48 protein-coding genes and 1 pseudogene are annotated in these 55,911 nt (G+C 70.0%); 27 read left to right on the forward strand and 22 right to left on the reverse strand.

What is annotated here, in order from left to right:
- Positions 1-112: 112 nt before the first annotated feature.
- The 4 genes from AC1DTW_RS23370 to AC1DTW_RS23385 form a co-directional block, all read right to left on the reverse strand.
- Positions 113-1,669 carry a polyamine aminopropyltransferase gene (locus AC1DTW_RS23370; protein ID WP_477983795.1) on the reverse strand — a complete coding sequence of 519 codons (1,557 nt, stop codon included), beginning with the start codon at positions 1,667-1,669 and terminating at the stop codon, positions 113-115.
- A gap of 11 nt (positions 1,670-1,680) precedes the next feature.
- A complete protein-coding gene (locus AC1DTW_RS23375) occupies positions 1,681-1,905 on the reverse strand; it encodes a DUF350 domain-containing protein (protein ID WP_477983796.1) in 225 nt (74 codons plus the stop codon).
- A 61-nt stretch (positions 1,906-1,966) separates the two neighbouring features.
- The gene (locus AC1DTW_RS23380; RefSeq protein WP_477983797.1) at positions 1,967-3,571 is read right to left on the reverse strand and encodes a DUF4178 domain-containing protein; all 1,605 of its coding nucleotides are present in this window, start codon (positions 3,569-3,571) and stop codon (positions 1,967-1,969) included.
- A gap of 12 nt (positions 3,572-3,583) precedes the next feature.
- Positions 3,584-4,621, reverse strand: coding sequence for an SPFH domain-containing protein (locus AC1DTW_RS23385; RefSeq protein ID WP_477983798.1), 1,038 nt, complete (start codon positions 4,619-4,621; stop codon positions 3,584-3,586).
- A gap of 96 nt (positions 4,622-4,717) precedes the next feature.
- On the opposite strand from AC1DTW_RS23385, the gene AC1DTW_RS23390 reads away from it, so the two are divergent.
- A complete protein-coding gene (locus AC1DTW_RS23390) occupies positions 4,718-5,965 on the forward strand; it encodes an FAD-dependent monooxygenase (RefSeq protein WP_477983799.1) in 1,248 nt (415 codons plus the stop codon).
- Positions 5,966-5,988: 23 nt separating this feature from the next.
- On the opposite strand, the gene AC1DTW_RS23395 is transcribed toward AC1DTW_RS23390, so the two are convergent.
- Entirely contained in the window at positions 5,989-6,300 is a 312-nt protein-coding gene (locus AC1DTW_RS23395; protein WP_477983800.1) for an acylphosphatase, read from the reverse strand.
- A gap of 91 nt (positions 6,301-6,391) precedes the next feature.
- Here AC1DTW_RS23395 and AC1DTW_RS23400 point away from each other — a divergent pair, with 91 nt between their 5' ends.
- From AC1DTW_RS23400 to AC1DTW_RS23410, 3 genes are all read left to right on the forward strand, one after another.
- Positions 6,392-7,225 (forward strand): M90 family metallopeptidase, encoded by an 834-nt coding sequence (locus AC1DTW_RS23400; RefSeq protein WP_477983801.1) that lies wholly within the window; start codon positions 6,392-6,394, stop codon positions 7,223-7,225.
- 156 nt (positions 7,226-7,381) lie between these two features.
- Complete coding sequence (locus tag AC1DTW_RS23405) at positions 7,382-7,558, forward strand: hypothetical protein (RefSeq protein ID WP_477983802.1); 177 nt, start codon at positions 7,382-7,384, stop codon at positions 7,556-7,558.
- 296 nt (positions 7,559-7,854) lie between these two features.
- A complete protein-coding gene (locus AC1DTW_RS23410; RefSeq protein WP_477983803.1) occupies positions 7,855-8,220 on the forward strand; it encodes a PspC domain-containing protein in 366 nt (121 codons plus the stop codon).
- A gap of 7 nt (positions 8,221-8,227) precedes the next feature.
- On the opposite strand, the gene AC1DTW_RS23415 is transcribed toward AC1DTW_RS23410, so the two are convergent.
- Positions 8,228-9,865, reverse strand: a complete 1,638-nt coding sequence (locus AC1DTW_RS23415; protein WP_477983804.1) for an alpha-D-glucose phosphate-specific phosphoglucomutase — start codon at positions 9,863-9,865, stop codon at positions 8,228-8,230.
- A gap of 223 nt (positions 9,866-10,088) precedes the next feature.
- Here AC1DTW_RS23415 and AC1DTW_RS23420 point away from each other — a divergent pair, with 223 nt between their 5' ends.
- On the forward strand, positions 10,089-11,378 hold the full coding sequence (locus AC1DTW_RS23420) for a glycosyltransferase (protein ID WP_477983805.1): 1,290 nt from the start codon (positions 10,089-10,091) through the stop codon (positions 11,376-11,378).
- Here the strand turns inward: AC1DTW_RS23420 and AC1DTW_RS23425 are convergent.
- The 5 genes from AC1DTW_RS23425 to AC1DTW_RS23445 are packed head-to-tail and all read right to left on the reverse strand — an operon-like array spanning position 11,336 to position 15,800.
- Entirely contained in the window at positions 11,336-13,261 is a 1,926-nt protein-coding gene (locus tag AC1DTW_RS23425; RefSeq protein WP_477983806.1) for an HAD-IIIC family phosphatase, read from the reverse strand. The genes AC1DTW_RS23420 and AC1DTW_RS23425 overlap by 43 nt on opposite strands.
- A 58-nt stretch (positions 13,262-13,319) precedes the next feature.
- Positions 13,320-14,012 carry an SDR family NAD(P)-dependent oxidoreductase gene (locus AC1DTW_RS23430; protein ID WP_477983807.1) on the reverse strand — a complete coding sequence of 231 codons (693 nt, stop codon included), beginning with the start codon at positions 14,010-14,012 and terminating at the stop codon, positions 13,320-13,322.
- Entirely contained in the window at positions 14,002-14,433 is a 432-nt protein-coding gene (locus tag AC1DTW_RS23435; protein WP_477983808.1) for a MaoC/PaaZ C-terminal domain-containing protein, read from the reverse strand. Before AC1DTW_RS23435 ends, AC1DTW_RS23430 begins: the two co-directional genes overlap by 11 nt.
- Positions 14,430-14,672: an acyl carrier protein gene (locus AC1DTW_RS23440; protein ID WP_477983809.1), complete on the reverse strand. Its 243-nt coding sequence runs from the start codon at positions 14,670-14,672 to the stop codon at positions 14,430-14,432. The genes AC1DTW_RS23435 and AC1DTW_RS23440 overlap by 4 nt, the downstream gene beginning before the upstream one ends.
- Positions 14,673-14,711: 39 nt before the next feature.
- Positions 14,712-15,800, reverse strand: a complete 1,089-nt coding sequence (locus AC1DTW_RS23445; RefSeq protein WP_477983810.1) for a hypothetical protein — start codon at positions 15,798-15,800, stop codon at positions 14,712-14,714.
- Positions 15,801-16,067: 267 nt separating this feature from the next.
- Here AC1DTW_RS23445 and AC1DTW_RS23450 point away from each other — a divergent pair.
- The 5 genes and pseudogenes from AC1DTW_RS23450 to AC1DTW_RS23470 all read left to right on the forward strand — a co-directional run.
- A pseudogene (locus AC1DTW_RS23450) lies at positions 16,068-16,511 on the forward strand (aldo/keto reductase); the annotation flags it as partial.
- An 85-nt stretch (positions 16,512-16,596) separates the two neighbouring features.
- Positions 16,597-18,372, forward strand: coding sequence for a glyoxylate carboligase (gene gcl, locus AC1DTW_RS23455; protein WP_477983811.1), 1,776 nt, complete (start codon positions 16,597-16,599; stop codon positions 18,370-18,372).
- Between the two features lie 39 nt (positions 18,373-18,411).
- Positions 18,412-19,200: a hydroxypyruvate isomerase gene (gene hyi, locus AC1DTW_RS23460; protein ID WP_477983812.1), complete on the forward strand. Its 789-nt coding sequence runs from the start codon at positions 18,412-18,414 to the stop codon at positions 19,198-19,200.
- Between the two features lie 33 nt (positions 19,201-19,233).
- The gene (glxR, locus tag AC1DTW_RS23465; RefSeq protein WP_477983813.1) at positions 19,234-20,142 is read left to right on the forward strand and encodes a 2-hydroxy-3-oxopropionate reductase; all 909 of its coding nucleotides are present in this window, start codon (positions 19,234-19,236) and stop codon (positions 20,140-20,142) included.
- Positions 20,143-20,175: 33 nt separating this feature from the next.
- Positions 20,176-21,477: a glycerate kinase type-2 family protein gene (locus tag AC1DTW_RS23470; protein WP_477983814.1), complete on the forward strand. Its 1,302-nt coding sequence runs from the start codon at positions 20,176-20,178 to the stop codon at positions 21,475-21,477.
- Between the two features lie 156 nt (positions 21,478-21,633).
- On the opposite strand, the gene AC1DTW_RS23475 is transcribed toward AC1DTW_RS23470, so the two are convergent.
- Both AC1DTW_RS23475 and AC1DTW_RS23480 read right to left on the reverse strand, forming a co-directional pair.
- A complete protein-coding gene (locus tag AC1DTW_RS23475) occupies positions 21,634-21,963 on the reverse strand; it encodes a DHCW motif cupin fold protein (protein ID WP_477983815.1) in 330 nt (109 codons plus the stop codon).
- A gap of 19 nt (positions 21,964-21,982) precedes the next feature.
- Positions 21,983-22,615 carry a LysE family translocator gene (locus tag AC1DTW_RS23480; RefSeq protein WP_477983816.1) on the reverse strand — a complete coding sequence of 211 codons (633 nt, stop codon included), beginning with the start codon at positions 22,613-22,615 and terminating at the stop codon, positions 21,983-21,985.
- Between the two features lie 193 nt (positions 22,616-22,808).
- On the opposite strand from AC1DTW_RS23480, the gene AC1DTW_RS23485 reads away from it, so the two are divergent.
- Positions 22,809-25,481 carry a DUF3857 domain-containing protein gene (locus AC1DTW_RS23485; RefSeq protein WP_477983817.1) on the forward strand — a complete coding sequence of 891 codons (2,673 nt, stop codon included), beginning with the start codon at positions 22,809-22,811 and terminating at the stop codon, positions 25,479-25,481.
- A gap of 26 nt (positions 25,482-25,507) precedes the next feature.
- Here AC1DTW_RS23485 and AC1DTW_RS23490 read toward each other — a convergent pair whose 3' ends face one another.
- The gene (locus AC1DTW_RS23490; RefSeq protein ID WP_477983818.1) at positions 25,508-26,170 is read right to left on the reverse strand and encodes a TetR/AcrR family transcriptional regulator; all 663 of its coding nucleotides are present in this window, start codon (positions 26,168-26,170) and stop codon (positions 25,508-25,510) included.
- Positions 26,171-26,332: 162 nt separating this feature from the next.
- On the opposite strand from AC1DTW_RS23490, the gene AC1DTW_RS23495 reads away from it, so the two are divergent.
- From AC1DTW_RS23495 to AC1DTW_RS23520, 6 genes are all read left to right on the forward strand, one after another.
- Positions 26,333-27,136: an SDR family NAD(P)-dependent oxidoreductase gene (locus AC1DTW_RS23495; protein WP_477983819.1), complete on the forward strand. Its 804-nt coding sequence runs from the start codon at positions 26,333-26,335 to the stop codon at positions 27,134-27,136.
- Positions 27,137-27,295: 159 nt separating this feature from the next.
- On the forward strand, positions 27,296-28,429 hold the full coding sequence (locus tag AC1DTW_RS23500) for a DUF5938 domain-containing protein (RefSeq protein WP_477983820.1): 1,134 nt from the start codon (positions 27,296-27,298) through the stop codon (positions 28,427-28,429).
- Positions 28,430-28,449: 20 nt separating this feature from the next.
- Positions 28,450-29,997 carry an AMP-binding protein gene (locus AC1DTW_RS23505; protein ID WP_477983821.1) on the forward strand — a complete coding sequence of 516 codons (1,548 nt, stop codon included), beginning with the start codon at positions 28,450-28,452 and terminating at the stop codon, positions 29,995-29,997.
- An 8-nt stretch (positions 29,998-30,005) separates the two neighbouring features.
- A complete protein-coding gene (locus AC1DTW_RS23510) occupies positions 30,006-31,193 on the forward strand; it encodes a lipid-transfer protein (RefSeq protein WP_477983822.1) in 1,188 nt (395 codons plus the stop codon).
- 256 nt (positions 31,194-31,449) lie between these two features.
- Positions 31,450-32,349: a LysR family transcriptional regulator gene (locus AC1DTW_RS23515; protein WP_477983841.1), complete on the forward strand. Its 900-nt coding sequence runs from the start codon at positions 31,450-31,452 to the stop codon at positions 32,347-32,349.
- 111 nt (positions 32,350-32,460) lie between these two features.
- Positions 32,461-34,050: a phospholipase D family protein gene (locus AC1DTW_RS23520; RefSeq protein ID WP_477983823.1), complete on the forward strand. Its 1,590-nt coding sequence runs from the start codon at positions 32,461-32,463 to the stop codon at positions 34,048-34,050.
- Here AC1DTW_RS23520 and xdhC read toward each other — a convergent pair.
- The 3 genes from xdhC to xdhA are packed head-to-tail and all read right to left on the reverse strand — an operon-like array spanning position 34,004 to position 38,866.
- On the reverse strand, positions 34,004-34,885 hold the full coding sequence (gene xdhC / locus AC1DTW_RS23525) for a xanthine dehydrogenase accessory protein XdhC (protein ID WP_477983824.1): 882 nt from the start codon (positions 34,883-34,885) through the stop codon (positions 34,004-34,006). The genes AC1DTW_RS23520 and xdhC overlap by 47 nt on opposite strands.
- Before the next feature lies 1 nt (position 34,886).
- On the reverse strand, positions 34,887-37,307 hold the full coding sequence (gene xdhB, locus AC1DTW_RS23530; protein ID WP_477983825.1) for a xanthine dehydrogenase molybdopterin binding subunit: 2,421 nt from the start codon (positions 37,305-37,307) through the stop codon (positions 34,887-34,889).
- Between the two features lie 11 nt (positions 37,308-37,318).
- A complete protein-coding gene (gene xdhA / locus AC1DTW_RS23535) occupies positions 37,319-38,866 on the reverse strand; it encodes a xanthine dehydrogenase small subunit (RefSeq protein WP_477983826.1) in 1,548 nt (515 codons plus the stop codon).
- A 93-nt stretch (positions 38,867-38,959) separates the two neighbouring features.
- Here xdhA and AC1DTW_RS23540 point away from each other — a divergent pair, with 93 nt between their 5' ends.
- The 7 genes from AC1DTW_RS23540 (at position 38,960) to AC1DTW_RS23570 (ending at position 47,349) form a co-directional block, all read left to right on the forward strand.
- Positions 38,960-39,976 carry a LysR family transcriptional regulator gene (locus AC1DTW_RS23540; RefSeq protein ID WP_477983827.1) on the forward strand — a complete coding sequence of 339 codons (1,017 nt, stop codon included), beginning with the start codon at positions 38,960-38,962 and terminating at the stop codon, positions 39,974-39,976.
- Positions 39,977-40,010: 34 nt separating this feature from the next.
- Positions 40,011-41,354, forward strand: coding sequence for a guanine deaminase (guaD, locus tag AC1DTW_RS23545; protein WP_477983828.1), 1,344 nt, complete (start codon positions 40,011-40,013; stop codon positions 41,352-41,354).
- Between the two features lie 61 nt (positions 41,355-41,415).
- On the forward strand, positions 41,416-42,960 hold the full coding sequence (locus tag AC1DTW_RS23550; RefSeq protein WP_477983829.1) for an ABC transporter ATP-binding protein: 1,545 nt from the start codon (positions 41,416-41,418) through the stop codon (positions 42,958-42,960).
- On the forward strand, positions 42,947-44,080 hold the full coding sequence (locus AC1DTW_RS23555) for an ABC transporter permease (protein WP_477983830.1): 1,134 nt from the start codon (positions 42,947-42,949) through the stop codon (positions 44,078-44,080). The genes AC1DTW_RS23550 and AC1DTW_RS23555 overlap by 14 nt, the downstream gene beginning before the upstream one ends.
- 1 nt (position 44,081) lies before the next feature.
- Positions 44,082-45,002, forward strand: a complete 921-nt coding sequence (locus AC1DTW_RS23560; protein ID WP_477983831.1) for an ABC transporter permease — start codon at positions 44,082-44,084, stop codon at positions 45,000-45,002.
- A 54-nt stretch (positions 45,003-45,056) separates the two neighbouring features.
- The gene (locus AC1DTW_RS23565; RefSeq protein ID WP_477983832.1) at positions 45,057-46,232 is read left to right on the forward strand and encodes a BMP family ABC transporter substrate-binding protein; all 1,176 of its coding nucleotides are present in this window, start codon (positions 45,057-45,059) and stop codon (positions 46,230-46,232) included.
- A 76-nt stretch (positions 46,233-46,308) separates the two neighbouring features.
- Positions 46,309-47,349 carry an adenosine deaminase gene (locus AC1DTW_RS23570; protein WP_477983833.1) on the forward strand — a complete coding sequence of 347 codons (1,041 nt, stop codon included), beginning with the start codon at positions 46,309-46,311 and terminating at the stop codon, positions 47,347-47,349.
- A gap of 10 nt (positions 47,350-47,359) precedes the next feature.
- On the opposite strand, the gene AC1DTW_RS23575 is transcribed toward AC1DTW_RS23570, so the two are convergent.
- Positions 47,360-47,704 carry a hypothetical protein gene (locus AC1DTW_RS23575; RefSeq protein ID WP_477983834.1) on the reverse strand — a complete coding sequence of 115 codons (345 nt, stop codon included), beginning with the start codon at positions 47,702-47,704 and terminating at the stop codon, positions 47,360-47,362.
- 278 nt (positions 47,705-47,982) lie between these two features.
- Here AC1DTW_RS23575 and queE point away from each other — a divergent pair, with 278 nt between their 5' ends.
- Complete coding sequence (gene queE / locus AC1DTW_RS23580) at positions 47,983-48,618, forward strand: 7-carboxy-7-deazaguanine synthase (protein WP_477983835.1); 636 nt, start codon at positions 47,983-47,985, stop codon at positions 48,616-48,618.
- Positions 48,618-48,986, forward strand: coding sequence for a 6-pyruvoyl trahydropterin synthase family protein (locus tag AC1DTW_RS23585; RefSeq protein ID WP_477983842.1), 369 nt, complete (start codon positions 48,618-48,620; stop codon positions 48,984-48,986). The genes queE and AC1DTW_RS23585 overlap by 1 nt, the downstream gene beginning before the upstream one ends.
- A 6-nt stretch (positions 48,987-48,992) precedes the next feature.
- Here the strand turns inward: AC1DTW_RS23585 and AC1DTW_RS23590 are convergent, their stop codons facing one another.
- The gene (locus tag AC1DTW_RS23590; protein ID WP_477983836.1) at positions 48,993-49,598 is read right to left on the reverse strand and encodes a GNAT family N-acetyltransferase; all 606 of its coding nucleotides are present in this window, start codon (positions 49,596-49,598) and stop codon (positions 48,993-48,995) included.
- Entirely contained in the window at positions 49,598-50,479 is an 882-nt protein-coding gene (locus AC1DTW_RS23595) for a dioxygenase family protein (protein WP_477983837.1), read from the reverse strand. Before AC1DTW_RS23595 ends, AC1DTW_RS23590 begins: the two co-directional genes overlap by 1 nt.
- A gap of 128 nt (positions 50,480-50,607) precedes the next feature.
- Here AC1DTW_RS23595 and AC1DTW_RS23600 point away from each other — a divergent pair, with 128 nt between their 5' ends.
- The gene (locus AC1DTW_RS23600; protein ID WP_477983838.1) at positions 50,608-53,172 is read left to right on the forward strand and encodes an ABC transporter permease; all 2,565 of its coding nucleotides are present in this window, start codon (positions 50,608-50,610) and stop codon (positions 53,170-53,172) included.
- A 12-nt stretch (positions 53,173-53,184) separates the two neighbouring features.
- Here the strand turns inward: AC1DTW_RS23600 and AC1DTW_RS23605 are convergent, their stop codons facing one another.
- Together AC1DTW_RS23605 and AC1DTW_RS23610 are read right to left on the reverse strand one after the other, a co-directional pair.
- Entirely contained in the window at positions 53,185-55,116 is a 1,932-nt protein-coding gene (locus AC1DTW_RS23605) for a methyl-accepting chemotaxis protein (protein WP_477983839.1), read from the reverse strand.
- A 13-nt stretch (positions 55,117-55,129) separates the two neighbouring features.
- Entirely contained in the window at positions 55,130-55,642 is a 513-nt protein-coding gene (locus AC1DTW_RS23610; protein ID WP_477983840.1) for a chemotaxis protein CheW, read from the reverse strand.
- Between the last annotated feature and the right edge of the window lie 269 nt (positions 55,643-55,911).

Below are 55,911 nucleotides of genomic sequence, written 5' to 3' on the forward strand. Positions count from 1 at the left end.
CGTTCGGCGTTCGCGCCGAGCCAGCCGCCGGCGTAGGCCGGCGCGGCGTCGCGGCTGCACGCCGCGAGCGGCGCGAGCGCGGCGCCGGCGAGCAAGGTGCGGCGATCCAGGGTCACTGGTGTACCTTGCCCCATTCCTCTTCGAAGGTCTGCACCAGCACCTGGTTCGACAGCCGGTTGACCTCGGTCGGCACGCGCGCCATGTCGAGCGGAAAGTTGAACAAGGTCGGCAGATCGGCCGGGCTCAGAAAGCGCAGGCCGTCGGGCAACGTGGTCGGCAGGCGATACGGCCGCCGGCTCGCGAGAATGAAGCCCCATTCGCCGAAGCTCGGCACGTGCGCGTGGTACGGCGTCGTCGCGAGGCCGGCGGCCTCGATCGTCGTCGCGACGGTCCAGAAGCTCTTGCGCGCGATCAGCGGCGAGGTGGTCTGCACGACCGCGTAACCGGACGCCGCGAGGTGCTGATCGATCAGCCGGTAGAAGCTCGTCGTGTAGAGCTTGCCGATCGAGAAGTTGGTCGGGTCGGGGAAGTCGATCACGACCACGTCGTAGTGGCCGTCGTCTTGCTCGAGCCACGCGAACGCATCGGCGTTGACGATCTTCAGCTTCGGCGATCGCAGTGCTTCGTGGTTCAGCTGACGCAACAACGGCTGGGTCGAGAACAGCTGCGTCATGCGCGGATCGAGCTCGACCAGCGTGACCTGCTCGACCGACGCGTACTTCAGGATCTCGCGCGCCGCCATGCCGTCGCCGCCGCCGAGCACCAGCACGCGCCTGGCGGCGCCGTGCGCGGCCATCGCCGGATGCACCAGCGCTTCGTGATAGCGATACTCGTCGCGCGAATGGAACTGCAGGTTGCCGTTCAGGAACAGCCGCACGCCCTGCGGGCTCGCGGTGACGACGACGCGCTGGTACTTCGTCGATTCGCTGAACAGCACGTGGTCCGCGTAGAAGCGGTCTTCGGCCCAGCTCGTGACCTGGTCCGCACCGGCGAACGCGCATCCCAGCGCCGCGACGGTCAGCGCGCAGGCGAGCGCATGCGCGCCAACGCGACGCAGTTCGCCGCGGAACAACCACAGCGCCCAGACCGCGACCGCCGCGTTCATCAGCCCGAAGAACGCGCCAGTGCGGATCAGCCCGAGCTGCGGCACCAGCAGCAGCGGGAACGCGATCGAGACCGCGAGCGCGCCGAGGTAGTCGAAGGTCAGCACCTGCGACACGAGGTTCTTGAAGCCGCCGTGCGGCTGACGCTTCAGGATGCGCATCACGAGCGGGATCTCCAGCCCGACCCCGATGCCGACCAGCAGCACCAGCGCATAGAGCGCGAAGCGAAACGCCGGGCTGCTCAGCGACTGCAGCGCGAACAGCGTCGCCGGCATCAGCCCACCGGCCAGGCCGACCAGCAGCTCGATGCGCAGGAAGTGCGCGACCAGCTGGCGCTCGAAGAAGCGCGACAGGTACGAGCCGACGCCCATCGCGAACAGGTAGGCGCCGATCACGGTCGAGAACTGCAGGATCGAGTCGCCCAGCAGGTAGCTCGCCAGCGTGCCGGCCGCGAGCTCGTAGACCAGGCCGCAGGCCGCGACGACGAAGACCGAAGCGAGCAGCGCGACCTCGGCCGGGCGGACCGGGGCGCGCGCTTCTGTGGGTGCGTTCAGAGCGTCAACCACCCGCGTGCGATTCAGCCATGCACCGCGGCCGCGACGATCAGCCCGATCGCGATGCACATCGCGCCGACGACGATCGCGAGCGCGACGTTCTTCTTCTCGATGATCTCGTCCCACAGCTTGTAGGGCGTCAGCTTGTCGACGATCACGAAGCAGATCCAGAAGATCGCCACGCCGATCAGCGCGTACAAGATCGAACCGGCGACGACGCCGGGCTTCAACCACTCGATTCCCATCATCGCAAACCTCCTGCTGTTGAGTTCATTGAATCGGCGACCTCGCCTCGACGAGCGAAGAGCTTCACTTGTGGCCCCCGCCGCTCGAGAAGCCGCCGAACGCGCCGCCGGCGCTGCCGTAGCCGCCGCCGCTGCGGTTGCTGTTCAGGCAATTCTGGTACTCGCTCGACGCCGCGCCGAAGGTCGCGCGCGTATCGTCGCAGTTGCCCGAGCCGGCACCGCCGCTTCCGCAGCGGAACAGCATCAGCAGCACGACGACGACGAAGCCCCAGAAGAAGATCTTCGCGAGCAGCGATGCACCGCTGAACGCGGTCGGCAGCGCATCGCGTTGCAGCGCCGCACTCGCGGCGGGCGCGAGCCTGAATGCCTTCATCACCGTGTCGGACGACAGCGTCTCGCCGCCTGACCAGACGACCTCCTGCGTGTCCCCGGCGCCCGTCTGCTCACGGTTCAGGCGCTTCGCCGCGGCCGCGCCGGTGCCCTGGTAGTCGGTGTTGAACGTGCGCTGATTCTGCGTGACCTGCCAGTAGAACTCGCCGAGCACGTAGGTGACCCTGCCGGTGTAGTCGTAGAGCTTGCGGTAGAGCACACCCTCGTGCTTCACGCCGTCGCCGGCGCGCTCGGGCACGCCGGTGATCGGGGCGGTCCAGCTCCAGCCGTCCTGCGCGTCGACGATGAACGCGAAGCCCTCGCTGCGCTGGTAGAGCAGGTACTCGCGCCAGAAGGTCTGGTCGTCATCGTCGCCGTTGTCAGGCACTTCGCAGCGCTCGGCGTAGCCGACCACCTGCCACGCCAGTTCCTTCCTGCCGAGCGCCAGCGTGCCGACGCTGCCGAGCGGGATCAGCGGCGGCGTGCCGTTGGCCTGTGCGTAGTGCTGCAGATCGCCGCCAACGCCCTTCGAGACATCGACGACCGCATGGCATTGGTGGCAGACGACCGACTGCGTCGTCGCGAGCTTGACTTCGAGCGACGCGCCGCAGCTCGGGCACTCGACCGTGCGGGCCTTCAGCGTCTTCTCGGCCGCCCCGGCCAGCCCGGTCATCGCGAGCTCGCTGATCGCGACCGAGCAGCCGATGGACCAGCGCGGCGCGGCCGGGTCGGCGTAGTCCAGCGTGCCGACTTCGCCGCGCGTGTTGCGCAGGTCGGAGACGACGAAGTCGCGCGCCAGGTTCGGCCCATACGGCAGCTCGCCCTGCGCGGCGATCAGCTTCGCGGCCGAGACCGACGCGACCGACCACGCCTGGCCCGCGACGACGACCGATGCGCCGGCCTTCAGGCCCGTCGCGCTCGGCGCGCCGCCATCGAGCGGTGCGTCGAACGCGATCACGTAGCGGCCGTTGTCCTCGCTGAGCCAGCCCGACTTGCCGCTGTCGAACAGCGCGTGCCACTCGTTCCAGGTGCCTTCGCGGTAGCGGTACTGGAGCCGGCCGACGAGCGTGAACGCGGCGCCCTGGTAGGTGCCGGCGGCGCCGAGCTGCAGCGGCGAATGGTCGTCGAACAGCTCCGCGCTCTCGCCGATCCTGCGCAGCGCGTCGCCCTCGCGCACGACCGTGCTCTTGCAGAAGCTGCAGACCGCGAAGCTTGAGGCGGCCGAGCGGAACTCGACCGGCGCGCCGCAGTTCGGGCACGCCGCGCGGTAGGCGCGCTGCGGTGGGGGTTCGGTCGCCAAGGAAGCTCGGGCTCAGACGAGCTTCTTCAGCAGCTCCGCCTTCTTCGCGTCGAACTCTTCCTGCGTCAGGATGCCCTTGGTCTTGAGTTCACCGAGCTTCTCGAGCGTGGCCATCACGTCTTCGGGCCTGACGCCCGCGGCGGCCGCAGCGGCCGGCGCCTCCGGCACAGGCGACTTCAGCCCCTGGCCGAGCTGCTGCGCCATCACCTGGCCGAGCGCGACGCCCGCGCCCAGGCCCATCGCGTCGCCGGCGATGCCGCCGCCCTGCCCTGCGCCTTCGGCGAACTTCGGGATCGCCTGCGCGGTCTGGTACTGCATGAACTTGCCCATGTCGCCGCCGACCATGCCCATGCCGATCTTCTGGTCGAGGATCTTCTGCAGTTCCTCGGGCAGCGAGACGTTCTGCATCGTCACGCTTTCGAGCTTCAGGCCGAGCGCCGCGAAGGACGGCGCGGTCGCCTCCATCAGCGCCTTCGCGAACTCGACCTGGTTCGCCGCCAGATCGAGGAACGCGACGCCGCTCGACGCGACCGCGTCCGAGATGTGCTGCAGCATCAGCCCGCGCAACTGGCCGTCGAGGTCGGCGACGGTGTAGCTGTCGCGCGTTCCCGAGATCTCGGTGTGGAACAGCTTCGGATCGGCAACGCGGTAGCTGTAGTTGCCGAACGCGCGCAGGCGCACCGCGCCGAAGTCCTTGTCGCGGATCGTCACCGGCTGGGTCGTGCCCCAGCGCTGGTCGACCTGCTGGCGCGTGCTGAAGAAATACACGTCGCTCTTGAACGGGCTCTTGAAGAGCTTGTCCCAGTTCTTCAGGTAGGTCAGGATCGGCAGCGTCGCGGTCGTCAGCGTGTAGCGGCCGGGCCCGAACGCATCGGCGATCTTGCCTTCGTTGACGAACACCGCGACCTGCGATTCGCGCACCGTCAGCGAGCCGCCGTTCTGGATCTCGCGGTCTTCCATCGGATAGCGCCAGGCGAGCGTGCCGTCGCCGGCCTCCATCCACTCCAGGATGTCGATGAACTGTTTCTTGATGAAATCCATCAGCGCCATGACTGCAAGCTCCTCGCGAAGAAGACCGGTCCATCCGGGTGCGGCGAATAATACGCCGGAGCTTTCCAATTCGACCCCCTCGCAAGGGTGTGCCCCATGAACGATGCGAACGATGCCATGCCCGTCCCGGCGGCCCTCCACATCGCGGTGATCGGTGCCGGCCCGGTGGGCCTCGCGCTGGCGCTGCAGGCCGCGCGTGCGCTGCCCGATTCGCAGGTCACGCTGTTCGACGCGCGCCCGGCCGACAAGGATGTTTCCGGCGACCCGCGCACGCTCGCGCTGTCGCTCGGCAGCGTGCAGCTGCTCGAGCGCCTGGGCGCCTGGCGCGCCGAGCTCGCGCAGCCGATCCTCGAGGTGCATGTGTCGCAGCAGCCGCCGGCGATGCTGCCGATCCTGGGCGACTGGTTCGGCGAGCCCGAGCTGCGCATCCGCGCGATCGACGAGGCGGTGCCGCTGCTCGGCGCGGTGCTGAGCTACGGCAGCATCACAGCCAAGTTGCAGAAGGTCTGGCTCGAGGCCGAGGCGGCCGAGCCGAAGCGCCTGCACGGCCGCTTCGGGCAGGCCGTGGCGGCGCTGAAGAACCTGGAGCGCGGCGTCGAGGTCGATGCCGGCATCGCCGAGCGCTTCGATCTCGCGATCGTCGCCGAGGGTGGCGTGTTCGCCGATGCGGCGCCGCGCGCGCCGGCGCTGCAGGATCGGCGTTCGACGATCCGCCACGACTACCGGCAGACCGCCTGGGTCGGCCAGGTGACGTTCGAGGCCACGGCCGGCAGGCCGAACGGCGTCGCGTTCGAGCGCTTCACGCGCCACGGCCCGGCGGCGCTGCTGCCGCTGAAGGGCGGCGGCGCCGGCCTGGTCTGGTGCGTCGCGAGTGCCGACGACCCGGTGCGCGGGCTCGACGACGCGCAGCGCGTGACGGTGCTGAACAGCATCTTCCACGCCGCCACCGGCCGCATCGCGTCGATCTCGCCGCTGAAGGATTTCGCGCTCGGCCTGAACGCCGAACGCACGCTGACCGACGGCCGCATCGTGCGCATCGGCAATGCCGCGCAGACCTTGCACCCGGTCGCCGGCCAGGGCCTGAACCTCGGGCTGCGCGACGCGTTCGAGCTGGTCCATTCGCTGTCGCGCAACCCGGACGTCGACGCGGTGCTGCGCAAGCTCGAGTGGCAGCGCGGCCCGGATCGCTGGGCGATGATCGCCGCGACCGATTTCCTCGCGCGCAGCTTCACCTGGAAGGTGCCCGGCGCCGGTGCCGCGCGCGGCCTCGGCCTCGCGGCGCTGCAGCGGCTCGGGCCGGTGAAGTCGGCGCTCGCGCGGCAGATGATGTTCGGGTCGCGATAGGGCCGGCGTCAGGCCGGCGTTCGCTACAGCGTCGCCAGGCGCTCGAACCCGTCGAAGCGCGCGAACGGCGGCGCGATGCGCGTGACCTCGAGCTCGGTGACGAGCGCGGCCGACATGCCCTCACGCATCCACTCGCACATCTGCTCGAGCTGTGGCGCCGCGCCCTGCAGCATCGCCTCGACGGAATCGTCAAGCCGGTTCCGGACCCAGCCTGTCACACCCAGCACCCGCGCGTGCTGCACGCAGGCGTCGCGGTAGCCGACGCCCTGCACCCTGCCGTGCGCGCGCACGAGCCAGCTCTCGATCGCGCCGGATTCGTCGCGCTGCGTTGCCATCCGCGCACTATGCCGCGATCGCGACCTCCTCGCAGGCCGTGGGCCCATGAGGCTGGCTTGAATTGACCCGCCGCGGGCCCACCTGCAACTCGTGAATCCTGCCTCCGTTCCCGCCTGGCCGATGCTCGCGCTGCTCGCCGCGGTGCTGCTCGGCAGTGCCGCCCTCGTGCTGCAGCCTCGGTGGCAGGCATGGCGGCGCGGGCGGGTGCGCGCGGAGCCATTCCCCGCGGCATGGCGGCAGATCCTGCGCCGGCGCGTGCCGGCGGTCGCTCGGCTGCCGAGCGACCTGCAACGCCGCCTGAAGCGCCACATCCAGGTGTTCATCGCCGAGAAGCCCTTCATCGGTTGCCAGGGCCAGCGCATCAGCGACGAGGTGCGCGTGACGATCGCCGCGCAGGCCTGCCTGCTGCTGCTCGGCGAGGCGCAGCCCGATTGCTACCCGCGCCTGCGCCAGATCCTCGTCTATCCCGAGCCCTTCGTCGTGCAGCGCGAACGCGCGCTCGGCGGCGGCGTGGTTCAGGAACAGCGCCACGCCCTGTCCGGCGAATCGTGGTCGCAAGGCCAGATCGTGCTGGCGTGGTCCGAGGTGCTGGCCGGTGCGGCTGATCCGGCCGATGGCCGCAACGTCGTGCTGCACGAATTCGCGCACCAGATCGATCAGGACAGTGGCACCGCCGACGGCCAGCCCTGGCGCGCGAGCGCCGCGCAGCGCCGGCGCTGGGCCGCGGTGATGGGCGCAGCGCTCGCGCAGCTGCGCGCGGCGCCGTCGCCGCTGCTCGATGCCTACGGCGCGAGCGACCCGGCCGAGTTCTTCGCGGTCGCGACCGAGGTGTTCTTCGAGCGCCCGCACGAGCTCGCCGCCGAAGCGCCGACGGTCTACCGCGAGCTCGCGGCGCTGTACGGCGTGCACCCGGCCGCGTGGTAGCGCGCAGCGACGGGCGCACCGCCCGTCCGCGCTGCCTGCAGCTCATGCGGAGCGGCGCGCGGTTCGTCGCAGCCCGGTTGGCGCGCGGCGGTGCCGCTCCTAGAGTTCGCTCCATCGCATCCCGCAACACCGCGCCACGAACCTCAGGAGCCCACCATGATCAGCCGCCTCACCGCTTTCGCCGCCGTCTTCTCGATCCTCGCCGCCGCCTCGCTGACCTATGTCTCCGCCGCGCCGCAGACCGTGCCTGCCGCATCCGCGAAGCCGGTGCGCGTCGTGCAGCTCGAGCATGTGGTCGTCACCGCGAAACGCCTGCCGCAGGCGACGATCTAGGGCCTGTTAACGCTATGGGAGGGCTCGCGTGACTCAGCAAACAGGCGCCCGCAAGGCGCAAAGCGCAGCCGTAGCTGCGGCTACGGCGAGCATTTGCAACGCGGCGGGCGCCTGTTTGCTGAGATCACCCGAAGGGCCGGGGTGCCGCAGGCCGCAGGGCCGCGTTGTGCGCTCGTTGTGTGCCGGAGGCACACGGCCTCGCGCACGCCTTGCCCTGCGGCCTGCGGCACCCCGGCGCGAGCCCTCCCATAGCGTTAACAGGCCCTGCCGCATCACCCCCGACCGGAGAGAAGACCATGTCGATGAGTGACGAACTCGGCCGCCTCGGCGAACTGCATCAGCGCGGCGTGCTCACCGACGATGAGTTCGCGCGCGCCAAGGCACGCGTGCTCGCCAACGGCAGCGCAGCCGCCCCCGGCGACGCACCGGCCATCGCCGCGATCAACGCGCTGCGCCGCAGCCGCGACGATGCCTGGCTCGGCGGCGTCTGCGGCGGCATCGCGCGCAGCACCGGCGCCGCCGCGTGGATCTGGCGCCTCGTGTTCGTGCTGCTCGCGCTGTGCGGCGGTACCGGCGTGCTGCTGTACCTGCTGATGTGGATGCTGGTGCCGCGCGAGGAAGCCCCGCCCGCCCACCGCTCGGGCGAGCTGCACCCGGGTTGAAGCAATCTCAGGTGATCACGGTCGGCGCATCGCGCCCGGTGCGTTCGCGGATGCCGGCGAGCTGGTCGGCCAGCGCGATCAGCGGCGCCAGCGCCGCCTGCGTCTCGACCGCGTGCTTCGCCGGATCGGGCTCGAAGCGTTCGAGGTAGACACGCAAGGTCGCGCCTTCGGTGCCGGTGCCCGACAGGCGGAACACGACGCGCGAGCCGCCGACGAGTCCGATGCGGATGCCCTGCGCACTGCTGATCGAGCCGTCGACCGGGTCGGTGTAGGCGAAGTCGTCGGCGCTCGCGATCGTCAGGCCGGCCAGCGTCTGGCCGGGCAGCGTCGGCAGCGCTTCGCGCAACCGCGCGATCAGGCCGTTCGCAGCCGAACTGTCGACGCCTTCGTAGTCGTGGCGCGAGTAATAGTTGCGGCCGTAGCTGCGCCAATGCTCGCGCACGATCTGCTCGACCGATTCACCGCGTGCCGCGACGATGTTGAGCCAGAACAGCACGGCCCAGATGCCGTCCTTCTCGCGCACGTGATCGGAGCCGGTGCCCGCGCTTTCCTCGCCGCACAGCGTGACCTGGCCGGCATCGAGCAGGTTGCCGAAGAACTTCCAGCCGGTCGGCGTTTCATGGCACGCGATGCCCAGCTTCTCGGCGACGCGATCGACCGCGGCACTGGTCGGCATCGAACGCGCGACACCGCGCAACCCGCCCGCGTAGCCGGGCACCAGCGTCGCGTTCGCGGCGAGCACCGCGAGGCTGTCGCTCGGCGTCACGACGAAGCGGCGGCCGACGATCATGTTGCGGTCGCCGTCGCCGTCGCTCGCGGCGCCGAAGTCTGGGCTGGCGTCGGCAGCGAACATGCGCCCGATCAGCGCGTCGGCGTAGGTCGGGTTCGGATCCGGGTGGCCGCCGCCGAAGTCGGGCAGCGGCACGCCGTTGATCACGCTCGCGGCCGGTGCGCCGAGGCGCCTGACGAAGATCTCGTGCGCATACGGGCCGGTGACCGCGTGCATCGCATCGAAGCACATGCTGAACCGGCCCGAGCGCAGCAGCGCGCCGATGCGCTCGAAGTTGAACAGCGTCGCGAGCAGGTCCGCGTGGTCGGCGACCGGGTCGATCACTTCGACCAGCATGCCGCCGAGCGTGCTGGCGCCGAGCGTGCCGAGATCGACATCGGGCGCGTCGAGCATCAGGTAGCGCTTGATCGCCTGCGTGTTCGCGTAGATCGCCTCGGTGATCTTCTCGGGCGCCGGGCCGCCGTTGCCGGTGTTGTACTTGATGCCGAAATCGCCGTCGGGGCCGCCCGGGTTGTGGCTCGCCGACAGGATGATGCCGCCGAAGGCCTGGTACTTGCGGATCACGCAGCTCGCCGCCGGCGTCGACAGGATGCCGTGCTGGCCGACCAGCACGCGACCGAAGCCGTTCGCCGCGGCCATGCGCACGATGGTCTGGATCGCGCGGTCGTTGAAGAAGCGGCCGTCGCCGCCGAGCACCAGCGTCTGCGCCTGAAAGCCCTCGAGCGCATCGAAGATCGACTGGACGAAGTTCTCCAGGTACGGCGATTGCCGGAACACCGCGACCTTCTTGCGCAGGCCAGAGGTGCCGGGGCGCTGGCCTGCGATCGCGTGGGTCGTTACGCTTGTGACGGTCATGCGGGTCTCCATGAGGCTTTCACATTGTGCTCGTTGCGCGTCCGCTGAAGCACCAGCCTTGGGCTGGATGAAACTTCAAGTTTCGAGCGGCCGCAGCGGGTTGCGCCGACGCGCGAATCGGGGCAAGGTCGATGTTTTGCGAACCATCGAGATCAACCCGGAATCCATGGCGAAAGATGACATCGTCCGACCCGAAGACCCGCCTGCGCGGCGTGGCCGCCGCATGAAGATCCTGCTGATCGCGACCCGACCGACCGATGCGCCGCTCACCGGTCGCAAGGCCGTGCTGCGCACGATCGTGCGCAGCTGCGAGGCGCTCGGGCACGCGGTCGACATCGCGGTGATCGGCCCGGCCGGCGCGAACCCGCACGTCACGCCGGTGCGCGCGCCGGGGATGCTCGCGGTCGCCGCCAACATCGCGCGCCATTTCGTGTTCGGGCGCAAGACGCTGAACGAGTGCCTGTACTGGAGCCGCCGCGCGCAGCGCCAGATCGCCCGGCTCGTCGCCGACGGCGGCCACGACCTGGTGGTCGCCGACATGGTCCGCACCGCACAGTACTGCCCGCCGCTGGGCGTGCCGTGGGTGCTCGACCTCGACGACCTGCTCTCCGACCGCTACGCGAGTTTCGCCGACACGCGCGATGGCCGCACGCTGCTCGGCTACTTCTCGGAGCGATTGCCGCGGCCGATGCGCCGCACTGCCGCGCTGCTGACGCGCCGCCTGCTGCTGCTCGAAGCACGCCGCATGGCCGCGCAGGAGACCTACTTCGCCGAGCGCGCCGACTCGGTCACGCTGGTCTCGCCGATCGAGGCGCGCAAGCTGTCGCGCCGGCTGCATCGCCCGGTGCACGACACCGCGATGAGCGTCGACCTGCCGCCGTCGCCCGCGCCCGAGCCCGGTGCCGACGGCCCTGAGCGCGCCGACCACGCGGTGGCATTCCTCGGCGGCCTCGACTATCAGCCGAATCTCGATGCCGTGACGCACTTCGTCGAGCACATTGCGCCCGGCCTGGCGCAGCGCGGCTGCCATGTCGCGCTGCACGTGATCGGCAATGCGCCGCCGGCGCTGCGCCCGGCCGATCCGTCCGACAGCACGGTCTACCTCGGCTATGTCGACGACCTCGCGGAAACGCTCGGCCACTACGCCATCTTCGTCGCGCCGATCGTCACCGGCGGCGGCGTCAAGGTGAAGGTGCTCGAGGCGATGGCGCACGGCCTCGCGGTCGTCGCGACCGAGCAGGCCGTGGCCGGCCTGGATGTGACGCCGAACCGCGAATGCATCGTCGCCGACGACCCGGAGCAGTTCGCCGCGGCGATCGACCGGCTCGACCACGATGCCGACGAGTGCGTGCGCCTCGGCCAGGCGGCGCGGCGTTTCGTCGGCGCACGCTTCTCGCGCCCGCTGCTGCAGGAGAAGTGGCGCGTGCTGGTCGCCGACGCGATCGCGCACGGTCAGGCGCACGCGCCCGATCAGGCCGCGGCCGCCGCCGCCGACCCGTACCCGACGCGCTGAACCGCGATCGGCAGCGCGACGAGCGCGGCATCGGCGACCGGCAGCGCCCACGCCGAGCCGCCGTCGGCGCCGCGTTCGAGCAGCGTGAAGCCGAGCTTCGCGTAGTGGTCTTCGACGAGCTTGTTCTTCTCGGTCGGCAGATAGCGGCCGAGCAAACGCCGCACGCCGGCCACACGCGCCTGCGCGACCAGCTCCTGCAGCAGCGCAGCCTCGACCTTGCGGCCGAGCACGCGGCAGCTCATCAGCCAGGTGTCGATCGCCCAGTCGGCCTGTTCGCGCCGGCAGATCAGCACGCTGATCATGCCGTTGTCGCCGAACGCGTCGGCGAGTCGCACCTGCAGGGCGAACGCGTCGGGATCGCGCTGCACCGCCGCGACCTCGGCCTCGGTGTAGCGGCGCGTCGTCAGGTTGAACTGGTTCGACTTGTTGATCAGCTGCGCGATGCGCGCGCGGCCGGTGTCGTCGAACGGCTGCAGCGTCATGCGCATGTCGAGCGAGGCCAGGTAGGCGTCGACATCGCCGGCCTGCTGCTGCAACGCGACGCGGCGCGCGTTGTCCTGGTAGAACGCGGCGCGCTGCCGGTCTTCGGCCGAGTACGTGATCGCCTCGAAGTAGCCGCCGGCGAGCAACGTGCGCACGTAGAGCGCCGGGTCGTCCGGCAGCTCGGGCACCGCGACCTGCGGCAGCATCTGGCGCACCAGCCCGCGCTCGACCGGGTTGTCGTCGAGAAAGACCATCGCATCCAGACCGAGCGACAGCTCTTCGGCGATCGCCTGGATGTTCGTGGCCTTGTCGTTCCAGTTGGCCTGGAACACCGCGATGTGGTCTTCGCGCAGCAGCATCTCGGGGTGCTCGCGAAACGGCCGGCGCGCGATCGCGTCGGTGTTCTTCGACGACACCGCAAGCACGACGCCGCGCTCGCGCAGCCCGAGCGCGGTGCGCTGCACGTGCAGGTGTGCCTCGCCGGTGGCATCGCCGGGGCCGATGACGATGCCCTCGAGCCCGTCGTCGCCGATCACGCCGCCCCAGACGGTGTTGTCGAGGTCGAGGATCAGGCACTTGCGACTGCGCCCGCGCAGCGCCGCGATCAATCGGCAGACATGGTCGGCGTACAGCGGCAGGAAGGTGCTGGCGAACGGCAGCTTCGCCATGTTCCACAGCGTCGGGTCGTGCCAGTCGCCCAGGCCGACGGTCTCGGCCAGTTGGGCGACATCGAACAGCAGGTCTTCGCTGCCGGCGACGCTGCGCGCGATGCCGCGGTTCAGCTCGTCGACGAGCTGGCGCGGCGTGCCGGGCAGCACGAAGTCGAAGCTGCCGAACGAGGTCTCGACCGGCCGCGGCAAGGTCTGCAGGATGCAGATCGCGCCGTGCTGGCGCAGGCCGTTGCGCACCGCGGCGAGGTGACCGAGCGCGGCATCGACGCTGCGCTGCGCGTCTTGTGCGTCGCCCGGTGCGGCCGCGAGCGGCAGGCCGCGGTGATCGATCGCGAGCAGCACGGCGTCGCAGCGTGCCTGGTTCACCGCCGAGCCGGGGTCGAGCGCGACCTGCATCGCCTGGTCGAAGTCGGCCTCGACGCATTCGAGCGCGATGCCGTGGCGTGCCGCGCTCGCGATCAGCGCCGGCACGATGAAGTGCGTCGTCGCGTTGCCGACGACGCCGAGCCGGAACGGCAGCAAGGGCGCGAGCGACGCGCCGCCGTCGCGGGCCTTCGCGATCGCCTTCGCGAGCCGGTTCAGCTGGTTCTCGTCGAGCCCGTGATTCGCCAGGCGCTGCGCGCGCCGGCCAAACTCGGCCGCATCGTCGGCGAGGCGCCGGCACTGCGCGGCGAAGTCGTCGGGCGGCGCGGGCAGCCAGCCGAGTTGCGCATAGAGAGCGTTGCTCATTGGGAAACCTCCGCGCTGCGCGCTGCGGTGTGAGCCCCTTCGGGCGGGCGGGCGGGACTCATGGACCGAGGGCCTCCTGAACGATCAGCGACGCCACCTCGTCGGGCGTCTGGAACGGTGCCTTCTCGCGTTGCAGCGCGAGAAAGCGCGCATCGAACGCGTCGAGCATGCGCGTCTCGGTGTAGCCGGGTTTGACGGCGCGCACGCGCAGCCATGGATAGTCGGCCGCGAGGATCGCGAGCACGCCGGCCATGCCGTGCTTCGCGATCACGTAGGCGCCGAGGCCGGACGCCGCGCCCTGGATGCCCTCGCCCATCGCGCGGCTCAGCACCCCGACGACGCTGCCTTGCTTGTGGCGCCGAAAGCAGCGCCGCACGAGCTCGGCGAGCAGGCGCTGCGGGCCGAGCACGTTGACCTGCCACTGCAGCCGCATCTCGTCGGCCGTGATCTGACCGAACGGCACCAGCGCCAGCGGCGGCGAACCCGCGAGCACGACGCCGGCCAGCTGCGGCGCGACCTCGAGGGACTGCGCCGCCGCCAGGATCGACACCTCGTCGCTCAGGTCGAGCGCGAGCGCGTGCCCGCCGCTGCGCGCCGCAACGGTCTGCGCCGCGGCCTCGTTGCGGTGGTAGCCCACCACCGGCGCGAAGCCGCGCGCCGCGAGCCGCTCGCAGACGGCCGCGCCGATCCCGCCGGAACCGCCGGAGACGAGGAACCAGGGCTTCGCGACAGGTGATGACTCAGCGTCCAACGACGACCTCCGCACGACCCTTGGCAATCGGCCGGCCCGACGCGCGCACCGTCAGCTTCAGCACGACCAGGCCGGTCGATTCCGACACCTCCGCGACGACGCCCTCGACCCGCGCGACCTCGCCGACGTACAGCGGCGCGCGAAAGTCGAGCGCGACACTCGCCCAGACGCCGTCGCGCCCGGGCAGCCGCATGCCGATCAGCTGCGAGACCTTCGCAACGATCAGCGCGCCGTAGACGACCGCGCCGTCGAAGCCCTTCGCGCGCGCGAACGCGGCGTCGGCGTGCAGCGGGTTGAAGTCGCCCGACAACTCGGCGAACTGCTGCATCTGCTGCGGCGTGACGCTGAACTCGACCTCGGCTTGCAGCCCCTCGCGCAGATCGGCCAGACCCAGCGCGCGCGGCAAGCTCTCCGCATTCATGCCGACTTCGACTGGATCAGCGCGACGAACTCGCCGACGTTCTTCAGGCGCGAGACCTCGGCGGCCGAGAACTTGAGGCCGAACTGCTTCTCGATCGCCAGCACGAGGCGGATGTGGCTGAGGCTGTCCCATTCGTCGACATCGTCGGCGGTCAGCTGCGGCGTCACGACGATGCCGTCGTCGTCGAAAACGTCGTGGAAGATCGCGGTCAGCTTCGGGTAGATCGGGTCGGTGCTCATGGTGGCCCTGCGGGAGTGGAAAGCGGTTTCAGGATGTATTCAGCGCGCGCCGGTGGCCAGCGTCGCCGATGAAAACGTCGGCCCGTTCAGCAGTGCGGCCAGGCGCTGCGCCCAGAGCGGTGTCACGCGCGGCTTCGGGTGCACCTCGTCGCTGAAATCGGCGTCGGCATCGGCGTCGCTCATCGCCAGCACCGCGACGCCGGCGCGCGTGCGCAGCCGGCCCAGCAGCGCATCGGCCTGCCTTCGGTAGTCGGCCGAGAGCACGCTGCCTTCGGCGTGCCAGTGCGGGATCGGCATGTCGACCAGGACCACGCGGCCGCCATCGGCAACGACGCGCTCGACCATGCGCTCGAGCACCTCGAACTGCGCCGCGTCGAGCGCGGTCGCGCCGCCCATGTAGTCGCGCCAGAACGCGAGGTACTTGCGCCGCTGCGCGTCGCTCAGCACGACCGCGTTGCGCTGCGCATCGGTGATCTCGGGCGCCTTGGCGGCGATGAACGCACGCAACGAGCGGGTCGCATCGCGCGCGGCGCGGTCGAGCACGAGCGACGGATGGATCAGCGTCGCGGCGACCTCTATGCCGCGCGGGCCGAAGTTGGCGGCCGGGCCGGCGTCGGTTCGGCGGTAGAAGCCGTAGCGGTAGCGCTCGATGTCGATGTCGGTGTCGCCGGCATGGCGATCGGGCGTGTGCCAGCGCGCCGCGTCGGCGGCGAACATGCCGTACCAGAGGCCGATCACGTAGGTGTCGTGGCGCCGTGCCTCGGGGCTCTGCACCTCGCGCACCAGATCGACGATCTGGCTCAGCTGCGAGATGTTGGAGCCGCCGACCGACAGGTTGTGCACCTCGAGGCCGGGCACCAGCGCCTGCACCTGCACCTGCTTGAAGCCGGCGAGCATGTTCGACGCGCCGAGCAGGATCGCCTTGTCGGCACTGCTGTTCAGCCGGTCGCGCGCCATCAGCACGTACTTCGGCTCGGTCAGGTACAGCGAGGCGCCGGCGCGGCCGGCGTCGAGCCGCGCGCCGACCGACGCGCGCGGCACCAGCAAGAGGCTGAAGCCCAGCACCAGCGCGTAGAGCGCGAGCAGCGCGGTCAGCAAGTGCGCGATCTGTTTCAGGATCGGCTTCATGAGGGCCTGTTAGCGCTATGGGAGAGCTCGCGCCGGGGTGCCGCAGGCCGCAGGGCAAGGCGTGCGCGAGGCCGTGTGCCTCTGGCACACAACGAGCGCACAACGCGGCCCTGCGGCCTGCGGCACCCCGGCCCTTCGGGTGATCTCAGCAAACAGGCGCCCGCCGCGTTGCAAATGCTCGCCGTAGCCACTGCTACGGCTGCGCTTTGCGCCTTGCGGGCGCCTGTTTGCTGAGTCACGCGAGCCCTCCCATGGCGCTAACAGGCCCTGGACCAGGGCGTCGGCGCGATCGTCTGGAGCCCGCTGGGCTGGGGGCGCCTGACCGGCAGGATCCGCCGCGGCCGGCCCCTGCCGCCGGGCAGCCGCCTGCACGAGACCGCCGGCTTCGCGCCGCCGGTCGACGAGGAGCGGCTGTACCGCGTCGTCGATGCGCTGGACGAGATCGCGGCCGAGACCGGCAGGGCCGTGCCGCAGATCGCGCTGAACTGGCTGCTGCGACGACCGACGGTGGCCAGCGTGCTGATCGGCGCGCGCGACGAAGCGCAGCTGCAGCAGAACCTCGGCGCGCTCGGCTGGCAGCTCGGCGCGGACCAGGTCGCGCGGCTCGACGCGGCCAGCGCCGTCACGCCGCCTTATCCGTACTACCCGTACTGGAACGGCCAGTTCGCCGAGCGCAGCCCGGTCGCCGTCGTCCATTCCGCGGCGGAATAGCACTTATCGGGTGCCGGCGTTGCCGGTGCGCCGGCGAGTCCCGATGATGCAGATCAGTTTCGACAATGACCGCAAGGAGACTCGCATGGCACGCATGAAAGCCGTCATGGCCGCCGTTCTGGTGATGGAGAAGGAAGGCATCTCGCAGGCCTTCGGCATCCCCGGCGCCGCGATCAACCCGTTGTACTCGGCGCTGCGCGAGCGCGGCACGATCGCGCATGTGCTGGCGCGCCACGTCGAGGGCGCCTCGCACATGGCCGAGGGCTACACACGGGCGAAGGCCGGCAACATCGGCGTGTGCATCGGCACCTCGGGGCCGGCGGGCACCGACATGATCACCGGCCTGTACTCGGCGATCGCCGACAGCATCCCGATCCTGTGCATCACCGGCCAGGCGCCGCGCGCGCGGCTCTACAAGGAAGACTTCCAGGCCGTCGACATCGAGTCGATCAGCAAGCCGGTGACGAAGTGGAGCGTCACGGTGCGCGAGCCGGCGCAGGTGCCGCGCGCGTTCCAGCAGGCCTTCCACCTGATGCGCTCGGGCCGCCCGGGCCCGGTGCTGATCGACCTGCCGTTCGATGTGCAGATGACCGAGATCGAGTTCGACATCGAGACCTACGAGCCGCTGCCGGTCTACAAGCCCGCGGCGACGCGCAAGCAGATCGAGAAGGCGATTGCGATGCTGCAGGCCGCGCAGCGCCCGCTGATCGTCGCCGGCGGCGGCATCATCAACGCCGACGCGTCGGACCTGCTGCAGGAGTTCGCCGAGATCACGAACACGCCGGTGATCCCGACCTTGATGGGCTGGGGCACGATCCCCGACGACCACCCGCTGATGGCCGGCATGTGCGGGCTGCAGACCAGCCACCGCTACGGCAACGCGACGATGCTCGCGAGCGACTTCGTGCTCGGCATCGGCAACCGCTGGGCGAACCGCCACACCGGCTCGCCGGAGGTCTACTGCAAGGGCCGCAGCTTCGTGCACGTCGACATCGAGCCGACGCAGATCGGGCGCGTGTTCAGCCCGGATCTGGGCATCGTCTCCGACGCGAAGGCAGCGCTGAAGCTGTTCGTCGAAGTCGCGCGCGAGATGCGCGCCGCCGGTCAGCTGAAGGACCGCAGCGCATGGGTTGCCGAGTGCCGCGAGCGCAAGCGCACGATGCTGCGCAAGACCAACCTCGACACGGTGCCGATGAAGCCGCAGCGCGTCTACCAGTGCATGAACAACAACTTCGACCGCGACACGACCTACGTCTCGACGATTGGCCTGAGCCAGATCGCCGGCGCGCAGTTCCTGCACGTGTTCGGGCCGCGGCGCTGGATCAACTGCGGGCAGGCCGGCCCGCTGGGCTGGACGATTCCGGCCGCTTTGGGCGTTCGGGTCGCCGATCCGGCGCGCAAGATCGTCGCGCTCTCGGGCGACTACGACTTCCAGTTCATGATCGAGGAGCTCGCGGTCGGCGCGCAGTTCAAGCTGCCCTACATCCACATGGTCGTGAACAACAGCTACCTCGGCCTGATCCGCCAGGCGCAGCGCGGCTTCGAGATGGACTACTGCGTGCAGCTCGGCTTCGACAACATCAACGCGCCGCAGGTCGAGGGCTACGGCGTCGACCACGAGGCGGTCGTCAAGGGCCTCGGCTGCAAGTTCGTGCGCGTGCACCGGCAGGAAGAGATCGCGCCGGCGATCCGGCAGGCCGAGGCGTGGATGGTCGAGCACCAGGTGCCGGTCGTGATCGAGGTGATGCTCGAGCGCGTCACGAACATCTCGATGGGCACCGAGATCGACGCGATCAACGAGTTCGAGGAACTCGCGACGAGCCTGGCCGACGCGCCGACCGCCGTCGGTATGCTCGACTGATCCGCCCCGGATCACTCACCCCACGAAGGACGTAGCGCCATGCCCCGTTTCGCCGCCAACCTGACGATGCTCTTCAACGAAGTGCCGTTCCTCGACCGCTTCGAGCGCGCCGCGCGCGCCGGCTTCGAGGCGGTCGAGTTCCTGTTCCCGTACGCGTACCCGGTCGCCGAGATCAAGAGCCGGCTGGTCGCGAACAAGCTGCAGCTGGTGCTGCACAACCTGCCGGCCGGCGACTGGGACGGCGGCGAACGCGGCATCGCGTGCCTGCCGGATCGCATCGACGAGTTCCGCGCGAGCGTCGCGCTGGCGATTTCGTACGGCACCACGCTCGGCGTGCCGCAGATCAACTGCCTGGCCGGAAAGACGCCGGCCGGCGTGAGCGACGAGGCGGTCCGCAAGACCTTCGTCGAGAACCTGCGCTTCGCCGCCGCGGCGTTGAAGGAGGCCGGCATCAAGCTGCTGATCGAGCCGATCAATTTCTACGACATCCCCGGCTTCTACCTGAACCGCAGCGCGCAGGCGCTGGCGCTCATCGACGAGGTCGGCTCGGACAACCTGTTCCTGCAATACGACATCTACCACGCGCAGCGCATGGAAGGCGAGCTGATCGCGACGATGACGAAGCAGCTCGCGCGCATCGCCCACATCCAGCTCGCCGACAACCCGGGACGCAACGAGCCCGGCACCGGCGAGATCAACTACGAGCGCGTGTTCGCCGCGCTCGACGCGATCGGCTATCCCGGCTGGATCGGCTGCGAGTACAAGCCGGCGACCAGCACCGAAGCCGGCCTGGGCTGGCTCGCGCGCGCGCGGCATGCGCAGGCCTGAACCGAACCCACGCATCACCTGGAGACACACGCCATGACGAGCACCCCGCTCAAGATCGGCTTCATCGGCCTGGGCATCATGGGCGCGCCGATGGCGGGCCACCTGATCAGGGCCGGACACCAGCTGTTCGTGTTCACGCGCGGCCGGCTCGCGCCCGAAATCGCCGAGAGCGGCGCGACCGTCTGCACGAACGCGAAAGGCGTCGCGCAGCGCGCCGACATCGTCTTCGTCATGGTGCCCGACACGCCCGATGTCGCGGCCGTGCTGTTCGGCGACGATGGCGTCGCGTCGGGTCTGTCGAAGGGCAAGACCGTCGTCGACATGAGCTCGATTTCGCCGATCGAGACCAAGGCCTTCGCGCAGCGGATCAACGCGCTGGGCTGCGACTACCTCGATGCGCCGGTCTCCGGCGGCGAGGTCGGCGCCAAGGCCGGCACGCTGACGATCATGGTCGGCGGGCCCGAGGCCGCGTTCGAGCGCGTCAAGCCGCTGTTCGAGCTGATGGGCAAGAACATCACCCTGGTCGGCGCCAATGGCGACGGCCAGACCTGCAAGGTCGCCAACCAGATCATCGTCGCGCTGAACATCGCCGCGGTCGGCGAGGCGCTGGTGTTCGCCTCGAAGGCCGGTGCCGACCCGGCCAAGGTGCGCCAGGCGCTGATGGGCGGCTTCGCGGCCTCGCGCATCCTCGAGGTGCACGGCGAGCGCATGATCAAGCGCACGTTCGCACCGGGCTTTCGGATCGGGCTGCACCAGAAGGACCTGAGCCTGGCGCTGGCCGGCGCGCGCGCGCTGGGTGTGGCGCTGCCGCAGACGGCCGGCGCGGCGCAGCTGATGCAGGCCTGCGCCGCCCATGGCGGGCAGGACCTCGACCACTCGGCGCTGGTGCAGGCGCTGGAGCTGATGGCCGGACACCCGGTCATGCCGGACGCGGCCGCCTGATCCGCGCGGGCGGCGCGTCGGGATAATCACGGCATGAGCCTGCCTTCACCCCACAGCGACCCGCGCGGTTTCCTGCTTGCCTTGTTCAACGCCGCGGTCGCCCAAGCGGTGCCCGGCCCGGAGACCGCCGCGTTCCTGCCGCCGCCGCCAAAGGGTCGCACGCTGGTGCTCGGCGCCGGCAAGGCGGGCGGCTCGATGGCGGCGGCGGTCGACGCGCTGTGGCCGCGGAACGCGCCGATCTCCGGATTGGTCGTCACGCGCTACGACTACGTGCCGCCGGATTACAGGGCCAATCCCGGCCGGATCGAGGTCGTCGAGGCCGCGCACCCGGTGCCCGACGAGGCCGGGCGCCGCGCCGCGAAGCGCATCGCCGAGCTGACGAAGGGCCTGACGCAGGACGACCTGGTGCTGTGCCTGATCTCGGGCGGCGCGTCGTCGCTGCTCGCGATGCCGGCCGACGGCGTCACGCTCGAAGAGAAGCAGGCGGTCAACAAGGCGCTGCTGCAGTCCGGCGCGGCGATCGACGAGATGAACTGCGTGCGCAAGCACCTCTCCGCGATCAAGGGGGGACGACTCGCCGCGATGTGCGCGCCGGCGCGCGTCGTGACGCTGCTGATCAGCGACGTGCCCGGCGATGCGCCCGAGGTCATCGGCAGCGGCCCGACCGTGCCCGACAGCACGAGCTGCGCCGACGCGCTGCGCATCCTCGCGCGCTACGGCATCGAGATTCCCGCGGCGGCGCGTTCCGGGTTGAAGAGCGGCGCGTTCGAGACGCCGAAGCCGGGCGATGCGCGCTTCGACGGGCACCAGGTCCACATGATCGCGACTCCCGAGCAGTCGCTCGCCGCCGCCGCCGCGCTCGCGCGCCGTGCCGGCATCGGCGTGCATGTGCTGAGCGACGAGATGGAAGGCGAATCGCGTGAGGTCGGCAAGGTGCACGCCGCGCTCGCGCGCCACGTGGTCCGGCACGGCGCGCCGTTCGCGCGGCCGTGCGTGATCCTGTCGGGCGGCGAGACGACCGTGACGGTGAAGAGCAAGGGTGGCCGCGGTGGCCGCGCGACCGAGTTCCTGCTCGGCTGCGCGATCGCGCTGCAAGGCGAGCCCGGCGTGCACGTGCTGGCCGGCGACACCGACGGCATCGACGGCGTCGAAGACAACGCCGGCGCGATCGTCACGCCGAGCACGCTCGCGCGCGCCCAGGCGGCGGGCCTGAAGGCGCGCGACTTTCTCGATCACAACGATGCCTACAACTTCTTCAAGCCGCTCGGCGACCTGATCGTGCCCGGGCCGACGTTCACGAACGTGAACGACTTCCGGGCGGTGTTGATCGTCTGATCGACGCGGGTGCTCGCGGTGCCGCGACACGCCCCGCGTCGCCGCGACTTCACTTTCGCCGCGGCGACGGCGTGCGACGAAGCCGAGCGCCGCGAGCCCGGCGGAAACATGGGGGCAAAGAGCGAGGCGCCCGCCTCGCCGCAGATGCGACGCACGTCAATCGACGATGAACAGCCTCGCGCCGGTCTGCGTCGACGAGCGGTGCGGCTCGGCGCCGTCGGCGACCTGGTAGCTCATCCCGGCCGTCAGCGTGAAGCCGCGGCCGTCTTCGAGTTCGGTGTGCAGCTCGCCCTCGAGGCACAGCAGGATGTGGCCCTTGCTGCACCAGTGATCGGCGCGGTAGCCCGGCGTGTACTCGACCATGCGCACGCGCACCGCGCCGAACTGGCGCGTGCGCCAGGTGGCCCGGCCGGTCTCGCCGCGGTGCTCGGTCGGTTCGACCGTCGACCAGTCGGTCGTGCCGAACGGGATGCTCGAGAGTTGCATGCGCTGCGACGCCGGTCGCCTATCTGCGCGCGTCCAGCGCCATGCGCAGCGCCAGCCCGGCGAGCATCGTGCCCATCAGGCGGCGCTGCACCGCGAGCCATGCGGGCCGCGTGCCGAGGAAGCGCGCGATCGAGCCGGCGGCGATCGCGAGCATCCCGTTCACGCTCAGGCTGATCGCGATCTGCACCGAGCCGAGCAGCACGGCCTGCGCGAACACGCTGCCGCGCGTCGGGTCGATGAACTGCGGCAGCAGCGACAGGTACAGCAGCGCGACCTTCGGGTTCAGCAGGTTCGTCATGAAGCCCATCGCGAAAAGTCGCCGCGGGCTGTCGATCGGCAGGCTCTGCACCGCGAACGGCGAGCGCCCGCCGGGCTTCAGCGCCTGCCATGCGAGGTAACCGAGGTACGCGGCGCCGGCCAGCCGCAATGTGTCGTAGGCGAACGGCACCGCCATCAGCAGCGAGGTGATGCCGAGCGCCGCCGCGAGCATGTAGACGACGAACGCGACGCCGACGCCGCCGAGCGAGATCAGCCCGGCACGCCGGCCCTGGCAGATCGAGCGCGAGACGACGTAGACCATGTTCGGCCCCGGGGTCAGCACCATGCCGAGGGAGAGCAGCGCGAAGCCGAGCAGAGAGGAAGCGTGCAGCATGGTGTTCACTGAGGGCGGTCGATGGCTACGCAGTGTGTCGCGGCGGCATCGGTCGCGGCAGGCACAGACGCGCACTTTCGGGGCCGGAACAGCCTGGCCGAGGTCCGCGCGACGGCCCGCCCCGCCGCACAACATAATCGTTGCCGGGAGAGGCCGAGGCGCAACGCGTCGGTGCCGCACAGGGGGACATTCGTTGAGCATCGATACGCGGCCATCGGCCGTCATGGCCTTGTTGCGTCGCGCGCTCGCGATGGCGTTGCTGTTCGCGCTGGCGCCGATGGCCTGGGCGGAGAAGAAGCCCTACGACACCGGCCCCGCGCCGGCCTGGGTCGAGACGGTGACGCCGGACCTGGCAGCGGTCGCGCCACCCGGGCAGGTCGCCAAGGGCGTGCACTACCTGCTCAGCGACCAGCAGGTGCGCGTCGACGGGGCGGAGCGCGTCAGCTACCGGCACGTCGCGTCGAAGGCGCTCGACGCGCAAGGTGTCGAGGCCATCGCCAACCTCGAAGTGCGCTTCGATCCGTCGTACCAGAGGTTGACGCTGCACGCGATCAACGTGCGGCGCGGCACGCTGACGATCGCGAAACTCGGTGGCGCCAGCGTGAAGCTGCTGCAGCGCGAGACCGATCTCGAAGCGCTGGTCTACGACGGCAGCGTGACGGCCAATGTGTTCCTCGAGGACGTGCGGGTCGGCGATGTGGTCGAGTACGCGTACAGCGTGCGCGGCCAGAACCCGGTGTTCGGCGCGAAGCAGTTCGGGCGCTTCGAGATGCGCTGGTCGGTGCCCATCGCGCGGGTGCACGCTCGGCTGCTGTGGCCGTTGGGCCGTGAGCTGCAGCTGCTCAGACTGAACGATGCGGCCGCGCCGACCGTGCAGGACGGCGCGACCCATCGCGACCACCGCTGGGATTCGCGCGACGTGGCCGCGCTGCGCGTCGAGAACGACGCGCCGGCCTGGTTCGACCCCTATCCCTCGGTGCAATGGGGCGAGTTTGGCGGCTGGCAGTCCGTGGCGCGTTGGGCCGTGCCGCTGTACCGGCTGCCGGCGCAGACCGCACCCAAGGTGCAGGCCGAGATCCGTCGCATTGCGGGCCAGTACGGAACGGCCGATCAGCGTCTTCTGGCAGCGCTGCGCTTTGTGCAGCGCGAGGTGCGCTACCTCGGCGTCGAGGTCGGCGCCGGGTCGCACGCGCCGAGCGCGCCCGAGGTCGTGCTCGGTCGCCGCTTCGGCGATTGCAAGGACAAGACGCTGCTGACGATCGCGCTGCTGCGCGGGCTTGGCATCGAGGCGCAGCCTGCGCTTGTCAACACCGTGCAGCGGCGTGCGATCAGGCGCTGGCAACCCTCTCCCGCGGCGTTCAATCACGTGATCGTGCGCGCGCGGCTGAACGGCGACGATCTGTGGATCGACCCGACGCGTGCGCCGCAACAGGGCGAGCTCGCCCAGCTCGTGCAGGCCGACTACGGGCCGGCGCTGGTGGTCGACGATCGCAGCGATGCGCTCGTCCCGATGGCAGGTGACAAGGCGCTGTTCCAGCAGCGCGAGATGCGCAGCGTGCTCGACTCGCGCGACGGCTTCGACAAGCCCGTCAAGTTCACCGTGACGACGGTGGCCGTCGGGGCGGCCGCCGACGCGATGCGCGCCACGCTCACATCGCAGGGCCGGGAGGCCCTGCAGCGCCAGTACGTGAACTTCTATGCGCGCTCCTACCCGGGCACGGAAGTCGCGGCGCCCTTCGATGTGGTCGACGACGGCCCGGCGAATCGGCTGACCGTGACCGAACACTACGCAATCAAGTCGTTCTGGCAGCGCTCGGAGAAGAACAAGCGCCTCGAATCGTCGATCGAAGCGCCGGACCTGATCGAGCTGCTGCGCCAGCCACGCAGCCAGGTGCGCGATTCGCCGCTGTCGCTGAACCACCCGATCGACGTGACGAGCGTCACCGAGGTCATGCTGCCCGGCCGCTGGGCCGGCACGGACGACAGTGTGCGTGTCGATGACCCGGCATTCGAGCTCGAACGCAGTGAGCACTGGAAGGGCGCGACGCTGCTGCTGACCGATCGCTACCGATCGCGGCTCGACCACATCGAAGCCGGCGACGTCGCTCGCTACACGGCCAGTCTGGAGAAGGCGCGCCAGGGCCTGAACTACACGCTGTTCAGCGGCGGCGCGCCGGCCACCGCCGCGGCAGCCCGCGAGCCGGGGGCACCGCATTGGGTGGCCGCGGTGGTCGGCACGCTCGCCGTGATCGGCTTCGGCGCGCTGGCGCTGCGCGTCTATCGCTGGGACCCCGCGCCGCCCCCGCCCGGCGCGATGCGCTACCCGGCGGCCCCCAACGGTCTCGGTGGCTGGCTGATCTTCGCGGCGATCGGCATTGTCGCGTCGATGTTGCGCGTCGGGCAGACGCTGTGGGGAAACTGGCCGTCGTACGCCACCGGCACATGGCTCGCGCTGACCACCGCCGGGGCACCGGCCTACCATCCGCTGTGGGCGCCGGCACTGGTGTTCGAACTGGCCGCCAACCTCGGGCTGCTGATCGCCTATGCACTGCTCGCGCTGCTGTTCTTCACTCGGCGCAGCAGCGTGCCGCGAGTGTTCATCGCGCTGACGGCGGCGACGGTCGGGATCGCGCTGCTCGATGCGGTGCTGATCGCGATGATCCCCGCGGCAGCGAAGAACGTGACGGCCAAGGACGCGGTCGAGCTGGCCCGCACCGGCATCGTGGCTGCCCTGTGGATCGCGTACTTCCTGCGCTCGGAGCGGGTGCGGACGACTTTCGTGCGCACGCTCGAAACGCGGCCGGTGCCGGCGCCGACCATGCCGGCATGGGCTGAACCTGACGCTGCGGCGGCCGGCCGCAGCTGACCGATCGGGCGACGCTCAGCCGCGGCTCACGCGACCGGCAGCGTCGCCTTGCGCTTCTTGACCGGCGCCGGCGTGCCGACCAGTTGGCCGACCACCAGCCGCACGTTCGCGCGCAGCGCGGCGATCGCCTTGCGGTCGCCCGACAGGTGTTTCAGCAGGCCTTGCTGGAACAGGCCGTCGAAGATCGCGTAGGTCACGTCGCTGGGCGCGCGCAGCGGCTGGCCAGCCAGCTCGGCCAGGCGCGTCATCACGCGCCAGATCATCTTCTCGAGGCTCTTGTCGATCGCCGCGACATCGGCGCGGAAAGCCTCTTCGAACAGCGACTGCGCGCGCAGGTCGTACCAGAGCCGGTGCATCGTCGCGTCCTTGCGCAGCGTGTCGCCGAGCGCGGTGGCGAAGCCGTCGAGCAGCTCGTCGAAGCTCGTCGACGTGGTCGTGACCTCGTCATAGCGGGTCACGCAGCGTGCCTTGTACTGGCGCACGCTGCACAGGATCAGGTCGACCTTGTCGGTGAAGTAGTAGTGCAGCACCCCGTGCGAGAACTCCGAGTTCTGCGCGATCTCGCGCAGGCTGGTGCGCGCATAGCCGAGCTCGGCGAGCGTCTGCAGTGCGGCCTCGCCGAGCTCGGCGCGGCGCTCGGCGAACTTGGCATCGCGGGTTCGCCCGTGGGCGGGTTGAAGCTTCTCCATGCCGGCGATTGTAGAGAGCAGGGCGAGCCGTGGCTATGGCGCCGGCGCCTGCAAGTCCCTGCTCTTGACGAGTGTCCAAAAATATCTTGACAGTCGTCAAGTCGACTCCTACGATCAATTCGCGTTCCTTGACGAGCGTCCAAAACACAACAGGAGACAAGCATGGCGAAGTTCGACCTGACCGGCCGCAAGGCCCTGGTCACCGGAGGCGCGCGCGGCCTCGGCGAAGGCATGGCGCAGGCGCTCGCAGCGGCCGGTGCGTCGGTGATGATCGGCGACGTGCTCACGTCGCTCGGCAAGGACGCCGCCGGCAAGCTCTCGGCGGGCGGCGCGAAGGCCGGCTTCGTCAAGCTCGACGTGACCCAGGAGGAAGACTGGCTCGCCGCGGTGAAGGCGACCGTCGACACGCTCGGCGGATTCGACATCCTCGTCAACAACGCCGGCATCGAGATCACCGCGCTGGTCGCCGATCTCGACCCCACCGAGCTGCGCCGCATGCTCGATGTGAACATCGTCGGCACCGCGCTCGGCCTGAAGCACGCGTTCCGCGCGATGCGCCCCGGCGGCGCCGCCGGAAAGGGTGGCGCGGTGGTCAACATCTCGTCGGTCGCGGCGACGATCGCGTTCCCGGCGATCGCCGGCTACTCGGCGACCAAGTCGGCCGTCGACCGGCTCACGCGCGTGGCCGCGATGGAAGCCGGCAAGCTCGGCTACGGCGTGCGCGTGAACTGCATCTACCCCGGTCTGGTGCCCACCGAGATGGGCATGAAACTGGCCGCCGACGTGGTCGCCGCGGGCCTGTTCGCCTCGCCCGAGGCGGCGGTGGGCGCGATCATCGAACAGACGCCCGCGGGCCGGCTCGGCGAGGTCGCCGACATGGCCGACGCGGTGGTCTTCCTGTGCTCCGACGCTTCGCGCTTCATCACCGGTGCGGGCCTGCCGGTCGATGGCGGCATGGGCATGTGAGAAGGCGTGAATCTTCCTACTGCGCGGGCCGATCTCAGGCCTGCGCTCCTCGCCGTGCGGTAGTACGGCTCCGGTGCTCGACCTGACCTCGACCCGCTCGCTACGGAATCTTCACGCCTTCTCAACGCGTATGGATCCAATCACGAAAGAGAGACCATCATGAACAAGACCCACAAACCCGTCGTGGTCTACGGCGCCTCCGGCTACACGGGCCGGCTGGTCTGCGAGTACCTGCGCGAGTACGGCATCCCGTTCATCGCCGCCGGCCGCAGCGGCGAAAAGATCCACGCCGCGATGAAGTCCAACGTCGCCGGCATCGAGACCGCGAGCTACGAGGTCGTCGAGGTGCTCCACACGGCCGAGGCGCTGACCGAGCTGTTCCGCGGTGCGTCGGTGGTGTTGAACACGGTCGGCCCGTTCTCGAAGTACGGCAGGGAGGTCGTGCAGGCCTGCCTGGCCGCGAAGTGTCACTACACCGACACGACCGGCGAACAAGACTGGCTGATCACGCTGGATGAACAGTACGGCGCGAAATTCGCCGCCGCCGGCCTGCTGCTGTCGCCGGGCCTGGCGCAGATGTACACCACCGGCGAGATCGCGGCGCAGCTGTGTCTCGAAACGCCCGGCCTCGACACGCTCGACATCGCGGTGTTCTGGGGCGGCAGCCCGACGATTGCGTCGACACAGACGATCCTCGTCAACGCGGCCACCTCGAAGGCATTCTTCCTCGAGCAGAACCAGTTCGTCGAGTGGCAGCCCGATGCCGGTCTCTACAACGTGACGATCCCCGGCCAGCACGAGGCGGCGCTGGCGCTGCCCTGGGGTGGCACCTCGCACCCGGTGTGGTTCAGGAAGGATCCGCGCGTCGCCAACGTCAAGGTGCTGGGCGGTGTGTTCAACAAGCCGCTGATGCTGGGTGTTCCGCAGATCGTCGCGGCCGCGTTGAAGGCCACCGAAGGCATGAACGCCGAAGACCGCTACACCGCGTTGGCGCAGACGGCGGCCAGTGTGATGAACACCATGCCCCCGCGCGAGAACCCGCGCATCAACAAGTCGGTCGACTCGGTACATGCGTCCGGCCCGCTGGCGCGCGCGCACTGCGTCATCTTCGGCAACTGCAACTACAAGCAGACCGGGTTGCTGCAGGCCTTTGCCGCGGCCGCGCTGCTGCAGCAGGCGCCCAAACGCGTCGGCTTCGCGTCGGGCTGCCAGGCCTTCGGCCACCACGAGCTGCTGGGCGCCTTGCGCAGCTTCGGCCTCGTGCAGCAGCCGGTGCTGACCGTGCATCGCTGACCGGGCGCTAGGCCTTTTACATGCGTCTGATCGACTATCTCGACAAGGGGGCGATGCTGGGCGAAGAGGCGCCGTGCCTGACGATGGGCACGGCGGATCTGTCGTACCGCGACGTGCAGCGCATCAGCCACCGCGTCGCGCGCGCGCTGGCGCGCTCGGGCATCCACGCCGGCGACAAGGTCGCGGTGCTCTCGGGAAACGACGCGACGGCCTTCGCCTGTGTGTTCGGCATCTCGCGGGCGGGCGCGGTGTGGTGCCCGGTGAACCCGCGCAACGAGGCGGCCGAGAACCGCTTCGTGCTCGACGCTTTCGACTGCAGCGGCCTGATCTTCCACAGCGCGTACGCACCGATGGTCGAGCAGATGCGCGCGCAGCTGCCGAAGGTCCAGGTGCTGGTCTGCCTCGATGCGGAGTCGTTGTTCGCGCCTTCGCTCGCGCACTGGCTCGAGGGCATCGGCGACGAACCGGTCGACGTGCCGGTCGTCGACGACCTCGCGATGATCGCCGGCACCGGCGGCACGACCGGCCAGCCCAAGGGTGTGATGCTCTCGGGCCGCAACCTCGAGACCATGTCGGCGCTGACGCTGATGGGCTACCCGTTCGACGGCCGCCCGACCTACCTCGCGCTCGCGCCGCTGACGCACGCGGCCGGTGTGCTGTGCCTGCCGGTGATGGCGCTCGGCGGGCGCGTGGTCATCATGCCGAAGCCCGACCTGGGCGAGTTCCTCGCGCTGGTCGAGCGGCACGGCGTCACGCACACCTTCCTGCCGCCGACGCTGATCTACATGCTGCTGCAGCACGAGAGGCTCGCGACGACGCGGCTCGATTCGCTGCAGTGCTTCTGGTACGGCGCGGCGCCGATCTCGGCTGCGCGGCTCGAAGAGGCGCTGACGAAGATCGGCCCGGTGATGGCGCAACTGTTCGGCCAGACCGAGGCGCCGATGATGATCTCGACGATGGCGCCGCGCGAGCACTTCAACGCCGACGGTTCGGTCGCGCGCGAGCGGCTCGCGTCGGCCGGGCGGCCCGGACCGCTGGTGCAGGTCGCGACGATGGACGGCGAGGGCCGGTTGCTGCCGGCGGGCGAGACCGGCGAGATCGTGATCCGCAGTTCGCTGGTGATGATGGGCTACTACAAGGATCCGCGCGCGACCGAAGAAGCCGGCCGCTTCGGCTGGCACCACACCGGCGACATCGGCCGGCTCGACGCCGATGGCTTTCTCTACATCGTCGACCGCGCGAAAGACATGATCATCACCGGCGGCTTCAACGTCTACTCGGTCGAGGTCGAGCAGGCGCTGATGCAGCACCCCGACGTGCAGGACAGCGCGGTGGTCGGCCTGCCCGACGAGAAGTGGGGCGAGAAGGTCGTCGCGGTGTTGCAGCTCCATGCGGGCCGCAGCGTGCAGCCGGACGAGATCGTCGCGTTCGTCAAGGCGCGCATCGGCAGCGTGAAGGCGCCGAAGCTGGTCGAGATCTGGCCTGACCTGCCGCGTTCGAAGGTCGGCAAGGTGATGAAAAAGGAAATCCGTGCCGAGATGTTGAAGCGGCCCGCGCCGCCCCACTGAAAGCCCTCATGTCTCACAAAGCATTCGTCGCGGGCGTCGGCATGATTCCGTTCGTCAAGCCGGGGGCGAACGAACCGTATCCGGCGATGGCCGCGAAGGCCGGCCGCCTTGCCCTCGCCGATGCCGGCATCGCGTTCGGCGCGCTCCAGCAGGCGTATGTCGGCTACGTCTACGGCGACTCGACCAGCGGCCAGAAGGCGGTCTACGCACTGGGCATGACCGGCATCCCGATCTTCAACGTCAACAACAACTGCTCGACCGGCTCGACCGCGTTGTTCCTGGCGCGCCAGGCGATCGAAAGTGGCGCGGCCGAGTGCGTGCTCGCGCTCGGCTTCGAGCAGATGAACCCGGGCGCGCTCGGCACCGTGTTCGCCGATCGGCCCAGCCCGTTCGAGGATTTCGACCGCGAGGCCGAGGCGCTGGTCGGCATGCCCGATCTGCCGCTCGCGCTGCGCTACTTCGGCGGTGCCGGCCTCGCGCACATGGAAAGGTACGGCACGCCGCTCGAGGCTTTCGCGAAGGTGCGCGCGAAGGCGAGCCGCCATGCGGCACGCAACCCGCTCGCGCTGCTGCGCCGCGAGCTCAGCGTCGACGACGTGATGAACGCGCCGATGCTCTGGCCCGGCGTGCTGACACGCCTGATGGCCTGCCCGCCGACCTGCGGCGCGGCGGCCGCGGTGCTCGTCTCGGAAGCCTTCGCGAAACGCCACGGCCTGCGCACCGACGTGTTCATCGCCGCGCAGGCGATGACGACCGACCGGCCCGATTCGTTCGAGAGCCACGACATGATGCGGCTCGTCGGCTACGGCATGAGCCAGGCCGCCGCGCAGAGGGTCTATGAGCAGGCCGGCATCGGCCCCGAAGACCTCGACGTGGTCGAGCTGCACGACTGCTTCGCGCAGAACGAGCTGATCAGCTACGAGGCGCTCGGCCTGTGCCGCGAAGGCGAAGCCGCCGCGTTCATCGACGCGGGCGCCAACAGCTACGGCGGCAAGGTGGTGACCAATCCGTCGGGCGGGTTGCTGTCGAAAGGCCACCCGCTCGGCGCGACCGGCCTCGCGCAGTGCTTCGAGCTGACGCAGCAGCTGCGCGGCCGCGCCGAGCAGCGCCAGGTGCCGTCCGCGCGCACCGCGCTGCAGCACAACCTCGGCCTGGGCGGCGCCTGCGTCGTCACGCTGTACCAAGCAGCGGCGTGAGTGGTGCCCCCGGCGCGGCGTACCGCGCCACCCCCGAGGGGTGCGGGCCGGCTTGGGGCGGCCCGGCGCTCGGCCCGCCGCCGGCATTGGCCCATCCTGTGGGTGCTCTGTAGCTCAGCTTCAGCGGGGGCGCGATGCGCCGCGCCTGCACGTCGGCCGGATGGAACGGCAGCGCTTGCCATTGCTTCGCCGCGAACATCGTCGCGCGCTGCCTAGAATCGGCCCGCGAAGCCCGCAAGCCGATCGAAGGAATTGTCTGGACCGCCTGCACCTGATCACCGTCTTCGTCGCCGTGGTCGACGCCCAGGGCTTCGCCGGTGCGGCACGCAAGCTGTCGATCTCGCCGCCGTCGGTGACCCGCGCGGTCAATGAGCTCGAGTCGAACTTGGGCGTGCGGCTGCTGACGCGCAGCACGCGCGTCGTGCGCGTCACCGAGGCCGGCATGCGCTACGCCGACGACTGCCGCCGCATCCTGGCCGAGCTCGCCGAGGCCGACGAGTCGGTCAGCGGCCTGCACGGCGCGCCGCGCGGGCGCCTCACCTTGACCGCGCCGGCCCTGTTCGGCGCGCGGGTCGTCACGCCGGTGGTCACCGAGTACCTGCAGCGCTACCCCGAGGTCAGCGCGTCGTGCTGGTTCATCGACCGGGTCGTCAACATGATGGAAGAGGGCGCCGACGTCGCGGTGCGGATCGGCGAGCTGCCCGATTCTTCGATGCAGGCGATTCGCGTCGGCCAGGTGCGGCGCTTGATCTGCGCCGCGCCGACCTACCTCGCGCGGCACGGCACGCCGCACGCGCCGCAGGACCTGGCCGGGCACAGCATCGTCTCGGCCAGCAGCATCGCGAGCACGGCCGAGTGGCGCCTGGTGCGCGGCGCCGAAACGCAGGTCGTGAGGCCGCAGCCCCGACTGACGGTGACGACCAACGACGCCGCGGTGACCGCCGCGGTCGGCGGCTTCGGCCTGACACGCCGGCTCTCGTACCAGGTCGCCGACGAGCTGCGCGACGGCCGCCTGCAGACCGTTCTCGACGACTGGGAAGCGCCGCCCTGGCCGGTGCATGTGGTGCATCGCGAAGGCCGCCATGCGTCGCGCAAGGCGCGCGCCTTCATCGACCTCGCGGTCGAGCGCTTGCGCGTGCATCCGGCGCTGCGCTGACGGCTCGCGCGTGTTCGGGTTTTCGATCCCGTCGCTCGTGACCGCAACGTGATCTTCGGCAGCCGCCGGCGTGGCAATATCGACGCGTCGAGTTGTTTGCGGAGATCACCCATGTTCGCTTCCGAGCTGCGCCGCCTCGCGCGCGCGGCGCTCGCCGCGCTGGCCTTCCTGCTGCTGGCCGGCTGCAGCTGCCTGCCGGTGATCGATCGCGAGGCGATCGCCAGCGAGGCGATCCCGCTGAGCCCGAAGACCACGCTCGGCCGCATCGCGCAGACCTCGCAGCAGGCGCCCGAGCTGTCGGGCTTCCGGCTGATGCCGCTCGGACTGTTCTCGCTCGACACGCGCGTGCAGCTGGCGCGGCGCGCCGAGGTTTCGCTCGACGTGCAGTACTACCACTTCGAGAACGACGAGACCGGCCGCTGGCTGTTGCGCGCGCTGCGCGATGCGGCCGAACGCGGCGTGCGCGTGCGGCTGCTGATCGACGACCTCTACACCGGCGGGCAGGACACCTACTGGCTCGCGTTCGCCGCGCACAAGAACGTCGAGGTGCGGCTGTTCAACCCGTTCTGCTGCGCGCGCGAGCAGGGGCAGGGCGGGCGCTTCCTGGCGTCGCTGAACGAGTGGTCGCGCGTCAACCACCGCATGCACAACAAGCTGCTGATCGCCGATGGCGCGATGGCGGTGATCGGCGGGCGCAACGTCGCGAACGAGTACTACCTGCGCGGCGCGGCCGAGAACTTCGTCGATGTCGACGCATTCACGGTCGGCTGGATCATCCCGCCATTGCAGTTCCAGTTCGATCGCTACTGGAACAGCGCCGCGGTCTACCCGCTGCAGGCGATCGCGAAGACCGACCTGAGCCCCGAGGAGCTGCGCGCGCGCTTCGATGACTGGACCGGCCCGGTCAAGACGCCGCCGCCGGCCGAGCTGCCGTCGAACGACATCCTCGGCTACGGGCCGATTGCCGACGACCTCGACGGCGGCCGCCTCGGCCTGATCTGGGGCGATGCCTTCGTGTTCGCGGACCACCCCGACAAGCCGTTCGACGGCAGCGTCGGCGGCGAGCCGCTCGACACCAGCGTGACCTACAACCTGTTCGAGGTGATCCGCGCGGCGAAGAAGGAGGTCGTCGCGTCGTCGCCGTATTTCGTGCCCGGCGAGCTGAGCATGCAGATGCTGCGCGACCTGCGCGCGAAGGGCGTGGCGGTCGCGGTGATGACGAACTCGCTCGCCTCGACCGACGAGCCGGTCGTGCACATCGGCTACGCCGCGCACCGCGAGGAGTTGCTGCGGATGGGCGTCGAGCTCTACGAGCTGAGCTCCTCGCGGGTCAAGAACAACGAGCGGCCGTTCCTGTTCGGCAAGTCGCTCGGGCGCTTGCACGCGAAGCTCGCGGTGATCGATCGCAGCGCACTGTTCATCGGCTCGATGAACCTCGACCCGCGTTCGGCCAGCATCAACACCGAGCTCGGTGCCGTCGTCGTCAGCCCGCCGCTGGCGAAGGAGTTGCTGCGTGTCATCGACATCGACCGGCTGCAGAGCGCCTACAAGGTGCGACTGAAGGCGAGCGGCCGCGGGCTCGAGTGGGTCAGCAACGACGGCGAGAAGGAGATGGTGCTGACCCAGGAGCCCGACTCGACGCCCTGGCTGCGCATCAAGTCGTGGCTGCTGACGCCGTTCGTGCCGGTCGAGCAGCTCTAGAAGGCGCGCTGACGACGCCCGACAACGGCAGCGCGAGCAACTGCGCGACCACCGACGCGGCGATCACCTCGGGTTCCTTGCCTTCGATACCGGCAATGCCGATCGGGCAGGTCATGCGCTCGATCGCGCTGCCGGCGATGCCGCACTGCTCGAAGCGGTGGATGAAGCGCTGCCGTTTGGTCTTCGAACCGATCAGGCCGAAGAAGCCGAAGTCGCCGCGCCGCAGGATCGCCTCGCTGATGCGCAGGTCCAGGTCGTGCCGGTGCGTCAGCACGAGGTAGGCGGCACCGGCCGGTGCCTCGCGCACCTCGCCTTCGACCGCATCGACGCAGACCTTGTGGATGTGTTCGGGCCAGGCGCCGCCGTGCTCGAAGAACTGGCGCGGGAACTCTTCGTCGCGCTCGTCGATCCAGTCAACGCGCGCGTCGAGCGGTGCGAGCGCGCGCGCGATCGCGCGGCCGACGTGTCCGGCGCCATACAGCTGCAGATGGAAGCGCGGCGCATCGACCGGCCAGTGCGCGAGGCTGTCGGCCGAGAGCGCCGCGTACCGCAAGGTCACTGCGCCGCCGCAACACTGGCCGAGCGTCGGGCCGAGCGCGAAAAGTTCGGTGTGCGGCGCTGCCGGCGCGTCGGCCCGCAGCAGCGCACGTGCGCGTTCGATCGCCTTCAGCTCGAGGTGTCCGCCGCCGATGGTGCCCGCGGTCGCGTCGCGGCCGACCAGCATGCGCGTGCCGCTCTCGCGGGGCACCGAGCCGCGCGTCGCCATCACCTCGACGACGATCGCGCGCTGCTGCGACGCGAGCCAGCTGCCGGCGACGGCACGCAGTGTCGACACGTCAGTGGCCCCGCTGCACCGCGCCGATCGCGCGCAGGATCGCCTCGCTGGTCGCCGGTGCCGTCAGCGGCGGGTCGACGCAGTGGTCGCCGACGGCCGAGACCGCGTCGCGGATCGCGAAGAACACCGAGAACGGCAGCAGCAGCGGCGGTTCGCCGACGGCCTTGCTGCGGTGAATGCTGTCCTCGACGTTCTCGCCCTCGTAGAGCCGGCAGTTGAACACCGGCGGGCAGTCGTTCGCGGTCGGGATCTTGTAGGTGCTCGGTGCGTGCGTCGTCAGCTTGCCGCTGGTCGGGTGCCACACCAGCTCTTCTGTCGTCAGCCAGCCCATGCCCTGGATGAACGCGCCTTCGATCTGGCCGATGTCGATCGCCGGGTTCAGCGACTTGCCGGCGTCGTGCAGGATGTCGGCGCGCAGCAGCTTCCACTCGCCGGTGAGCGTATCGACGACGACTTCGCTGACCGCCGCGCCGTACGCGAAGTAGTAGAACGGGTGGCCGAACATCTTGTCCTTGTCCCAGCTCAGGCCCGGCGTCGCATAGAAGCCGTCGGACCAGAGCTGCACGCGATCCAGGTAGCCCTGCGCGACGACGGCCGAGAACGGCAGCGACTTGCCGTTGACGCTGACCTTGTCGTTCGCGAAACGCACGTCTTCGGCGCGCCCGCCGTGATGCGCGGCGATGCACGCGGCGAGGCGCTCACGGATCTGCCGCGCCGCGTCCTGCGCGGCCTTGCCGTTCAGATCGGCGCCGGTCGAGGCGGCCGTCGCCGACGTGTTCGCGACCTTCTGCGTGTCGGTCGCGGTCACGCGCACGCTGTCGAAGCTGACGCCGAGCTCGTGCGCGACGACCTGCGCGACCTTCGTGTTCAGCCCCTGGCCCATCTCGGTGCCGCCATGGTTCACGAGGATCGAAGCGTCGCTGTAGACGTGCACCAGCGCGCCGGCCTGGTTGAAGTGCTTGACGTTGAACGAGATGCCGAACTTGACCGGCGCCAGCGCGATCCCGCGCTTGAGCACCGGGCTGGTCGCGTTGAACGCGGTGATCGCGTCGCGGCGCGCGCGGTAGTCGCTGCTGGCTTCGAGTTCGGCGCTGAGCTCGTGGATGATGTTGTCGGTCACGACCTGCCCATACGGCGTGACGTTGCGCTCGGTCTTGCCGTAGAAGTTCGCGCGGCGCACGTCGAGCGGGTCGCGGCCGAGGGTGCGCGCGATCGTGTCGAGGATGTTCTCGATCGCGATCGCGCCCTGCGGGCCGCCGAAGCCGCGGAATGCGGTGTTGCTCTGCGTGTGGGTCTTGCCCGAGTAGCCGTGCATCGCGACGTCGGGCAGCCAGTAGGCGTTGTCGAAGTGGCACAGCGCCCGCGTCATCACCGGGCCGGACAGGTCGGCCGAATGACCGGCCCGCGAGACCATCGTGACCTCGGCGCCGAGCACGCGGCCGGCGTCGTCGAAGCCGACTTCGTATTCGTACCAGAAGCAGTGGCGCCGGCCGGTGACGAGGAAGTCGTCGTCGCGGTCGAGCCGCAGCTTGATCGGGCGCCGCAGCTTCGCGGCCGCAACCGCGGCGACGCACGCGAACAGCGCCGACTGCGACTCCTTGCCGCCGAAGCCGCCGCCCATGCGCCGGCACTCGACCTGCACCTGGTTCGCGTGCAGCTTCAGCGCGTGCGCGACCAGGTGCTGCATCTCGCTCGGGTGCTGTGTCGAGCAGTGCACGTGCATGCCGCCGCCTTCCTTCGGGATCGCGTAGCTGATCTGGCCCTCGAGGTAGAACTGCTCCTGGCCGCCGACCTCGAGCGTGCCCTTCAGCTTGCGCGGCGCGTTCGCGATCGCGGCTTGCGCGCCGCCGTCGGTCGCGCGCACGAGGTGCATCGGCGGCAGCACGTAGCGCCCCTGCGCATGCGCCTGCTGTGGCGTGATGACCGGCGGTTCGGCCGCGATCGTCAGCACGTCCTTGGCTTTCGCGGCGGCGCGGCGGGCCGCGTCGCGGGTCTGCGCGATCACCGCGAAGACCGGCTGGCCGAGGTAGCGGATATCACCGTCGCAAAGAATCGGGTCGTCGTGAACGATCGAGCCGCAGTCGTTCAGGCCCGGGATGTCGGAAGCATCGAGCACCGCGACGACGCCGGGCAGCGCGCGGATCGTGTCGAGCGCGCTGGCGGTCAGCCGGCCGTTGGCGACCGGCGAGAGCCCGAGTGCGCAGTGCAGGGTGCCCGACAGTTCCGGGATGTCGTCGATGTAGGTCGCCTCGCCGGCGACGTGCAGCTGCGCCGATTCGTGCGGGCGGCTGATGCCGACGCGCGCGCCGGCGCTCAGGCGGTCCGCTTCGCCGGCCTCGTCGATTCGCGCGGCGGCGTTCTTCAGGTAGTCGGCGAAGGCCTCGCCGGGCTGCAGCAAGAGCGGATCGATCGGCTTGTTCATGTCAATTCCCTTCAGGCGGCTGCGGCCGCGCCGGTCTGGTGCGGCATCACGCTGAACACGCTGGTGGCGCTGGTCGGCAACGGGTTCTCGGCGCGCGTCTCCAGCCACAGGCGCTGCAGCAGGTTCTGCGCGACCTGCAGGCGATAGGCGGCGCTGGCACGCATGTCCGACAACGGTTTGAAGTCTTCGGCGAGCGCGGCCTTCGCGGCGCTCACGCTGGCCTGGTTCCACGGCTGGCCGACGAGCGCGGCCTCGGCGCGCGCGCTGCGCTTCACGGTCGCGGCCATGCCGCCGTAGGCCAGCCGCACGGTCTTCACGCTGCCGCCGTCGAGCTCGATCGAGAAGCCGGCGCACACGGCCGAGATGTCGCAGTCGAAGCGCTTGCTGATCTTGTACGCGCGCACCTGGCGCGAGGACATCGCCGCCAGCGGCACCGCCAGCCCCTGGACGAACTCGCCCGGCTCCATCTGGTTCTTCATGTAGTCGAGGTAGAACGCGTCGAGCGGCAGGCGGCGCGTGCGCGCGCCCTTGCGCAGCTCGACCTGCGCGTCGAGCGCCATCAGCACCGGCGCCGAGTCGCCGATCGGCGAGCCGTTGGCGATGCTGCCGCCCATCGTGCCGGCGTTGCGGATCGGCTTCGAGCCGAAGCGCAGCCACATGTCGGTCAGCTCGGGCAGGCGCTTCGCCAGCGCGGCCCACGCGGCCTCGAGCGAGGCGCCGGCGCCGATGCAGAGCTCGCCGTCCGCTTCGACGATGCGCTTCAGCGCGTCGACCGCGCCGACGAAGAGGATGTCGCCGAGCGGGCGGAACTGCTTGTTGACCCACAGGCCGATGTCGGTCGAACCGGCGAGCAGCTGGGCCCTCGGGTTGGCCTCGCGCAGCGCGGCGAGTTCGTCCAGCGTCGTCGGCGCGTCGTAGCGAATGCCCGACGGGTCGGTATAGCCGAGCCTGCCGTCGCGCTGCATCGCCTGCAGCGCGTCGAGCACCGGTGCGGTGTCGAGCGCCACGGCCGGCAGGTCGAACATGCGCTGGCCGGCATCGAGGATCGGCCGGTAGCCGGTGCAGCGGCACAGGTTGCCCGAGAGCTCGTCGGCGAGCTGCTGCCGCGTCGGCTGGGTGGCGTCGGCGCGGTGGTGTTCGTAGGTCGACCACAGCGACATCACGAAGCCCGGCGTGCAGAAGCCGCACTGGGAGCCGTGGCATTCGACCATCGCCTGCTGCACCGGGTGGAGCTCGGCGGCGCCGGCGCGCATCGCCTTCAGGTCTTCGACCGTGAACAGCGCCTTGCCGTCGAGCGTCGGCAGGAACTGGATGCAGGCGTTGACCGTCGCCAGGCTCAGGCCGCGCACCGCGGCCGGGTCGCCGGCTGCCGCGGCCTCGCCGATCACGACCGTGCAGGCGCCGCAGTCGCCCTCGTTGCAGCCTTCCTTGGTGCCGGTGCAGTGGGCATCTTCGCGCAGCCAGTCGAGCACGGTGCGGGTCGGCGCCGCATCGGCGACCTCGACCACGGCACCGCGGTGGAAGAAGCGGATCGGGCGGGAGCGCGTCGGGTCGGCCATGGGGTGCATCTCGGTTCGGTGATACCCGGAACTTAGTCGCTTCCGGCCCTCAGGGTATACAGTGACAGGCATATTGCCTATCGGAGCGCATATATGACACAGCGCCTGGACTTCGACAAGATCGAGCTCTACCTCATCCGGGTGTTGAAGACCTTGATCACCGAACGAAGTGTCTCCCGGGCTGCGATGCGCCTGCAAAGCACGCAGCCGGCCGTGAGTGCCCAGCTGAAGCGGCTGCGCGCGCTGACGGGAGACCCGTTGCTGGTGCGCGCCGGCAACAACATGGCGCCGACCGACACCGCGCTGCGCCTGCTCGAACCGGCCACGCGGCTGCTGCAGGATGCAGACCGGCTGTTCAGCCCGCGCGCCCACCAGCGGGCCTTCGATCCGCTCGCGAGCAGCACGACCTTCCGCATCGCCGCGAGCGACTACCTCGACCCGCTGTTCCTGCCCGAGCTGGTCGCGCAGCTCAAGCGCGTCGCGCCGAAGGTGCGGCTGGAACTGATGCCGCTGTCGGGCGAATTCGACTACCGGCGCAGCCTCGCTGCCGCCGAGGTCGACCTCGTGATCGGCAACTGGCTGAAGCCGCCCGAGGAGCTGCACCTCGGGCGGCTGATGTCGGACGAGATCGTCTGCCTGATCGCCGAAGACCACCCGGTCGCGCGCGCCGCGTCGACCCGCGCCTGGTCGCCCGAGCGCTACCTCGCCTGCGAGCATGTCGCGCCGACGCCGTTCCACGCCGGGGCCAAGGGCGCGGCGCCGGGGGTGATCGACGAGCACCTCGCGTCGCTCGGCGTGAGCCGCGACGTGATGGTGCGCAGCGCGCATTTCGGGCTGATCCCGCTGATGGTGGCGCAAAGCTTGCTGGTGCTGACCACCGGCCGCCTGTTCTGTTCGCGCTATGTCGACAGCCTGCCGGTGCGCATCGTGCGCTGCCCGGTGCCGTTCCCGCCGCTGACGTACTACCAGCTCTGGCATGACCTGACGCACGCGTCGGCGTCGGGGCGCTGGCTGCGCGATCAGGTGCGCGACGTGGCGCGCAACCTCGCCGGTCACGGCATGCTGCAGCGGCGCGCGCTGGCGCCCGACGAAGACACCGCCGCAGCCTGACCTGACCGAGTCGACGACCTTCGAGCCCACCGCGATGAACCCGACCCCTTCGACGCCCACCCGCATCGCCCTGCGCGGCGATCTGCTCGATTTCGAGTCCGAGCCCGCCTGGGGCGAGGTCGAATCCGCCGCGGTGCGCTTTCGCCCCGACCACTGGCTGCTGATCGAGAACGGCCGCATCCGCGGCGCGCAGGTCGACGCGCCCGACGCGAGCTGGCAGCGCCACGACCACCGCGGCCGGCTGATCCTGCCGGGCTTCATCGACTCGCACGTGCACATGCCGCAGCTCGACGTCATCGCGAGCTACGGCACCGAGCTGCTCGACTGGCTCAACACCTACACCTTCCCGGCCGAGATCTGCTTCGCCGATGCCGAGTGCTCGCGTGCCGGCGCCGCGCTGTTCACCGACGCGCTGCTCGCGCACGGCACGACCGCCGCGGTCGTGTTCCCGACCGCGCACAAGGTCTCGGCCGACGCGCTCTTCGCCGCCGCGCGGCAGCGCGGCATGCGCGTGATCACCGGCAAGGTGCTGCAGGATCGCCACTCGCCCGATGGCCTGCGCGACGACGTGACCCAGGCGCGGGCCGACTGCGTCGACCTGATCGAGCGCTGGCACGGCGTCGACCGCCTTGCCTATGCGGTAACGGTGCGCTTCGCGCCGAGCAGCTCGCCCGAGCAGCTCGCGATGGCCGGTGCGCTGTGCGCCGCCGACCCGACGCTGTACATGCAGACCCATGTCGCCGAGAACCGCGCCGAGGTGGCATGGGTGCGCGAGTTGTTCCCCGAGGCGCGCAGCTACCTCGACGTGTACGCGCGCGCCGGCCTGCTGCACCGGCGCAGCGTGCTCGCGCACGGCATCTGGCTCGACGATGCCGACCGCGCGGCGCTGCGCGACAGCGGCGCGCAGATCGCGCACAGCCCGTCGTCGAACCTGTTCCTCGGCAGCGGCCTGTTCGACTGGCGCGCGGCGACGCGGGCCGGCGCGGCGGTGAGCCTCGCGAGCGATGTCGGCGGCGGCACGAGCCTGTCGATGATCCGCACGATGGCCGATGCCTACAAGGTCCAGGCGATGGCCGGCCAGCGGCTGACGGCCTGGAAGGCGCTGCATGCGGCGACCCTCGGTGCCGCGAACGCGCTGCAGCTGGCCGACGAGATCGGCGCGCTCGAAGCCGGCCGCGTTGCCGACGTCTGCGTCTGGGACTGGGCCACCGAGCCGGTCGCGAAGCGCCGCATGGAACTCGCGCGCGGCCTGCACGAGCGGGTGTTCGCGTGGATGACGCTGGCCGACGACCGCAACCTGGTGCAGGCCTGGGTGGCCGGTGCCTTGCGGCATGGGAGCCATGGAGCAGCGGCAGCCGGCGCGGTCAGCACCGATTGACGTTGAATCGGGTGCGTGGCTTCATCAGAACGCCGTGCCGACCATCACAGGAGAGAAAACCGTGTTGCGACTCGAACTGGTCAACATCAGCAAGCAGTACCCCGCCGTGAAGGCGAACGACGCGGTGAACCTGCAGGTCGAGCCCGGCGAGATCCACGCCGTGCTCGGCGAGAACGGCGCCGGCAAGTCGACGATGATGAAGATGATCTACGGCGCGGTGCGGCCCGACGAAGGCGAGATCCGCTGGAACGGGCAGGCGGTCAACATCCGCAACCCGCAGGAGGCGCGGCACCTGGGCATCAGCATGGTGTTCCAGCACTTCAGCCTGTTCGACACGCTGTCGGCGGCCGAGAACGTCTGGCTCGGGCTGGACAAGTCGCTGAGCCTGGCCGAGGTCACGCAGCGCATGATGAAGGTCGAGAAGGAATACGGCCTGGATGTCGAGCCGCTGCGGCCGGTGCACACCTTGTCGGTCGGCGAGCGCCAGCGCGTCGAGATCGTGCGCGCGCTGATGACGAACCCGAAGTGCCTGATCCTCGACGAGCCGACCTCGGTGCTGACGCCGCAGGCGGTCGAGAAGCTCTTCATCACGCTGCGCAAGCTCGCGGCAGAAGGCACGAGCATCCTGTACATCAGCCACAAGCTCGACGAGATCCGCGCGCTGTGCAGCAACTGCACCGTGCTGCGCGGCGGCAAGGTCACCGGCATCGTCGATCCGCGCACCGAGACCAATGCCGGGCTGTCGCGCCTGATGATCGGCGCCGAGCCGCCGCAGCTGCAGCACCGGCCGCCGAAGCTCGGCGACGTGGTGCTCGATGTGCGCGGCCTGACGCTGGCGAAGGAAGACCACTTCGGGATGAGCCTGTCCGACATCCGCTTCCAGGTGCGCGCCGGCGAGATCCTCGGCATCGCCGGCGTCTCGGGCAACGGCCAGCAGGAGCTGATGGCGGCGCTGTCGGGCGAAGACCCGCGCTCGCCGAAGGATTCGCTGCACCTGTTCGGCCAGGACATCGCGCACGACACGCCCCGCGAGCGCCGCGCCGAGGGCCTGTACTTCGTGCCCGAAGAGCGGCTCGGCCGCGGCGCGGTGCCGACGCTGTCGCTGGCCGCGAACACGCTGCTGACACGCACCGAGGCCGTCGCCGACTCGGGCTGGGTGCGCACGGCCGAGGTCACGAAGCTCGCGCAGGAGCTGATCCGCCGCTTCAACGTCAAGGCCGGCGGGCCCGATGCGGCCGCGAAGAGCCTGTCGGGCGGGAACCTGCAGAAGTTCATCGTCGGCCGCGAGATCCACGCGAACCCGAAGCTGCTGATCGTCTCGCAGCCGACCTGGGGCGTCGACGTCGGTGCGGCCGCGCAGATCCGCGGCGAGCTGCTCGGCCTGCGCGACCAGGGCTGCGCGCTGCTCGTCGTCAGCGAAGAGCTCGACGAGCTGTTCGAGATCTGCGACCGGCTCGTCGTGATCGCGCAGGGCCGCGTATCGCCGAGCGTGCCGACCTCGCAGGCGACGATCGAGATGATCGGCGAGTGGATGTCCGGGTTGTGGGACAAGAGCGCGGGCGCGAGCGCCGGCCAGAACGAGGAGAGCCGCCATGCTGAAGCTTGAAGCCCGACCCGAACAATCCAGGCTGATGTCGGTGATGTCGCCGTTGCTGGCGCTCGCGATCACGGTCGTGATCGGCACGATCCTGTTCGTGCTGCTCGGCAAGGACCCGATGCGCGGCCTGTACATCTTCTTCGTCGAGCCGCTGAAGAGCGTCTACGCGCTGACCGAGCTCGCGATGAAGGCGACGCCGCTGATCCTGATCGCGCTCGGGCTCGCGGTGTGCTTCCGCTCGAACGTGTGGAACATCGGCGCCGAAGGCCAGTTCGTCGTGGGCGCGATCGCCGCGGCCGGCGTCGCGATGCACGCCGACAAGGAGACCGGTCGCTGGATCGTTGCCGTGGTGCTCGCCGCCGGCGTGCTCGGCGGCATGCTGTGGAGCGGCATCGTCGCGTTCCTGCGCGACCGCTTCAACGCCAACGAGATCCTGGTCAGCCTGATGCTGGTGTATGTCGCCGACCAGGTGCTCGGCTACCTGGTCTACGGGCCCTGGAAAGATCCGGCCGGCTTCAACTTCCCGCAGACGATCACGTTCCTGAAGTCGACCAACGTGCCGCGGCTGTTCACGGGCTTCCGCGTCAACATCGGGCTGATCCTCGCGCTGCTCGCGGTCGGCGCGTTCTGGGTGCTGCTGTTCCGCACCTACGCGGGCTTTCAGCTGCAGGTCGGCGGCCTCGCGCCGGCGGCGGCGCGCTACGCCGGCTTCTCGTCGCGCAAGGCGCTCTGGACCGCGCTGCTGCTGTCCGGCGGCATGGCCGGCCTGGCCGGCGCGCTCGAGGTCGCCGGGCCGCTCGGCCAGCTGACGCCTTACGTGCCGGCCGGCTACGGCTTCGCGGCGATCATCGTCGCGTATGTCGGCCGGCTGCACCCGGTGGGCATCATCTTCTCGGCGATCCTGATGAGCATGTTCTACATCGGCGGCGAGCTCGCGCAGTCGCGACTGGGGCTGCCGAAATCGCTGACCGGCGTGTTCCAGGGCCTGCTGCTGTTCACGCTGCTGGCCTGCGACACGCTGATCGCCTATCGCATCCGCTGGCAGGCCGCGCGGCCGGCGCCGCCGAAGCCGGTGCCTTCCGCGCCGATCGTGAGCGCGGCCGCCGCCACCACTGGAAAGGGCGCCTGACATGGACTCTCTTGCACTCCTGCTCGCCGCCACGCTGAACTCCGGCACCGTGCTCGCGTTCGCCGCGCTGGGCCTGCTGATCAACGAGCGCGCCGGCATCGTCAACCTCGGTGCCGAAGGCATCATGCTGGTCGCCGCGGTGGCCGGCTACGCGACCGCGTTCCACACCGGCAGCGACACGATGGCCTTCATCGGCGGCGCCGCGGCCGGCGCGCTGCTCGCCGCCGCGTTCGGCCTGCTGGTGATCTACCTCAACACGAACCAGTACGCGACCGGCCTCGCGCTGAGCCTGTTCGGCGCCGGCTTCTCGGCCTTCGTCGGCATCCGCTACACGCAGGCCAAGCTGGGCGAGCGGCCGAACTTCTCGGTGCCGTTCCTTTCCGACATCCCGCTCGTCGGCCCGGCCTTCTTCAGGCAGCATCCGATGGTCTACATCGCGATCGCGCTCACGGTCGGGCTCGCGTGGTTCCTGTACCGCTCGCGCGCCGGCCTGGTGCTGCGCGCGGTCGGCGAATCGCCCGAGTCGGCGCATGCGCTGGGCTACCCGGTGCGGCGCATCCGGATGTTCGCGGTGATGGTCGGCGGCGCGCTGTGCGGCATCTCGGGTGCGTACATCTCGGTCGTCTACACGCCGCTGTGGGTCGAGGGCATGGTCGCCGGCAAGGGCTGGATCGCGCTCGCGCTGACCACCTTCGCGACCTGGCGGCCGGCACGTGTCTTGCTCGGCGCGTACCTGTTCGGTGGGGTGACGATGCTGCAGTTCCACCTGCAGGGCGAAGGGGTGCAGATCCCGAGCCAGTTCCTGACGATGATGCCGTACCTGGCGACGATCCTCGTGCTGGTGCTGATCTCGCGCAACGCCACCTTCATCCGCGTCAACATGCCGGCGTCGATCGGCAAACCATTCTTCCCGGGCAGCTAGCTGCCACATAATTCCTGCGCTTCACACGACCCGAATCCTCAACCTGGAGACGACATGAGCTTCCATTCCAAGCGTTCAATGATCAAGCTGGCGAGCCTCGGCTCGATCGCTGCGGCCGCCGCGCTCGTCGGCTGCGGCAAGAAGGAAGAAGCGCCGACCGCCGCTGCGCCGGCTTCGGCGCCGGTCGCTGCGGCGTCGGCGCCGGCGAAGGCCGAGCCCTTGAAGATCGCGTTCGCGTATGTCGGCCCGGTCGGTGACGGCGGCTGGACCTTCGCGCACGACAACGCGCGCAAGGCGGTCGAGAAGGAGTTCGGCGACAAGGTGGTCACCAGCTTCGTCGAGAAGGTGCCCGAGGCGGCCGATGCCGAGCGCGTGTTCCGCGACATGGCCGGCCAGGGCAACAAGCTGATCTTCGGCACGACCTTCGGCTACATGGAGCCGATGCTGAAGACCGCGGCCGACCTGAAGGACGTGAAGTTCGAGCACGCGACCGGCTACAAGCAGGCCGACAACCTGCGCACCTACGACTCGCGCACGTACGAAGGCGCGTACATGGCCGGCGTGATCGCCGGCGGCATGAGCAAGACCGGCACGATCGGCGTCGTCGGCTCGATCCCGATTCCCGAGGTGATCCGCAACATCAACAGCTTCACGCTCGGCGCGCAGTCGGTGAACCCGAAGATCAAGACCAAGGTCGTCTGGGTCAACGAATGGTTCAACCCGCCGAAGGAAACCGAGGCCGCGCAGTCGCTGATGAACGGCGGCGCCGACGTGCTGATGCAGAACACCGATTCGTCGGCGGTGCTGCAGACGGCCGAGAAGGCCGGCAAGTACGCGTTCGGCTGGGACAGCGACATGACCGCCTACGCGCCGAAGGCCCACCTCGCGTCGGCCATCATCAACTGGGCGCCGTACTACATCAAGGCCACGAAGGACGCGCTCGACGGCACCTGGAAGGGCAACGAGGCCGCGTGGTGGGGCGTCAAGCAGGGCGCGATCGACATCGTCTCGATCTCCGACAAGGTGCCGGCCGATCTGAAGGAGAAAGTCGAGAAGGTCAAGGCCGGCCTGAAGGACGGCAGCTTCGCGATCTGGAAGGGCCCGATCGTCGGTTCCGACGGCAAGGAAGTGCTCGCCAAGGACGCGGTCGCCGACGACAAGTTCCTCGGCGGCATCAAGTTCTATGTCAAGGGCGTCGAAGGCAAGGTGCCGGGCGGCGACGCCAAGTAAGGCGCTCGCGCTTCGTATCATCGAGAGGCCGCCGCGTGCGGCCTCTTTCGTTTGGGCACGACACCAGCACGACACCATGATCGACTTCGACGCCATCCCCCGCGACCGCCTGCCCGCGCTGCTGCGCGCCATGCCGAAGGCCGAGCTGCACATCCACATCGAGGGCTCGCTCGAACCCGAGCTGATCTTCGCGCTGGCGCAGCGCAACGGCGTTGCGCTGCCGTACGCCAGCGTCGACGCGCTGCGCGCGGCCTACGCGTTCAGCGACCTGCAGAGCTTTCTCGACATCTACTACGCCGGCGCGAGCGTGCTGCTGCACGAGCCCGACTTCTTCGACATGGCAATGGCGTACTTCCGCCGCGCGGCCGCCGACAACGTCGTGCGCGCCGAGCTGTTCTTCGACCCGCAGACCCACACCGACCGCGGCGTGCCGATCGGGACCGTGATCGCCGGCCTGACGCGCGCCTGCGAGACCGCGCGGCGCGAGCTCGGCGTCGATGGCGCGCTGATCCTGTGCTTTCTGCGCCACCTCAGCGAAGACGCGGCCTTCGCGACGCTCGAGGCCGCGCTGCCGCACCGCGCGCACGTCATCGGCGTCGGCCTGGACAGCAGCGAACGCGGCAACCCGCCGGAGAAATTCGCACGCGTGTTCGCGCGCTGCCGCGAACTCGGCCTGCACCTCGTCGCCCATGCGGGCGAGGAGGGCCCGCCGGCCTACATCTGGAGCGCGCTCGACGTGCTGCATGTCGAGCGCATCGACCACGGCGTCGCGTGCATGGCCGATCCGACGCTGGTCGCACGGCTGGCGGCCGAGCGCGTGCCGTTGACCGTCTGCCCGCTGTCGAACGTCAAGCTGTGCGTCTACCCGACGATGGACCGGCACAACCTTGCCGCGCTGCTCGATGCCGGCCTGTGCGCGACCGTCAACTCCGATGACCCGGCCTACTTCGGCGGCTACGTGAACCAGAACTACCTCGAGGCCTTCGCGGCCCTGCCGCAGCTCGGCGCGCGGCACGCCTACCGGCTGGCGGCGAACAGCTTCGAGGCCAGTTTCGCCGGCAGCGACGCCAAGCGGCAATGGATGCAGGCGCTGGACCGGGCGTTCGCGTCGGCCTGATCCCCTCTCGTCACTGCAGCCGCTTCGGCGCGGCGGCCTGAAAGCGGGCGTCGCCGCGGCCGAGCCCGGTGTCGCGGTCGACCTCACACGCCGCTTCTTCGGTGCAGCGGCGCATCGCCTGCCAGCGGTCCTGAAGGCCCAGCAGCACCTGCCGGAAGCCGAGCGAGAGCCGCGGGTGATCGACCAGCAGCGCCAGGTTGTCGACGATCTTCCGGCTCATCCGCAGCCGCTGCGCCGGGTCGTGATCGGCCTGCAGCGCCTGGCCGTAGCCGGTCATCAACGCGAATGTGCCGGCCAGCACCGCCTCCAGGCTGGGCAGCTCGTGTTCCTCGGTGCGCGGTGTGATGCGGGGCATGCGGCTCTCCAGTTGGCGATCGGGGTCAGCCTACCGTAAATGAGAACGATTCGCAAATAGTCGAGTCGAGATCGGGGCGGCCGTCGTCGCGGTCTGCGACAATCGAGCACCCGCCGCCTGCGTGCCCCCGCAGACGCCCGGCTTGTCGAATCCGGGGCCATGTAGAGGAACACCATGTTCAAAAACCTCGCCCGCGCCAGCGCTCCGCTGGCCGCGTCGCTTTTCGATGTTGCATCCCTTGCCGCTGCTGCAGGTCACCGCCCCAAGAGGAGCGCGCGATGACCTACAGCGTGAAGGAAATTTTCTACACCTTGCAGGGCGAAGGCATCAATGCCGGTCGGCCCGCGGTGTTCTGCCGCTTCGCCGGCTGCAACCTCTGGTCGGGGCGCGAGGTCGACCGTGACAGCGCGGTCTGCCGCTTCTGCGACACGGACTTCGTCGGCACCGACGGTACGCTGGGCGGCAAGTTCGAGTCGGCGGGCGAGCTCGCGGGCTCGATCGAATCCTGCTGGCCCGACACCGGCCACGGCCGCCGGCTCGTCGTGCTCACGGGCGGCGAACCGCTGCTGCAGGTGGATGTGACGCTGATCGAGGCGCTGCATGCGCACGGCTTCGAGATCGCGGTCGAAACGAACGGCACCGTCGAGCCGCCACCCGGGCTGGACTGGGTCTGTGTCAGTCCGAAGGCGGGCGCGGCGCTGAAGCTGCGTCGCGGTCACGAGCTCAAGGTGGTCGTGCCGCAGGCCGGTCAGGACCTGGACGCGCTGGCCGGGCTGGCCTTCGAGCACTTCCTGCTGCAGCCGATGGACGGCCCGCGCGTGCGCGAGAACACGCAGTACGCGATCGCCGCCTGCCTGGCCGACCCGCGCTGGCGCCTCAGCGTGCAGACGCACAAGGCGATCGGCATCCGATGATGAAGTACGAGCTGACCCAGCGCTTCTTTTTCGAAGCGGCCCACACGCTGCAGCGCGAACACGAAGCCGACGCGAGCCGGCGCATACACGGGCACACCTACCGCGCGAAGGTCGCGGTCGGTGGCGTGCCCGACGCACGCTCCGGCATGGTCGTCGACCTCGCGCTGCTGCGCCAGGCGATCGAGCAGGTCAGGGGCCAGCTCGACCACCGCCTGCTCGACGACGTGCAAGGGCTCGGTCCCGCGACGCTCGAAAACCTCTGCAGGTTCATCCACGACCACGTCAGGCGGCCCGACTGGCGCGTCATCAGCGTCGAGGTCGGCCGCGAAGCGAGCGGGGATTCGTGCTGCCTGCGGGCCGACGGCTGAGAAGGTTCAGTCGGACCGCCACGCCGCCGGCGCCACGAATCCCTTGTTCAGCAGCGCGACGAGCCGGTGCACGCGCCACAGGCCGTCGATGAACAGGTAGTCGGGACAGACGCCTTCGTCGTGGAAGTTCAGGCGCCTGAGCACCTCGGCGCTGCGCCAGTTCTCGGGCCGGTACGCGGCCTGGATGCGGTGCAGGTTGATGCGCGGCGAGAACACCTCGGCGATCGCGCAGCGCAGCGCTTCGGTCATCAGCGCCTGACCTTCGCAGTCCTGATCGAGCGCGTAGCCGAGGTTGCAGCTCTGGAACGCGCTGCGCACGATGTTCGAGAAGTTGATGCTGCCGATCACCCGGCCGGTGTCGCCGATCGGCTGCAGCAGGTAGCGAAAGCCGGTGCCGGCCGCGAACGCCGCGCCCGCGTCGCGGAGGCGCCGTGCCTGTACGGCCTCGGTGAAGAAGCCGGGTTCGGTCGGCGGATCCCAGGGCGCGAGGTGCGCGCGGTTGCGTTCGTGGAAATCGAGCAGCGCGGCCGCGAGGTGCTCGTCCGCCGCGACCAGCCGGAGCCGCGCCGTCAGCAACAGCGGCGCCGCGACGGCCGGGGCGGCGTCGACCATCAGTGCGCGACCGGCCCGGGATCGCCGGCCTCGGCGAGTTCGAAATGCCGCGCCAGGCGTGGCGCGCTCGGGCCGAACGCGTACGCGTCCATGCCGACGCTGCCGAGTTCGACGCTCGCGTGCAGGCGCCGCGGCGCGTCGGCCCGGCCGCCGGCGCCGGCGGCAACGTACCAGGGCAGCAGGTGCTCGTCGGTCGGATGCATGTCGACGGCGTGCGGCGCGCGCTGGCGGTAGTCGAGCAGCGCCTCCCAGTCGAGCGCGGCGCTGCGCGCGCGCATCCACTCGCGAAAGGCCGCGCTCTCCGGGATCTCCGACCGCGCGCCATTCGAACGCAGCCCGCCGGCGAACGCGCGACGCAGGTTGTGCGTGATGCTGCCGGTGCCCAGGATCAGCACGCCTTCGCGGGCCAGCGGCGCCAGGGCGGCACCGAGCGCGAACTGCTGCGCCGGCGTCTGGTCGGGCACGAACGCGAGCGGCAGGATCGGCACGTCGGCCTGCGGATAGATGTAGCGCAATGCGGTCCAGATGCCGTGGTCCAGGCCGCCTTCGTTCAGCGTGTGCGAGGCGATGCCGGCGCCTTCGAGCAGGCCGGTGACGCGCGCCGCCAGCGCCGGCGCGCCGGCCGCGTCGTAGCGCATCTGGTTCAGGCGCGCATCGAAGTTGCCGAAGTCGTAGACCGCCGCGTGGCGCGCCGCGGCCAGCAGAACCGGCGCGCGCGCGGCGGTATGCGCCGAGATCGCGAGGATCGCCTGCGGCCGACCGAACTCGGCGTCGATTGCCGGGCCGAGGCGCTGCATGAATGCGCCGGCGGCGCCCGGCTCGAGCGCGATCATCGGCGAGCCGTGTGAAACGAAGATCGGGGGCAGCGCGGTGTTTTCCATGGGCTCATTACAGCACCGCGGCCTGCGGCGGGTGTTCGACGCGCTTGCACGCAGCGTTCAGGCGAGCGTTCGGTGCAAAAGGCCTTGGCGCGTTCAGAGCGCCGGCGAGTCGTGTAAGTTCCGCCTCCATGAACGACACCCTCTCCACGGCGATGCGCTCGCCCTCCGTGTGGCGCCTCGCCGGCCGGCAGATGGCGCGCGATTTCCGGGCCGGCGAGCTGCGGCTGCTGGTGGTCGCGGTGATGCTCGCGGTCGCGGCGCTGAGCGCGGTCGGCTTCTTCGCCGACCGCATCGACGGCGGCCTTGCGCGCGACGCCCGCCAGCTGCTCGGCGGCGACGCGATCGTCGCGTCCGATCAGCCGACGCCGGCCGTGTTCGCCGCGAAGGCGCGTGAACTCGGCCTCGTGACCGCGACGACCGCCGGCTTCCCGAGCATGGGCCGCGCCAGCGAAGCGCAGGGCGGGGCCTCGCGCCTGGTCAGCGTCAAGGCGGTCAGCGATACCTATCCGCTGCGCGGCCGCGTGACCGTCGCCGGCGCCGCCGGTGCCGACGAGCAGGCGCGCGTCGGCGCGCCGGAGCGCGGCAGCGCGTGGGTCGACCCGGCGCTGCTCGCGGCACTCGGCCTGAAGGTCGGCGACACGCTGCTGCTCGGCGATGCGAGCCTGCGCATCGCGCAGACCATCGTCAACGAGCCGGATCGCGGCACCGGCTTCGCGTCGTTCGCGCCGCGCGTGATGCTGAACCAGGCCGATCTGCCGGCGACCGGGCTGATTCAGCCGGCGAGCCGCGTGACCTACCGGCTCGCGGTTGCCGGCATCAGCGAGCCGCCGGTGCGCCAGTTCGTCGACTGGGCCGAGGCCCGGATCAAGAGCGCGAACCTGCGCGGGCTGCGCGTCGAGTCGCTCGCGACCGGCCGGCCCGAGATGCGCCAGACGCTGGATCGTGCGGGCAAGTTCCTGAACCTGGTCGCGCTGCTGTCGGCGCTGCTCGCGGCGGTCGCGGTCGGCATCGCGTCGCGCGATTTCGCGAGCCGCCATCTGGACGACTGCGCGATGCTGCGCGTGCTCGGCCTCTCGCAGCGCACGATCGCGCTGCAGTACATCGTCGAGTTCGTCGCGATCGGCGTCGTCGCGAGCCTCGTCGGCGTGCTGCTCGGCTTCGCGGTGCACTACGTGTTCGTGCTGCTGCTCGCCGGGCTGGTCGATTCGAGCCTGCCGGCGCCGAGCCTGTGGCCGGCGCTGTTCGGTGTCGGCGTCGGCTTCACGCTGCTGGTCGGCTTCGGCCTGCCGCCGGTGCTGCAGCTCGCGCAGGTGCCGCCGCTGCGCGTGATCCGGCGCGATGTCGGCGCGTTGAAGCCGGCGTCGATCGCGGTGCTCGCGGCCGGTGCGGTCGGCTTCGCGGCACTGCTGCTCGCGGTGGCCAGCGATGTGAAGCTCGGGCTGATCGCGGTCGGCGGGTTCGCGGCGGCGGTCGCGGTGTTCGCGCTTCTGTCGTGGATCGCGGTGTCGCTGCTGAAGCGGGCCGTGCCCGAGGCGGGCGCGCCGCGCTGGCTGGTGCTGGCGACGCGCCAGATCGCCGCGCGGCCGGCCTTCGCGGTGCTGCAGGTCTCGGCGCTGAGCGTCGGCCTGCTCGCGCTGGTGCTGCTGGTGCTGCTGCGCACCGACCTGATCGACAGCTGGCGCCAGGCGACGCCGAAGGACGCACCGAACCGCTTCGTCATCAACGTGCAGCCGGACCAGAGCGAGGCCTTCCGCCAGCGCCTGCAGGGCGCCGGTGTGAACCGCTACGACTGGTTCCCGATGTTCCGCGGCCGGCTCGTCGCGATCAACGACAAGCCCGTCAAGCTCGACGACTACAAGGACGATCGCGCGCAGCGCCTGCTCGACCGCGAGTTCAACCTCAGCAACGACGCCGACATGCCGCCGCACAACCTGCTCGCGGGCGGGCGCTGGACGCGCAACGAGGCGAACGCGGTCAGCGTCGAAGAGGGCCTGGCGCAGACGCTCGGGCTGAAGCTCGGCGACGAGTTGCGCTTCGACATCGGCGGCGCTTCGGCACAGGGCCGCATCACGAGCCTGCGCAAGGTCGACTGGGGCTCGATGCGCGTCAACTTCTTCGTGATGTTCCCGACCGCGACCTTGCCCGATGTGCCGCTGAGTTACATCGCGGCCTACCACGCGCCCGGCGGCCCGAACGGCAATGCGGGGTTCGACAACGGCCTCGCGCGCGACTTTCCGAACATCACGAACATCGACGTCTCGGCCTCGATCGCGCAGATCCAGCGCGTGCTCGACCAGGTCGTGCGCGCGGTCGAGTTCCTGTTCGGCTTCACGCTCGCCGCCGGCCTGGTGGTGCTGTTCGCCGCGGTCAGCGCGACGCGCGAGGCGCGCTCGCGCGAGTTCGCGGTGATGCGCGCGCTGGGCGCGAGCGGCAAGCTGCTCGCGCAGGTGCAGCGCGCCGAGCTGCTCGGGGTCGGCGCACTTGCCGGCGTGCTCGCCTCGGGCGCCGCGATGGCGGTCGGCTGGGCGCTGGCGCGCTACGTGTTCGAGTTCAGCTGGAACGCATCGCCCTGGGTGCCGCTCGCGGGCGGTGCCGCTGGCGCGCTGCTCGCGCTGGCGGCCGGCTGGTGGGGCCTGCGCGAGGTGCTGCGCCGGCCGGTGGTGCAGACGCTGCGGCAGGCCGCCGACCTGTGATCGTTGCGGCGATCAGGCCGGCTGCAATTTGAAGCCGCCGACGACCTCGGCCAGCTTGCCGGCCTGACCCTTCAGCGATTCGGCCGCGGCCGCCGACTGTTCGACCAGCGCAGCGTTCTGCTGTGTCATCTGGTCGAGCTGGCTCACCGAGCTGCTGACCTCGCCGATCCCGGTGCTCTGACCCGACGCGGCCGCGCTGATCTCGCCGATCATCTGTGTCACGCGCTGCACCGATGCGACGATCTCGTTCATCGTGCGGCCGGCATCGGCGACGAGCTTCGAGCCGCCCTCGACCTTTTCGACCGAGGCGCCGATCAGGCCCTTGATCTCCTTCGCCGCTTCGGCGCTGCGCTGCGCGAGCGATCGCACCTCGCTGGCGACGACCGCGAAGCCGCGCCCTTGTTCGCCGGCGCGCGCCGCCTCGACCGCCGCGTTCAGCGCGAGGATGTTGGTCTGGAATGCGATGCCGTCGATCACGCCGATGATGTCGGCGATCTTCTTCGACGCTGAATTGATCTGGTCCATCGTGGCCACGACCTCGCCGACGACGACACCGCCGCGACGCGCGATCTCGGTGGCGTTGGCCGCCAGGCGGTTCGCCTGCTGTGCCGAGTCGGCCGACTGCCTGACGGTACCGGTCAGCTGCTCCATCGACGCGGCCGCCTGCTGCAGGTTCGACGCGGTCTGCTCGGTGCGCGCGCTCAGGTCGTGGTTGCCGGTCGCGATCTCGGCGCTCGCGGTGTTGATCGAATCGACCGAGTTGCGCACGCCGGTCAGCGTGAGGTTGAACTGGCCGCGCATCGCCTCGACCTCGCGGATCAGCGTGCCGATCTCGTCGCTGCGCTCGCTGCGAAAGGCCTGGCGCAGGTCACCGCGCGAGACCGCGGTGACGGCCACGCCGAGCTCGCGCAGCGGCCGCGCAACCCAGCGCCGCATCATCCAGAACAGGCCCAGGCCGAGTGCGACGGTCGCGCCGCCCAGCATCAGCCAGAACGGCAGCAGGCTGGCCCAGTGCGAGCGCATCGCTTCGCGCTCGGAGACCTCGCCGACCACCCACCAGCCGGTGTTCTTGTTCTTGCGCACGGTCGCCCAGGTGTCGTCGGCGCTGCCCAGCAGCGGCTTCACGTGCGGGACCAGGCCGTTCTCGCTGGCACCGATCTGCGCCAGCAGCCCCTCGCTGCCGGGGTAGGCCTCGAGCACCTTCTTGCCCTTCGCGGTCGGATGGATCATGAACACCGCGTCGGCCGGCGCGCTCTTCGGATCGATCGCGTAGACGCCGCCGCTGTCGAAGAACTTCGTCTGCGCGGCCAGCGTTTCCAGCGAAGCCTGGAACGGGCTCAGGTCGAAGCCGATGAAGAGCGCGCCGACGACCTTGCCGGCCGCGTCGTGGATCGGCTCGTAGCGCGTCATGTACGGCTTGCCGAACAGCATCGCACGGCCGACGTACGGCCTGTCCTGCACCAGGCCGGCGAAGGCGGGGTGCGTCTTGCCCAGCTTGGTGCCGAGCGCGCGTTCGCCGTTCTCCTTCTTCAGCGAGGTCGTCAGGCGCACGAAGTCGTCGCCCTGGCGCGAGAACACGGTCGCGACGCCGCCGGTGAATTGGTTGAACTTGTCGACCGCGGTGAAGTTGTCCTTGAGCGAGGTGCCGAAGTTCTGCAGGTCGCCGGTCGCGATGTCGTGCACGAACGTGGTGTCGAAGTCTTGCTTGAACACCGTGAACAGGCGATCGACCATCGCGCGCGAGGTCATGTCGAAGGCGTCGGCCGAATCGGCGACCGCCTGCGTCTTGTCGCCGACCCATGTCACGAGCTGCTGGTGTGCACGATCGGTCACGATCACGCTCATCAGCGTGCAGATGCCCAGCAGCACGGCCGCGAGGCCGGCGCTGCCGACGAGCGAGATCTTCGTCGCGATCGAGCCGCGAACGCGCCGTGCGGTGCCCATCGTGGTTGCGACTTCAGTGCACGCTGTTGATCAGCCCCATCTCTTCGCTGGCCATCAGCCCCTCGATGTCCATCAGGATCAGCATGCGTTCGGCGACGCTGCCGATGCCGGTGATGAAGCTGGTGTCGATCGCCGAGCTCATCTCGGGCGCGGGCTTGATCGTTCCGGCATCGAGCGCGAGCACGTCGGAAACCGAGTCGACGACGGCGCCGACGACGCGCCCCTTCACGTTGAGCACGATCACGACGGTGAAGCTGTTGTACTCGGCGCTGTCGCAGCCGAGCTTCAGGCGCAGGTCGACGATCGGCACGATCACGCCGCGCAGGTTGACGACGCCCTTGATGAACGACGGCGCATTCGCGATGCGCGTCGGCGGTTCGTACGAACGGATCTCCTGGACCTTCAGGATGTCGATGCCGTACTCCTCGGCGCCGAGGCGGAAGGTCAGGAATTCGCCGCCCATCGCCGCGGCGCTGCGCGCGGCTTCGTGCTGGGCGATCTGGCGGGCGTCGGTGATCATGTCCATGGTCGTGTCTCTGTGGTCGGTCGGTGAGGTGGGGCAGCGCAGCGTGGGGCGCTCGAATGTCTATCGACGCTTTCGGCGCCGCCTGAAGGGCTGAATGCGTCGCCGCGGGTCAGAAGGTTTCCCAGTCGTCGCCGGCCGGTGCGCTGGCGGCCGGTGGCAGCGGTTTCGCGGCGGCGGGTTTTGCGCCGACGGCGCGGCCGGCGGGCGCGGCCGGTGCAGGCTTGCGCGGCGGCGCCGGCTTGGGCGACGCGGCGGCGGGCGCGTTGCGC

The sequence above is a fragment of the Rhizobacter sp. P5_A1 genome, assembly GCF_056400745.1.

What these genes read in the sequence shown, in the direction of transcription:
- hyi (WP_477983812.1), top strand. Translation starts at nt 18,412, where the DNA reads ATGCCCCGTTTCGCCGCCAACCTGACGATGCTCTTCAACGAAGTGCCG.
- AC1DTW_RS23495 (WP_477983819.1), top strand. Translation starts at nt 26,333, where the DNA reads ATGGCGAAGTTCGACCTGACCGGCCGCAAGGCCCTGGTCACCGGAGGC.
- guaD (WP_477983828.1), top strand. Translation starts at nt 40,011, where the DNA reads ATGAACCCGACCCCTTCGACGCCCACCCGCATCGCCCTGCGCGGCGAT.
- xdhA (WP_477983826.1), bottom strand. Translation starts at nt 38,866, where the DNA reads ATGGCCGACCCGACGCGCTCCCGCCCGATCCGCTTCTTCCACCGCGGT.
- xdhB (WP_477983825.1), bottom strand. Translation starts at nt 37,307, where the DNA reads ATGAACAAGCCGATCGATCCGCTCTTGCTGCAGCCCGGCGAGGCCTTC.
- AC1DTW_RS23560 (WP_477983831.1), top strand. Translation starts at nt 44,082, where the DNA reads ATGGACTCTCTTGCACTCCTGCTCGCCGCCACGCTGAACTCCGGCACC.
- AC1DTW_RS23480 (WP_477983816.1), bottom strand. Translation starts at nt 22,615, where the DNA reads ATGCTGCACGCTTCCTCTCTGCTCGGCTTCGCGCTGCTCTCCCTCGGC.
- AC1DTW_RS23510 (WP_477983822.1), top strand. Translation starts at nt 30,006, where the DNA reads ATGTCTCACAAAGCATTCGTCGCGGGCGTCGGCATGATTCCGTTCGTC.
- AC1DTW_RS23440 (WP_477983809.1), bottom strand. Translation starts at nt 14,672, where the DNA reads ATGAGCACCGACCCGATCTACCCGAAGCTGACCGCGATCTTCCACGAC.
- gcl (WP_477983811.1), top strand. Translation starts at nt 16,597, where the DNA reads ATGGCACGCATGAAAGCCGTCATGGCCGCCGTTCTGGTGATGGAGAAG.
- AC1DTW_RS23585 (WP_477983842.1), top strand. Translation starts at nt 48,618, where the DNA reads ATGAAGTACGAGCTGACCCAGCGCTTCTTTTTCGAAGCGGCCCACACG.
- AC1DTW_RS23500 (WP_477983820.1), top strand. Translation starts at nt 27,296, where the DNA reads ATGAACAAGACCCACAAACCCGTCGTGGTCTACGGCGCCTCCGGCTAC.
- AC1DTW_RS23410 (WP_477983803.1), top strand. Translation starts at nt 7,855, where the DNA reads ATGTCGATGAGTGACGAACTCGGCCGCCTCGGCGAACTGCATCAGCGC.
- AC1DTW_RS23565 (WP_477983832.1), top strand. Translation starts at nt 45,057, where the DNA reads ATGAGCTTCCATTCCAAGCGTTCAATGATCAAGCTGGCGAGCCTCGGC.
- AC1DTW_RS23570 (WP_477983833.1), top strand. Translation starts at nt 46,309, where the DNA reads ATGATCGACTTCGACGCCATCCCCCGCGACCGCCTGCCCGCGCTGCTG.
- AC1DTW_RS23610 (WP_477983840.1), bottom strand. Translation starts at nt 55,642, where the DNA reads ATGGACATGATCACCGACGCCCGCCAGATCGCCCAGCACGAAGCCGCG.
- AC1DTW_RS23420 (WP_477983805.1), top strand. Translation starts at nt 10,089, where the DNA reads ATGAAGATCCTGCTGATCGCGACCCGACCGACCGATGCGCCGCTCACC.
- AC1DTW_RS23575 (WP_477983834.1), bottom strand. Translation starts at nt 47,704, where the DNA reads ATGCCCCGCATCACACCGCGCACCGAGGAACACGAGCTGCCCAGCCTG.
- AC1DTW_RS23375 (WP_477983796.1), bottom strand. Translation starts at nt 1,905, where the DNA reads ATGATGGGAATCGAGTGGTTGAAGCCCGGCGTCGTCGCCGGTTCGATC.
- AC1DTW_RS23475 (WP_477983815.1), bottom strand. Translation starts at nt 21,963, where the DNA reads ATGCAACTCTCGAGCATCCCGTTCGGCACGACCGACTGGTCGACGGTC.
- AC1DTW_RS23405 (WP_477983802.1), top strand. Translation starts at nt 7,382, where the DNA reads ATGATCAGCCGCCTCACCGCTTTCGCCGCCGTCTTCTCGATCCTCGCC.
- AC1DTW_RS23435 (WP_477983808.1), bottom strand. Translation starts at nt 14,433, where the DNA reads ATGAATGCGGAGAGCTTGCCGCGCGCGCTGGGTCTGGCCGATCTGCGC.
- AC1DTW_RS23595 (WP_477983837.1), bottom strand. Translation starts at nt 50,479, where the DNA reads ATGGAAAACACCGCGCTGCCCCCGATCTTCGTTTCACACGGCTCGCCG.
- AC1DTW_RS23425 (WP_477983806.1), bottom strand. Translation starts at nt 13,261, where the DNA reads ATGAGCAACGCTCTCTATGCGCAACTCGGCTGGCTGCCCGCGCCGCCC.
- AC1DTW_RS23605 (WP_477983839.1), bottom strand. Translation starts at nt 55,116, where the DNA reads ATGGGCACCGCACGGCGCGTTCGCGGCTCGATCGCGACGAAGATCTCG.
- AC1DTW_RS23470 (WP_477983814.1), top strand. Translation starts at nt 20,176, where the DNA reads ATGAGCCTGCCTTCACCCCACAGCGACCCGCGCGGTTTCCTGCTTGCC.
- AC1DTW_RS23520 (WP_477983823.1), top strand. Translation starts at nt 32,461, where the DNA reads ATGTTCGCTTCCGAGCTGCGCCGCCTCGCGCGCGCGGCGCTCGCCGCG.
- AC1DTW_RS23415 (WP_477983804.1), bottom strand. Translation starts at nt 9,865, where the DNA reads ATGACCGTCACAAGCGTAACGACCCACGCGATCGCAGGCCAGCGCCCC.
- AC1DTW_RS23600 (WP_477983838.1), top strand. Translation starts at nt 50,608, where the DNA reads ATGAACGACACCCTCTCCACGGCGATGCGCTCGCCCTCCGTGTGGCGC.
- AC1DTW_RS23390 (WP_477983799.1), top strand. Translation starts at nt 4,718, where the DNA reads ATGAACGATGCGAACGATGCCATGCCCGTCCCGGCGGCCCTCCACATC.
- AC1DTW_RS23540 (WP_477983827.1), top strand. Translation starts at nt 38,960, where the DNA reads ATGACACAGCGCCTGGACTTCGACAAGATCGAGCTCTACCTCATCCGG.
- AC1DTW_RS23385 (WP_477983798.1), bottom strand. Translation starts at nt 4,621, where the DNA reads ATGGCGCTGATGGATTTCATCAAGAAACAGTTCATCGACATCCTGGAG.
- glxR (WP_477983813.1), top strand. Translation starts at nt 19,234, where the DNA reads ATGACGAGCACCCCGCTCAAGATCGGCTTCATCGGCCTGGGCATCATG.
- AC1DTW_RS23395 (WP_477983800.1), bottom strand. Translation starts at nt 6,300, where the DNA reads ATGGCAACGCAGCGCGACGAATCCGGCGCGATCGAGAGCTGGCTCGTG.
- AC1DTW_RS23555 (WP_477983830.1), top strand. Translation starts at nt 42,947, where the DNA reads ATGCTGAAGCTTGAAGCCCGACCCGAACAATCCAGGCTGATGTCGGTG.
- AC1DTW_RS23590 (WP_477983836.1), bottom strand. Translation starts at nt 49,598, where the DNA reads ATGGTCGACGCCGCCCCGGCCGTCGCGGCGCCGCTGTTGCTGACGGCG.
- AC1DTW_RS23490 (WP_477983818.1), bottom strand. Translation starts at nt 26,170, where the DNA reads ATGGAGAAGCTTCAACCCGCCCACGGGCGAACCCGCGATGCCAAGTTC.
- AC1DTW_RS23445 (WP_477983810.1), bottom strand. Translation starts at nt 15,800, where the DNA reads ATGAAGCCGATCCTGAAACAGATCGCGCACTTGCTGACCGCGCTGCTC.
- AC1DTW_RS23505 (WP_477983821.1), top strand. Translation starts at nt 28,450, where the DNA reads ATGCGTCTGATCGACTATCTCGACAAGGGGGCGATGCTGGGCGAAGAG.
- queE (WP_477983835.1), top strand. Translation starts at nt 47,983, where the DNA reads ATGACCTACAGCGTGAAGGAAATTTTCTACACCTTGCAGGGCGAAGGC.